We start from the raw sequence: 45,648 nt of genomic DNA, 5'->3' as shown, positions 1-45,648 counted from the left end.
CGGCGATTTCAACGAAGATCTGCGCACGTTCGACATCGACGAACTCCGGGCAACCTTGCGCATCCAGCTTGCGCCGCAGGACGTCATCCGCTTCATGCTGTGGGCGACGGCCGAGACGGGGTGAGCATCGGCGGTTCGCGCATCGTCATGGCCAGTCAGGCGAGGCCCAAGACGCCCGGACAGAGTCGCGCCCTTGGCCTTCTAGAGGGCGATCGGACGGCAAGCGGCCCGGCCCGGCAATGGCTGCGCCCGGCTATTTTCCGCCGGCCCTGCGGGCCTTTGCAGCGCGAAACAAAATAGCCGGGCTTCGCCATCCTCCGCTGGCGCTCCGGCCCTCCGCTGCGCTGCGGGTTCTGGCCCGTTCCGCCCGCCGTCTGGTGATCGCCACGAAGGCCGCGATGGGCGCGGTCGATCCGGCAAAGGACCTCACCATGACGACCGACCACGACGACACCGAATTCGAACCGCCACACACATCCTCCCCGACCGATCACGTGCTCAACGAACTTCAGCTCTATGGCTACCGTCCCTTCCACGACGAGCCTGATCCGAGGCCGCTTCCGGAAGGCGATACCGTCGCGGGCGCCGTCGCCGACATCTTCGACGCCCTGCTCTCGACCCTGAGCGACACGCGCCTCGAACCCGACCTCGAGGACTTGCTCTGGTCGACAGTCAACCTGTTCCACCGCGCCACCGGTCGTATCGAACGCGAACTCGACGATAACGAGCAGGCGCAGCAGAGGAGTCAGCGGGAGCAGAACGGCTCGGAGGTGCGCTCGGTCGAACTCGAGCGTCTCACGGCCGAGGGCATCACGCTGATCGAACGCCGCAACAGCATGGAGCTCTTCCGCGACCAGGCTGCTGAGCGCTTCGAGGTCCAGACCGGCTCCCCCTGGCGTCCCCGCTCCGGATCACTGGTCAACCACCGCGCACTGACTTCGGCAATGATCGACAGTCGCGATTTCCTCGCCGCCAAGCGCCGCGCTGAGACCGAGGTGATGCTGCCGGCAGGACCGAAGATCGCACTTACCGGTGGGCTCGACTTCAACGACCATCGGCTGATCTGGGATCGGCTCGACAAGGTCCACGCGAAGCACCCCGACATGGTGCTGCTGCACGGCGGCTCGCCGAAGGGCACCGAGCTGATCGCCGCCAAATGGGCGACCAACCGGAAGGTGCCGCAGGTCGCGTTCAAGCCCGACTGGACGAAGCACGCCAAGGCCGCACCGTTCAAGCGCAACGACGCGATGCTGGAGGTGCTGCCGATCGGCGTCATGGTGTTCCCCGGCACCGGCATCCAGGGCAACCTCGCCGACAAGGCGAAGAAGTTCGGCATCCCGGTCTGGAAGTTCGGCGAGAGCGGCGCGTGAGCGCCGCCCTCTAAACCGTCGATCCCACCATCCGACCGCTCCGTGATATCATCGTTCGCATGATCGGAAAGTTCAGTAAGCGCATTCTTCTCACCGGCGCTGGATGGTCGCGCAACTGGGGTGGCCAGCTTGCCAACGAGGTTTGGTCATCACTCGTTGGGCATCCGCGCATCCGCGCGAACGCCGGCTTGCGTGACCTCCTCCTGGACGAAACGGCCTTCGAAGTCGCGCTCGGCAAGACGCACGTTGCACCCTTCACGGCCGCTGACCGCGCGGAGATCGAGCAAGCGGTTTTCGACACTTTCGTAGCGATGGATCGTGAGATCGCACGGCCAGACCATGATCCGTGGATCAACATTTACAAGGTGCAGGAACTGCTGTTCCGCTTCTTCGGACAGCGCAACGAGGGAAACAGTTCGGGATATCTGTTCACTCTGAATCAAGACCTTTTCTTCGAACGGCATCTCTACAACGAGCATGTCGCGGGTGCGCCCGGCGGAGTCCTGCCGGGTCTCGTTCCAAGCCCTGGCCAGCGCTGGTTCGGCACGAATATCGGTGCTTATGATCCCACATTCACGATGCAGCCAGTCGTCGACCCGAGAGCACAGGGACGGCTCGCCAACCAGATGAACGTCATCAAGCTTCACGGATCGTTCAATTGGCGATCGCCTGGCGGCGGCAACGTGATGGTTGTTGGAACCGAAAAGACAGCAAAGATCGCTTCGATGCCCCTGCTGAGCTGGTACGCCGACATCTTCAGAGCGGTCATCAACACCGGTGATGTACGGCTGATGATTGCAGGCTATGGCTTCGCCGACGAGCATATCAACGCTGCTATTGCCGAGGCGGTCGAACATCATGGGTTGTCAGTGTTCATCTGGAACACGACGTCGGACGTGAAGGGCCTGGTTTTGTCGTCGCCGCACGGCGCGCGTATCTGGAAGGGATTGATCAGCACAGCCACACGGCCTTTGATCGAGGTTTTCCCGAGCAATCAGGCAGAAACTGAAGAGTATCGCCGCATCCATGCGACCTTTTTCCCCTGATCCGCACACGATTTCCGGCATCCTAAAGCCTTCCCCGCCCAGATCCCGGATTCCAATCGGCCCGGCGATGAGCTAATCTGCGCAGCGCGCCGCGGTGGTGGTGGAAGGCGCGACCGTCACAGCTTTTGTCACGGGGGCTACCACCATGCTTGTCATCGGACTCATCCTCAGCATGTTCGGGATCGGCTTGTTCTGCTGGCTGATCTTCACGCTCGCCGTCTACGCCCTGCCGTTCTTCGTCGGCCTCACTGCCGGGATGGCGGCGTTCCATGGCGGCGCCGGCGTCATTGGCGCGCTGGTTGTCGGCATCGTCGCCGGCGCTCTCACCCTCGGCGTCGGCCAGATCGCGTTCGCGGTTGTTCGCCCGCTGCCTCTGCGCGCCGCCATCGCGGCCGCCTTCGCCATTCCGGCGGCGATTGCCGGCTATCATGCGGTTCTCGGACTCTCGGAGATCGGCGTTCCGTCGCTCGTCTGGCGCGAGGTGTTCGCCTGGATCGGCGCGCTCTTCATTGGCGGCACGGCTTGGGCGCGGATGACGGTCTTCGCAGAGCCTCTCCCGCTACGGCCGGGCGGGGCGTCACGAGACGGGCCTCAACCGGTTCTGACGGCTGTGACGCGCGATGGATGAGCATCGTCTTCATCATCGACTGAGGTAGCGTTGACGATCGGGCGCTTCGGGAACGCGTGCTCAAGTCCCGGAGCATGCGGCCAACGTCGGGCGCGCTTCGCCAGCGTCGGTTCGATCTCTGACGGCCGATGACCCATAGGACAGAGCGTCTCGTTGCGGCATGTGCGCGGCAAACGGTCCCGCCTTTTCCTACCCTATGACCTCTTTCTCTACGCCTGAACTCGCCGACATCTTGTGCAATACAACCGACATCCGCCACGTCTTCTCCCGAGGATGCTGTTCAAGCACGGACGCACCTGGCCTCGTGATGGCCTGATCTGGCCGAAGACCGGCTGCGCCTCGATCGCCTGAGCCGCAACGCCGTCGGATCGACTTTCTTCCCCTGGGCTAAGCCCATTCCTCGCGAGGCAAGAAAGTCTCACCGCCGTCATCCTCCGCTGCGCTCCGGCCCGCGAGCGGGTGCGTCGTCGATCGTCCCCGGCCCGTCGATCGCCATCGAGGCCGCGGTGGTCGCGGGCTCGAAAACAGCAAGGAGAAGTGACATGGCTAACATCGGTTCTTTCAAGAAGGTCGGCACCGACTTCCAGGGCGAGATCGTCACCCTGAGCTTACAGACCAAGGGCGTCCGCATCGTGCCCGAGACCAACCGCTCCAACGACAACGCTCCCAGCCACCGGGTCTATGTGGGCCGGGCCGAGATCGGGGCCGCATGGTCGAAGCGCTCCAACGAGGGCCGCGACTACCTCTCGCTCAAGCTCGACGATCCCAGCTTCAATGCCCCGATCTTCGCCAACCTGTTCGACGACGAGGACGGCGACGGCTACACCCTCATCTGGTCGCGCCCCAGCAAGCGCAACGGCGACTAAGCCGGATCTTCCCGACGCCCCGCCCGGTCCCCCGGGCGGGGCTGTCGCACGACCGTAACCACACCCAAGCCGCGCCGCCACATCCCGCATTGCATCTCCCTCCCGGGGAACGCCGCCGGCCGGTCAGCGAATCGGCCGCCCTGGAAGCGGCCGCCGACCCTCGTGGATGGCAAAAACACCGTTCACAGAGCCGTTGCGGCACCACAAAGCGACTATTATAGTCGTATTTCTGGTGCGCGCAGATCGTCTGTCGGAGGTGATCATGAATGATCACCGGCCGACAAGTTCGGGCCGCGCGAGCCTTGCTGAATTGGAAGCAGGAGATGCTCGCCGAGAAAGCCCTGGTGGCGCTGACCGCCCTGAAGCGCTTGGAGTCCGAAAGGCAGCTCCAGGTGCACGAGGGTACGCGCGATCAGGTGCGCCGTGTTCTGGAAGCCGCTGGGATCCTGTTCGTCGAATCCGACCGTGGCCGCGGCGTCATGCTCCTCCATGAGGCAGAGCCGGCAACGAGGCCAGCGAGAAAGTCGGCGACCTTGAAACGATGAAGCCGGTTCGTGTTAACGTTTAGGAAACCGTATCGCTGAGGAGCTTCGATGCAGTCGCCACCTTTGGACCCGCCGGTGGACGATGTCGCCCCAACCGCCGCTATCCTGACCGGCTACGACGAGCGGCATGCCATCACCTATCTCCGGCTGCTCGACGCGGAAGCTGACGGCGCCGATTGGCAGGAGGTAGCGAAGATCGTCCTGCGCATCGATCCAGTACGGGAACGTGATCGCGCGCGGCGGGCCTGGGAAAGTCACCTCGCCCGCGCCCGGTGGATGACGGAAAAAGGCTATCGCCACCTTCTCCAGGGCGGCGCACCGCACTGAGTTCCGTGCAGGTTTGGCAACGCATCCTGCGACTCTTGTGCGTTTCGAAGCGCTACCAGAGCGTGCATCTTCTGCACAGGGCCGTGGAACGGCGAATGGTAAGAGGAGACGTTGCCCATGGCTCGCGCCGATTGGCGATCGGCGAGCGCGTATGAGGACCTGCGGCCGCTCGATGCGCCTGCCTTCGCCTATGAATTCCTACTGCGGAACCCCGACTTTCTGAGCGACCACGCGCGCCTGGCGCGCAGCAGTCGAAAGCGAACACTTGATCCCAACGAGGCCGAGGTATTCGCTCGGCGCTGGGGGTTACGATTTCGAGCGAAACTTAAATCCCGCGCGACACGCCGTACTCTGGACACCTCAGACGCTCCCGAGCGTGGTGACCCTGACCGAAGGCCCGGACGGCCTCGCCGATCCTAGATTTCGCCTCGATGCGCGAAGCCTCCAATCCATTCTGACCGTCGAAGAAGAGGATCAGGTCGTCGATCTGCGCGGCGCGCAACTGCGGATTCACCGCGAGAACAAGGTCGGCGCGCCTGTCGCCGTTCTCCTGCCGCTTGACCGGCTCTTCGACATCCGCGCCGCCGCCGCGCTGCGCCTGTGGCGCGCGCTGACCGGGCGCACGCCAGGCCCCGTCCTCGGAGCACTCACGCCCGAGCGGCGCGGCCGGCTCATCCTCGCGCTGCGCGCGCTTGATGGCCGGCTCGAACGCGCGACCTACCCCGAGATCGCCGCCGTTCTGTTCGATACTGCCCCCATCTCCAAGCGCGACTGGATTTCGCACGAACTGCGCGATCAGACCGGCCGCATCATCCGCCTCGGGTTCTCCATGATGCGTAGCGGCTATCGCCGCCTTCTCCTTCATCCCTATCGTCGTCGCATATAGGGCTCCGCCTATCTGGATGCGCTTTCGCTACCCTCCGAGATCGCCCTATTTCGGACCGGTCCCCTTCCGCCACCGTGATCGCTGACAGCCGCCGTCATCCGACGGCCTTCCACGCGATCACGGAGGTATCCCATGTCCACCAATCTCGCAGGTTTGCCGCCGCGCTACCTGCGCACGCCGGAAGCCTCGCGCTTCGTCGGCCTCTCTATCCGCACACTCGAGAAGCACCGCATCTACGGCACCGGCCCGCGCTATTCGAAGCTCGGCGGGCGCGTCGTGTACCGCATAGAGGACCTGCAGGCCTGGGTCGACGCCGCCGCCAAGGCGTCGACATCCGACCCCGGCAAGGTCGTCGTGTTGCCGGCGCGGCGCCATACGGCCGCCGAACTTGAACAAGCCCGCCAACCGCACCGCTGACATCTCTCATGCCGGCGCGCCACCGCATCCGCTCCGAACGCGAGCAGCTCGAACTGTTTCGGGCGCTGCCGGGCGATCTCGCGCCGCGCGACGCGCAGGACCTCATGGCCTATCCGTTCTTCTCGCTCGCCAAGACACATCGCACGACGCCGATCGACTACCGGATGAACGACATTGCCATCCGTGTCGAAGCAGTGCCCGAGCACGGCATGGCGACCATCTGGGATGCCGACGTCTTGATCTGGGCCGCATCGCAAATCGTTCAGGCGCGCGACTCCGGCCTGCGCACCTCGCGCCTGATGGCCGCCACGCCCTACGAGATTCTGAGGTTCATCGGCCGCGGCACTAGCGCGCGCGACTATCACCGCCTGAAGGCTGCCTTCGACCGCTTGCAGTCCACCACCGTCGCCACCTCGCTGCGCCAGGCGAGCGAGCGGCGCATGCACCGCTTCTCCTGGATCAACGAATGGACCGAGCACGCCGACGCGCACGGAAACACCGCCGGCATCGATCTCATCGTGCCGGACTGGTTCTATCGCGCGGTCCTCGATGACGCGCTCGTGCTGACGATCGATCGTGCGTACTTCGCCCTAACGGGCGGTTTGGAGCGCTGGCTTTACCGCCTCGTGCGCAAGCACGCCGGCAAGCAGCGTGCGGGCTGGCGGTTCGATTTCCGACACCTCTACACGAAGTCGGCGAGCCTCTCGCCGTTCAAGCGCTTCGCCTTCGAACTGCGCGACATCGCACGCCGCCAGCCGTTGCCGGGTTATCGCCTCGGCGTCGATCGCGCGAGCGGCGGCCGCGAGTTGCTCGCCTTCGTCAGCGACACGTCTTTGTCCACGAGGGCCTGTGGACAAGCTCTGGAAGCGCTCGTGCCATCGGGAACCGCGGGACACGTGCCATCAGGAACCGCACCCTCGTGCTATCAGGAACCGGAAGCGGCTCTTTCCCCAAGCACATCAAATGCTTCAGAGCCGCCTAACTTAGACTCTAACGAAGAATCTAACTCTTCTGTTGTTGGCGGCGCGGTCGACCGGGGAAAACCCGGGAGGGAAGAGCGATGATCGTCGCCTTCCTCAATCAGAAAGGCGGCGTCGGCAAGACAACGCTCGCCCTGCACCTGGCGGGCGCCTGGGCGGCCCAGGGAAAGCGCGTCACGGTCATCGACGCCGATCCGCAAGGGTCAGCGCTCGACTGGTCCGCGCAGCGCGCCAAGGAAGCTGTGCCGCGCCTGTTCGGCGTCATCGGCCTCGCCCGTGACACGCTGCACCGGGAAGCGCCCGAGCTCGCTCTTGATGTTGACCACGTCGTCATCGACGGGCCACCACGCGTCGCCGGCTTGCTGCGGTCGGCCCTGCTCGCCGCCGATCTCGTCCTGATCCCCGCGCAGCCGTCGCCTTTCGATGGCTGGGCGTCGGCCGAGATGCTGAAGCTGCTCGAGGAAGCGCGCATCTTCCGCCCGCAGATCATCGCCCGCTTCGTGCTCAATCGCTGCGCTGCGCGCACCGTGATCGCTCGCGAAACTGCTGTCGGTCTCGCCGATCATGATCCGCCGGTTCTCACCTCGTGCATCGGTCAGCGTGTCGCCTTCGCCGACGCCGCGCGCACCGGACGCCTCGTCTCCGACATCGACATCGCGAGTCCCGCAGCGCGTGAGATCACAGCGCTGGCCGCCGAAATCGATCGGGTGATGCGATGACCGCACGGACGTCGAATCGGCGATTTGCAGCGCGACCAGACGATCCCGATGCGTGGGTGCGCGCGCCCGAGCCTTCGGTCGCAACGCCTGCGGCGGGCGTTCTCTTCACCGCCCGGCTCACCATCGATGTGACGCCCGAGTTGCGCGCCCGGATCAAGATCACGGCCTTCCAGCGCGGCCAGACCGTCGCCGACATGCTGCGCGACCTCCTCGCCCGCGAATTCCCCGCAACCGATGGAGGACAGACATGATGGCGAATCCCGCCTTCGCGCAGGCATCGCTTCGTTCGCCCGACGCCCTTACGACCGTCGAACTCACCTGGCTCGAAAAGCGCGTCGAGCACTGGATCAGGTTCGGCCGCGATGTCGCCGAGACAATCATCGATCGCCGCCGCCGTGTGCTGAGCTTCGCGCCAAACACCGTCTTCGCCTTCGTCCGCTGGGCCTCGAATGACTTCGGCACCGTTGTCTCGCGCATCGACATCGTGCGCTCGGTCGCGCCAGGCGAAGCCTATCAGACGCTGCCGTTCGTCCGTCCCGGCGGCGAGATCCTGCTGCGCATCAGCGGCTGGCCGAAGGTCGAGCGCGTCTTCGCCGCCGTCGATGCCGTCGAAGCCCTCGGCATCGATCCGGCCGACGCGACGCCCGAACACTGGCGGCACGTCCACAATCGCCTGGGCGCCGGATACGAGCCGCGTCCCTATAGCCGCGACCAGCATCGCGCGTGGCTCCTGCGGAGGATGCTGTCATGACGCGCTTTGGCTACGTCATGACGACGTATTTCGCGCTGCTGGGTTTCGCAGGCGCGGCGATCTTTCCCGTCTCGCCGCGGTTCATCTGGAACGCCAGCGCCAGCGTGCCGACCGGACTCTACACCATCCATCCGGCTGGAGTTCTGCATATCACCGAGCTGGTGGTGGTCCGGCCGCCAACGGCGCTCGCGACCTTCCTCGACGAACGACGCTATCTGCCCAAGGACGTGCCGATGCTGAAGCGCATCCTCGCTCTGCCAGGGCAGACCGTCTGCCGCTCCGACCGCACGATCACCGTCGATGGAATCGCCATGGGCGAAGCGCTCGTCCACGACAGAAGTGGCCGTACGCTGCCTATTTGGCGCGGCTGTCGTGTCGTTGCGGATGACGAGGTCTTCCTCATGAACTGGCAGTCGGAAGACTCCTTCGATGGCCGTTATTTCGGCCCGCTGCCTGCCAGCACCATCGTCGGCCGGGCCGATCCTCTCTGGACGCGCGAGGAGGATTAACCATGCCAGAAAACCGCAGTCGGATCGCGGACGCCTTGCGCTCTCCCTGCCATCCCCCTTCCTCCTTTCCGGCCGTGTCGACGTTCGCTGCGCGCACGTCAGCAGGATTCCATCCGCATCGCCATGCCACGCTGGCGGCCCTCGGCCTTGCGATTGTGGTGACGCTCGGCTGCAACGAAGTGTGCGCCGAACCTGCGACCGCGCGGCCTGTCAACACTGCCGCTGCACGTGGGCCGTTCGCTGCCTTCGTCGCCGAGGCCTCGCAGCGCTTTGGCATTCCGGCGGCGTGGATACGTGCCGTGATGCGCGCCGAAAGCTTCAGCGATGTACGCGCCATCTCACCGAAGGGCGCCATCGGTCTCATGCAGATCATGCCTGAGACATGGGCTGCCCTGCGCCAGCGCTACCGTTTGGGCGCCGATCCATACGATGCCCACGACAATATTATCGCTGGCGTCGGTTATCTGCGTGAGCTGCACGACCGCTACGGCATTTCCGGTTTCCTCGCGGCTTACAATGCCGGTCCTGCGCGCTGGGAAGAGCATCTCACGACCGGCCGACCGCTACCGGCGGAGACGCGCGCCTATCTCTCCCGACTCGCGCCGATTGTCGGCGGAGGTTCAGCGGACGACACGGTCATACTCGCCGCCGTGGTGAAGTCCTGGACCGAGGCGTCGTTGTTCCCAACGCGCCCGGCACGTCCGCCAAACGACATGTCGTCAGCATCGCCGCCGCTATCGCCTCAGCCGTCGACCAACCATCCGGCGCAGGATTGGACGGGCCTCGCGCCACAGTCCGATGGACTGTTCGTCGCTCTGTCGAACCGGGAGCGGTCGCAATGAGTGCGATCGGTGGCCAGCGTGCTGTGGAGGGCTGTGGCGGCGGTCTGTGTGTGAGGGACAGTCAGCACAGGAACCCAACCAACGGACGGCAAGGGAAAAGACCGGCCTCCGGCGCGGCTTATGTGGTTGGGAAGATTGAAGTATTTACTGTCCTTATCGATACCCCCTGCTGGCGCTTTCCGCACTTTCACCAACCAATTCAATGGTTCAAGCGCCGTCGGTCTGACTCCGGGCGGCATTCCACCCCATGACGACGTGCGACGACGACCTGCGCGTTCGGCCTGGGCGCATCCAGCACGGCAATCGCGGCGGCAAGCATCCCCAGACCTTTGTCGGCGAGGTGATGCGGGCCGCCAAGAAGGCTGGGCATGTCGGCAACAGCTTCCGCTCGAGCCAGGATCGCAGCCGGTCGCGGTTCGGCCGCGGCCGACGTGCGGCGGTCTCGATCCGGCTGCGCTCGAACGCCCGGCGCGTGGTGATGAAGGCGCGCGTCGTGCGCCACCAGGGAACACGCTTTCGCTCGGCGCCGATGCCCAAGCACATTGCCTACTTGAAGCGCGAGGGCGTGACCCGGGACGGCGAGAACGCACACATGTTCGACGCCGCATCCGATACCGCCAACGAACGCGCGTTCGCCGAGCGCTGCGAGGATGACCGCCACCACTTCCGTTTCATCATCTCGCCCGAAGACGGCGCGGAGCTCGGAGATCTCAAGACCTTCACGCGCGAGCTGATGCGGGACGTCGAGAAGGACCTCGGCACCAAGCTCGACTGGGTCGCCGTCGACCACTGGAACACCGACAACCCCCATGTCCACGTCCTGATCCGCGGCCGCGCCGATGACGGGCAGGACTTGGTGATCAGCCGCGACTACATCAGCCGTGGTTTTCGCGATCGCGCCGCCGAGCGCGTCACCCTGGAGCTTGGCCCGCGCAGCGAGCAGGAGATCCGCACGGCGCTGGAGAAGGAGGTCGAGGCGGAGCGCTGGACCAGCCTCGATCGGGCGCTTCGGGACATCTCGGATGACTGCGGCGGCGTCGCCGATTTGCGACCCGGTCCCAATGCCGAAGATCCGGCGCTCCGCCAACTGCTGCTCGGCCGCGCAGCGAAGCTCGAACGGCTCGGCCTGGTCGATCCGGTCGGGCCCGCCTGTTGGACGTTGAAGCCGGGCCTCGACCAAACCCTGCGCCAGCTCGGCATCCGGGGCGACATCATCAAGACAATGCACCAGGCGATGAGCGCCGGCGGACACGAGCCGGACGTCAGCACCTTCGCCCTGCATGGCGAGGAGCCCGCCGATCCGGTGCTCGGCCGGCTGATCAAACGCGGCCTTGACGATGAGCTGAAGGGCACCGCCTATGCGATCGTCGCCGGTGTCGACGGGCGCACCCACCATCTGAAGTTCTCCGATCTCGAGATGACCGGGGATGCACCAGCCAGTGCGATCGTCGAGGCGCGGTCCTATGACGATGCGAACGGGCGTCGCCGACTGTCGCTCGCGACGCGCTCCGACCTGTCGATCGAGGCGCAGACAACGGCGTCCGGAGCCACCTGGCTCGATCGCCGGCTCCTCGCCAAGGACGCGCCGCTCAGCGGCGGCGGATTCGGGGCCGAGGTGCGCGACGCGATGGAAGCGCGCATCGATCATCTGGCCCAGGAAGGGCTTGCGCGCCGGCAAGGCCAGCGCGTGGTGTTCGCCCGCGATCTCCTCTCGACCCTGCGGCGGCGGGAATTGGAGGACGCGGCGTCGAAACTGTCGGCCGAGACGGGGCTTCCCTATCAGCCTGCAGCCGAAGGCGAGCGCGTCTCCGGCGTCTACCGCCAGCGCGTGACGCTGGCCTCCGGTCGGTTCGCGATGATCGATGACGGGCTCGGATTTCAGCTCGTGCCCTGGCGCCCGGCGCTGGAGAAGGAGCTTGGCCGCGAGGTGCGTGGCGTCATGGCCCCCGGTGGAAACGTGGAATGGCCTCTGGGGCGGAAGCGAGGGCTCGGACTATGAGGATCGCAATACTGTCCGTCCGATTGTTGCTCCAGCGCGTCCGGGTTCCCGACGCCTCGCAGTCCGCGCTTGCGGCCGCCTCGCGAGATGCTGCTGATCTGGTCTCGCCGTGAACGCGACCAAGATTCTCTGGGGCCAGGTCCTTCTTGTCTGTGCGGTCGTCCTCGGCTTCATCTGGACCGCGACGGAATGGACCGCCTGGCAGCTCGCCTTTCAGCCGCAACTCGGCCACCCCTGGTTCATGCTGTTCGGCTGGCCGATGTACCAGCCGCCCGCCTTCTTCTGGTGGTGGTTCGCCTACGACGCCTATGCCCACGACATCTTCGTCACCGGCGGCTTCATCGCGGGCGCCGGCGGAGTCGGCGCCTTCGTCGTGGCTGTCGCCATGTCGGTCTGGCGGGCGCGCGAAGCGAAGAAGGTCACGACGTATGGGTCAGCGCGTTGGGCCGAGGCGCGTGAGATTCGGAAGGCTGGGCTTCTTCATCCCGACGGCGTTCTGCTCGGCCGATGGAAGGGCGCCTATCTTCGCCACCACGGCCCGGAGCACGTGCTGTGCTTCGCACCGACGCGGTCCGGCAAGGGCGTCGGCCTGGTGGTACCAACGCTGCTCACCTGGCCGGGCTCGGCCATCGTCCATGACATTAAGGGCGAGAATTGGGGTCTGACCGCCGGCTGGCGTGCGCGCTTCGGTCGGGTGCTGCTGTTCGATCCGACCAACACAAAGAGTTCGGCCTACAACCCGCTGCTCGAGGTCCGGCGCGGCGAGTGGGAAGTCAGGGACGTCCAGAACATCGCCGACGTGCTGGTCGATCCCGAAGGTGCGCTCGAGAAAAGAAACCATTGGGAGAAGACGAGCCACTCGCTGCTCGTCGGCACGATCCTGCACGTCCTTTACGCCGAAAGAGACAAGACCCTCGCCGGTGTCGCCAACTTCCTCTCCGATCCGAAGCGGCCGATCGAGACCACGCTGCGGGCGATGATGACGACGCCTCATCTGGAGAAGACGGGTGTTCACCCCGTGGTCGCCAGCGCCGCGCGCGAGCTGCTCAACAAGAGCGAGAACGAACGCTCCGGCGTTTTGTCGACGGCCATGTCGTTCCTTGGGCTCTACCGCGATCCAGTCGTCGCCGCCGTCACGGCGCGCTGCGACTGGCGCATCCGCGATCTCGTTGAGGCTGAGCATCCGGTGACCCTCTATCTCGTCGTGCCGCCGTCGGACATCAGCAGGACCAAGCCTCTCATCCGCTTGATCCTCAATCAGATCGGCCGGCGCCTCACCGAGGAGCTGGAATCGAAGCGCCGCCGGCATCGGCTGCTGCTCATGCTGGACGAGTTTCCCGCGCTCGGCCGTCTCGACTTTTTCGAAAGCGCCCTCGCTTTCATGGCGGGCTACGGGCTGAAGAGCTTTCTCATCGCCCAGAGCCTGAACCAGATCGAGAAAGCGTACGGGCAGAACAACTCCATTCTCGACAACTGCCATGTGCGTGTGAGCTTCGCCACGAATGATGAGCGCACCGCCAAGCGCGTGTCCGACGCGCTTGGCACCGCGACCGAAATGCGCGCCATGAAGAACTATGCAGGCAGCCGCTTGAGCCCATGGCTCGGTCATTTGATGGTCTCGCGCCAGGAGACGGCGCGTCCGCTGCTGACGCCCGGCGAGGTCATGCAGCTCCCGCCGGACGAGGAGCTGGTTCTCATGTCCGGCTGCGCCCCCATCCGGGCGAAGAAGGCGCGCTACTTCGAAGACCCTGAGATGACAGCGCGCATCCTCCCGCCGCCCGCGCTGACCGATCGCAAATCGTCACCTTCCGACGAACCTTCTGCGGTATCGCCGGACGGCGATTGGGGCGGCACAGTCGTTCCGCCGGCAGCACCCGAGACCGAAGACCCCGCGAACGCTGGCATCCGGCGCGAACCGGAATTGCCGGAACACGAAGAGATCGTGCCCGAGCCCGCAAAACCGGCCCATGAGTTTGAGCCAATGGACGAGGAGCCGGACGACGAGGCGCAGCGTCAGCGCATCATGCAGCGCACGTTCGGGACTGTCGCCCGCCAGGTCTCGCTCGATCCAGGCGACGACATGCAGATGTGACGCCCATGCGTACCAAGCACACGTTTCGCCTTCCGCCCGATCTCGCTGGAAAGCTGGCTGATTATGCAGCTCGTAAGCGCGTGCCGCAGGCGCTTGTCGTCGAGGCGGCGCTTGCTTCACATCTGTCGCCGGATGGCGCCGATCGGTTGGAAGCTGCGTTGGCACGGCGGCTCGATCGCATGAACCGTCACCTGGAGCGGATCGAGCGCCATGTGGACATCTCGAACGAGGCGCTGGCGGTCTTCGTGCGCTTCTGGCTGACGAGCACTCCAGCCTTGCCCGACAGCGCCTTGGCGGCAGCGCAAACCAAGGGGCGTGAGCGTTACGACGGCTTTGTCGAAGCGCTCGGCCGACGCCTGGCGCGTGGGCGCAAACTTGCTGACGAGGTGAGTCGCGATGTGGCGTCGACTTTCGCGGAAGGCCTGAACCCGCAGACCGACTAGCAATCGTCCCGGCGACCTGTCTTTCTATCCCAGAGCCCTACGACCTCATCGCCGTTGTTGCAGAGACCCAGTTCCGGCTCTTTCTACTCAACCCCGCTGACATCTGCGCCTCCGCGTGAGGCGAACTTGCGGGGTTTTTTAATGACGACGATTTCTCTCCGATCGGAAGCTTTCGCCCGCGGTGCGCGCATGCTGCGCACAGCGCTCGGGCCGGCGATCTCCGCCTACCTGGAAGATCCCAGCATCGTCGAGGTGATGCTTAATCCAGATGGTCGCTTGTGGATTGACCGGTTGTCGGGCGGCCTCGAGGACACCGGCTGCCGAGTCACGCCAGCGGACGCCGAACGTATCGTACGACTCGTCGCGCACCATATCGGCGTCGAGGTGCATGCGGGCAGTCCGCGGGTCTCGGCGGAACTGCCGGAAAGCGGTGAACGGTTCGAGGGCCTGGTTCCCCCCGTGGCCGCTGCACCGTGCTTCGCCATCCGGCGTCCTGCCGTCGCCGTGTTCACGCTCGGCGATTATGTGGACGCCGGGATCATGTCGGACGCACAGGCTGAGCTGCTGCGCACGGCAGTCCGCGAACGCAAAAACATCCTCGTCGCCGGCGGCACCTCAACCGGCAAGACCACGCTCGTCAATGCTCTGCTCGCGGAGGTCGCCAAGACCGGTGACCGCGTGGTGCTGATCGAGGATACACGCGAGCTGCAATGCGCCGCGCCGAACCTCGTCGCGCTGCGCACCAAGGACGGCGCCGCCTCGCTGTCCGATCTCGTCCGCTCGGCCCTTCGGCTCCGTCCCGATCGCATCCCGGTCGGCGAGGTGCGTGGCGCGGAAGCGCTGGATCTGTTGAAGGCGTGGGGCACCGGCCACCCGGGCGGTGTCGGCACGTTGCATGCGGGTTCAGCGATCGGCGCGTTGCGCCGCCTCGAACAGCTCATCCAGGAAGCCGTCGTCACGGTCCCGCGGGCGCTCATCGCCGAAACCATCGACCTCATCGCGGTTCTCGCCGGCCGCGGCTCCGCCCGACGGCTCACCGAGCTCGCGGCGGTCAAGGGCCTCGGCCCGACAGGCGATTACGTCCTCAATCCCGCAGGAGAACCGTGATGCTGCTCAACCGCGCTCGCCAAGCGTTCGCCATGGCTTCGGCCTTCGCCTTCGTCGCGCTCGCCACCGCTCCGGCCTACGCGGCCGGCTCCAACATGCCTTGGGAGCAGCCCCTCCAGCAAATCCTCGACTCGATCCAAGGGCCGGTGGCCAAGGTCATATCGGTGATCGTGATCATCGTGACCGGCTTGACCCTGGCGTTCGGCGAAACCTCTGGCGGCTTCCGCCGCCTGATCCAGATCGTGTTCGGCCTGTCAATCGCCTTCGCTGCATCGAGCTTCTTCCTGACCTTCTTCCAGTTCGGCGGCGGAGTGTTGGTCTGATGGAGCACGATGCGCCCATCGCCGGCTTCTACGCGCCCGTCCATCGCGCGCTGACCGAGCCGATCCTGCTCGGCGGCGCGCCGCGCGCGGTCGCGATTGTCAACGGCACGCTCGCCGCCGCCGTCGGGCTCGGACTTCGCCTCTGGATCGTTGGCGGACTCATCTGGCTGATCGGCCATGTCGCGGCCGTGTGGGCCACCAAACGCGATCCCGCCTTTGTCGACGTCGTGCGGCGCCACCTGCGCTATCCGCAGCATCTGGTCTCGTGAGGTTCGATCCATGATGAACCTCGCCGAATATCGCCGCCATACGCAGAACCTCGCTGACTTCCTGCCTTGGGCGGCACTGGTCGACAAGGGCATCATCCTCAACAAGGACGGTTCGTTCCAGCGCACCGCGCGCTTCCGCGGACCCGATCTCGATTCGGCGACGCCGGCCGAACTGGTGGCGATCACCTCGCGTCTGAACAATGCGCTCCGCCGGCTGGGCTCCGGCTGGGCCGTGTTCATCGAGGCGCAGCGCGCGCCCGCCCACCGCTATCCCATCGGGCAGTTTCCCGATCCGACTTCGGGCCTCGTGGACGCAGAGCGGCGCGCTCAGTTCGAGGAAGAAGGCGCGCACTTCGAGAGCCGGTACTTCCTCACGCTGCTGTGGCTGCCGCCGGCTGACGACGCCGCGCGCGCCGAAAGCTGGCTCTACGAGGGTCGCTCGCATGCGGGCGCCGATTGGCGCGCCGCGCTGGATGGTTTCATCGATCGCACCGACCGCGTGCTGGCCCTGGTCGAAGGCTTCATGCCCGAGGCCGAATGGCTCGATGACGGCGAGACGCTGACCTACCTGCATTCCTGCGTCTCGACCCGTCGCCAGCGCGTGCGTGTTCCCGAGACGCCGATGTATCTCGATGCCATCCTGGTCGACGAGGACCTAACCGGAGGCCTGGAACCCCGACTCGGCCGCGCCCATCTGCGCACGCTCACCGTCATGGGCTTCCCATCGCAGACCTGGCCCGGCCTGCTCGACGACCTCAATCGCCTGGCCTTTCCATACCGCTGGGCGACCCGCGCCATCTGCCTCGACAAGACCGACGCGGCCAAGCTGCTCGGCAAGATCCGCCGCCAATGGTTTGCCAAGCGCAAATCGATCATGGCGATCCTGAAGGAGGTGATGACCAACGAGGCATCGATCCTGATGGACTCCGATGCCGCCAACAAGGCGCTCGATGCCGATCAAGCGCTGCAGGAACTCGGCACTGATCTCGTTGGCGAGGCCTATGTGACAACCACCGTCACTGTCTGGGACGAGGATCCGCGCGTCGCCGACGAGCGCTTGCGTCTGGTCGAGAAGACCATCCAGGGCCGCGACTTCACCTGCATGCGCGAAGGCGTCAACGCGATCGAAGCGTGGCTCGGCTCGCTCCCCGGCCATGTCTACGCCAATGTCCGCCAGCCACCGGTCTCGACACTCAACCTCGCTCACATGATGCCATTCTCGGCGATCTGGGCCGGGCCGGAACGCGATGAGCATTTTCAGGCGCCGCCGCTATTCTTCGCGCGGACGGAAGGGTCCACGCCGTTCCGATTCAGTCTTCATGTCGGCGATGTCGGCCACACGCTGATCGTCGGCCCGACCGGCGCCGGAAAGAGCGTGCTGCTGGCGCTGATGGCCTTGCAGTTCCGGCGCTATGCGGGCGCGCAGGTCTTCGCCTTCGACTTCGGCGGCTCGATCCGCGCGGCCGCGCTCGCCATGGGCGGCGACTGGCACGATCTGGGCGGCGCGCTGGCTGATGACGCGAGCATCCCCGTCGCTTTGCAGCCGCTCGCGCGCGTCGATGACGCCGGCGAGCGCGCCTGGGCCGCCGAGTGGGTCGCGGCCTTGCTCGGTCGAGAGCAGGTCACCGTCACCCCCGAGTTGAAGGAACACCTATGGTCGGCGCTGACCTCGCTCGCCTCCGCGCCGGTGTCGGAACGGACCATCACCGGCCTCTCAGTGCTCTTGCAGTCCAACGCGCTGAAGCAGGCTCTCCAGCCCTACACGGTCGGTGGACCCTGGGGCCGTTTGCTCGACGCGGAGAACGAGCGTCTGGGCGAGGCAGAAGTGCAGGCCTTCGAGACCGAGGGCCTAATTGGCGCGGGCGCCGCGCCGGCCGTTCTGTCCTACCTGTTTCACCGGATCGAAGACCGCTTCGACGGTCGCCCAATCTTGCTCATTGTCGATGAGGGTTGGCTCGCGCTCGACGATCCCGGTTTCGCTGGTCAGTTGCGCGAATGGTTGAAGACGCTGCGAAAGAAGAATGCGTCCGTCATCTTCGCCACGCAATCGCTCGCGGACATCGACGGCAGCGCCATCGCGCCCGCCATCATTGAAAGCTGCCCGACTCGGATTCTGCTGCCGAACGAACGTGCGCTCGAGCCGCAGATCGCGGCGATCTACCGGCGCTTCGGCCTCAATGACCGGCAAATCGAGATCCTAAGTCGGGCGACGCCCAAGCGCGAATATTACTGCCAGTCGCGCCGGGGCAACCGCCTATTCGAGCTTGGGCTCTCCGAAGTCGCGCTGGCCTTCACCGCCGCATCATCGAAGACCGACCAAACCGCCATCGAACAGACCCTCGCGGCGCACGGCCGCGAAGGCTTCGCCGCCGCGTGGCTGCGCCGCACGAACCTCGACTGGGCGGCCGACATGCTTACTCGCAACCAAGAGGATTCCCCATGATTACGCGCCGCCTGCGCGCCGGTCTCGTCGCCGGCGTCACTGTCTTATCCGTCATCACCGTCAGCGTTCCCGCGCGAGCGCAGTGGATCGTCTTCGATCCGACCAACTATGCGCAGAACATCCTGACTGCCGCGCGCGAGCTTCAGCAGGTCAACAATGAAATCCAGATGCTGGAGAACCAGGCGACATCGCTGATCAATCAGGCGCGCAATCTCGCAAGCCTGCCGTACTCCTCGCTTGCCACGCTCGAACAGTCGATCGCCCAGACGCAGCAGCTTCTCACCCAGGCGCAGCGTATCGCTTACAGCGTGAGCACGATCGACCAGGCGTTCACGCAACAATATCCGCAGGCCTATTCAAGCGGAACGTCCTCGCAGCAGCTTCTCGCCGACGCGCAGTCACGCTGGCAGAACGCCCGCGCCGGATTCCAAGACACCATGCGCGTGCAGGCCGGCGTCGTGCAGAACCTCGACTCGACGCGGACCCAGATCGACGCGTTGGTGACGGCGAGCCAAGGCGCGACCGGGGCACTCCAAGCCGCACAGTCCGGCAATCAGCTCGTCGCCATCCAGACCAAGCAGCTCGCCGATCTCACCGCCGTCATGGCCTCGATCGCGCGCGCCCAAAGCCTGGACGCCGCCCGCCAACTCGAGACCGAGGCTCAGGCGCAAGCGCAGATGCAGAACTTCCTCAACTATGGCGCGGGCTATCAGCCCGGCAACGCGCAGATGTTCCATTGATGCGCGGCCGTTTCCTCAATCTCCCCGCCATTGCGCGCGCCGTCGGCTTCGCCCTGGTCGCTATCGCAATTATCGCCGCCACGCCGCACTTCCGTGAGGCTCCATTGCGCTCGCCGGACCACGCTGCAAGTCCCGCGGCGACCTCCGATCCGCTCTCGGACGAACTGAACCGATGCCAGGTGCTCGCCGCGCAGGCGGAGGATGACGCTGGTTGCGAAGCTGCCTGGGCCGAGAGCCGCCACCGCTTCTTCACGTATCGGCAGCCGTCCAACACGACGACTCCACCCGCGGCATTAGCCAAATCTCCCGACAGGTAAAGACAATGGGCGGCACCGGCGTCATCGATAATTTCCTGGGGACGTTCACCCAATACATCGATTCCGGATTCGGATTGGTCCAGGGCGATGTGCGCTGGCTCGCCGGCGTTCTCATCGCCATCGACATCACGCTCGCCGGCCTCTTTTGGGCGATGGCGCCCGACGAAGACGTGCTCGCACGTCTCATCAAGAAGACACTCTATATCGGCGTCTTCGCCTTCATTATCGGCAACTACAACAATCTCGCGCAGATCATCTTTAACAGCTTCGCAGGGCTCGGTATCGAAGCGGGCGGCGGCACCATCAGCGCCGCGCAGCTTCTTCAGCCCGGCAAGATCGCCGAGGTCGGTATCGACGCCGGCAAGCCGATCCTGACCGCGATCTCCGGGATGATGGGCTTCACCAGCGTCTTCGCGAACTTGGTGCAGATCATCATCCTGCTCGTCGCCTGGCTGATCGTCATCATCAGCTTCTTCGTCATGGCGATCCAGCTCTTCGTCAGCTTGATCGAATTCAAGCTGACGACACTCGCAGGGTTTGTTCTCGTCCCCTTCGGCCTCTTCGGCCGCACCGCGTTTCTCGCCGAGCGCGTGCTCGGCAACGTGGTCTCGTCCGGCATCAAGATCCTGGTGCTCGCCGTCATCATCGGCATCGGCTCGACGATCTTCAATCAGTTCACCAGCGGCTTCAACAATCCGCCGACGATCTCCGACGCGCTGACACTCATCCTGGCGGCGCTCTCGCTGCTCGGCCTCACGATCTTCGGTCCTGGCATCGCCAACGGCCTGATCGCCGGAGGCCCGCAACTGGGCGCTGGCGCTGCGGTCGGCACCGGTCTCGCGGCGGCGGGCATCGGCGCCGCTGGAATCGCAGCCACGGCGGGCGGCCTTGCCGCCGCGGGTGGCGCGATCGCGGGCACGGCGCGCGCGGGCGCCTCCGTCGCAGGCGGTGCCAGCGCGGCCTATGGCGCCGGCGGCGCGACCGGCGTCGCTCAGGCCGGCGGGTCAATGGCGATGAGTCCGCTTCGCCGCGCGGCGGCCGGCCTGAAAGAGAGCTTCGCATCGGGCGAGCGCGCCGTGATGCGCGGAAGCGCGGCAGCGAGCGCCGGCGGTGCGGGATCCTCGACACCTTCAGACGGTCCGCCGGCCTGGGCGCAGCGCATGAAGCGCAGTCAGACCATCAGCCGCGGCGTGTCCGCCGCCGACCACGCCATCCGCTCCGGCGACCGGGCGAGCGGCGGTCACCAGATCGACCTCTCGGAGGGGGATTAGCCCATGTTCAAACGATCCACCGTGCGCTACGGCAAGACGCCCGAGCCGGAGACACCCTATCAAAAGGCCGGCCAAGTCTGGGACGAGCGTATCGGTTCCGCCCGGGTGCAGGCGAAGAATTGGCGGCTCGCTTTCTTCGGAGCATTGGCGCTAAGCGGCGGCCTCGCCGGTGGGCTGGTCTGGCAATCGGCCCGGGGGACCATCACGCCGTGGGTGGTGCAGGTCGACAGGCTGGGCCAGGCGCAGGCCATCGCACCGGCGGTCGCCGACTATCAGCCGACCGATCCGCAGATCGCCTGGCATCTCGCTCGGTTCATCGATGAGGTGCGCAGCATTCCTGCCGATCCCGTCGTCCTGCGGCAAGACTGGCTCGACGCCTACAACTACGTCACCGACAAGGGCGCGCTGGCCCTCAACGATTACGCCCGCACCAACGATCCATTCTCGAAGGTTGGGAAGACGCAGGTGTCCGTCGAGGTGGCGAGCGTGATCCGCGCCTCCGACAGCAGCTTCCGCGTCGAATGGGTCGAGCGGCGCTATGTCGACAACGCGCTCGCCGCCACGGAGCGCTGGAGCGCCATCCTCACCATCGTTGTGCAGACGCCGACCGACGCCGATCGGCTGAAGAAAAATCCGCTCGGCGTCTACGTCCACGCCCTCAACTGGTCAAAGGAGCTCGGCTGATGCGCTCGCTGCCTCTCCCAACCCTTCTGCTTGTATCGACGTCCCTGGCAGCGTGCTCGACGTGGAAGCCGCCCGAGATCACCTACGACGACACGCCGAAGCAAGCTGTGCTTCAGCCCGATCCACCCAAGTCGGTGCAGATCGTCGAGCTGCCGAAGCCGCTACCTCTGCCCGGCCAACTCAAGCGGCTTCCCGGATCGACGAAAGCGCCACCCGAACCAGTCGATCCACACGCGCGCGTCGACCAGGCGAATGGCGCGGCCCGAATTCAGCCAACGCGAGCGGGTTATCTCAACGCCATTCAGGTCTATCCGTTCTCCGACGGCGCGCTCTATCAGGTCTATGCCGCGCCCGGCGAGATCACCGACATCGCGCTCGAGCCGGGCGAGCAGCTTGTCGGCTCCGGCCCCGTCGCGGCGGGCGACACCGTGCGCTGGATCATCGGCGATACGGAGAGCGGCGCCGGCGCGGCCAAGCGCATCCACATTCTCGTCAAGCCAACGCGCGCCGATCTCATCAGCAACCTCGTCATCAACACCGATCGGCGGACCTATCACCTCGAGCTGCATTCCGACGAGAAGACCTACATGGCATCGGTCTCCTGGGCCTATGCGCAAGACCAACTCATCGCCCTTCGTCAGCAGAACGCGGCGGCCGACGCTGCGACGCCCGTGGCGACCGGAGTCGATATCAACGCGCTGAACTTTCGCTATCGCATCGAGGGCGACAATCCCGCCTGGCGGCCGCTTCGCGCGTTCGACGATGGCCGGCAGGTGTTCATCGAATTTCCGAGCGGCATCAGCCGGGGCGAGTTGCCGCCGCTTTGGGTTATCGGCGCCGAAGGCGACGGCCAACTCGTCAACTACCGCGTCAAGGGCAACCACATGATCGTCGATCGGCTGTTCGCCGCGGCCGAACTCAAGCTCGGCGGCAAGCATCAAAAGGTCGTGCGGATTGTCCGCACCGACGGGAGGCCGCAGTCGTGACGGATGAACCCCGTCAAGAAGGCGAGCCGAGCGGAGGCGGTCGCCCAGCCGAGGAGATGCGGTTGCGGTCGAGCCGGCCGCCGGTCACCCGTCTATCGCGAAGAGTGCTCCTCGGCCTATGCACGGCCGCGGCGCTCGGCATCGGCGGCGCCTTGTTCTTCGCGCTCAAGCCCCAGCATCAGACGACGGGCTCTGAGCTCTATAATACCAACAATCGCAACACGCCCGACGGCCTGGCGAATCTTCCCCGGGATTACACCGGCCTTCCCAAGCCCGCGCCGCAGCTCGGGCCGCCGCTTCCCGGCGATCTCGGCCGGCCGATTCTCAATAGCGGAGCCGCAGCCCCTGGCATGCCGACCGGCACCGATCCCGAACAGCAGCGGATCGCGCAAGAGCAAGAGGCCGCGCGCACGAGCCGTCTCTTCACGACGACGAATGCCCGCCAAACTGCGCAAACAGCATCGGCAGCAACTCCGACGGCCGCGACGCCTGCCGTCGCGGCCGTCGGTTCAAGCGACCTGACCTCGCAGGATCACAAGCTCGCGTTTCTCAACGGCGCCGTCGACCGTCGCACCACGAGCCCCGACCGCGTCCAGCCTGCCGCGAGCAAATACACTCTGCAGGCGGGCGCGGTCATCCCCGCAGCGCTGATCACCGGCCTTCGCTCCGACCTTCCCGGTCAGGTTACCGCGCAGGTGACAGAAGATGTCTATGACAGCCCGACGGGAAAGATCCTTTTGATCCCGCAAGGCGCACGCCTGGTCGGGCAATACGACGCGCAGATCGCCTTTGGGCAGACGCGCGCGCTGCTCGTCTGGAATCGCCTGATCATGCCGAACGGCCACTCAATCGTCCTGGAACGTCAGCCGGGCGCTGACACCGAAGGCTATGCCGGCATCGAGGACGAGGTCGACAACCATTGGGGCATGCTGTTCAAGGCGGCGATCCTCTCCACGCTCTTGAGCGTCGGCTCCGAAGCGGGCACGAGCGACAGCGAGAACAATCTGGCGCAGGCGATCCGACAGGGCGCATCGCAGAGCTTCAGTCAGGTCGGCGCGCAAGTCGTCGGGCGCTCTCTCAACATTCAGCCGACGATCACCATCAGGCCGGGCTTCCCCGTGCGCGTGATGGTCACCCACGATCTCGTCCTCGAACCCTACGGTGCATGAGGCAGTAACATGGCAAAGCTGAGGCTCGCTACGATTGAAGATATTAAGCCGGTCAAGCTCACAATAGAATTGCCTGCGTCAGTGCATCGCGATCTCCTTGCCTACGGAGCGGTGCTTGCGCGCGAGACCGATCATGCCGTAATCGAACCCGAGAAGCTCGTAGCTCCGATGTTGGCGCGATTCATGGCAACGGATCGAGCTTTCGCGAAGTTACGACGAAGCCTATCAGAGAAGGTGTCGTGAGCGCGCTTCATCGCGCATAAAGGCGAGGAAGCGGCCGAGGACAGCGTCTTCCGCATCTGGCATCCACGCGAGTTCAACCTGAAGCCAGGCATCTTCCTCATCGATCGGCCGGTAAACGACTCCTGGAAACACCACTTCAGACTGGCTCATCGTCGCGAGGGTAACTCCCAAACCCGCGCCGACGAGCGCGAACACGCTTTGCTTGCTCGCCGCATGCATGTGAAACTTAACGCCGCTTCCGAGGAACGCGGCATAGAACTCCCGGGCTGACTGACTTTCATCCCATCCTTGAACCAGGAATATTTCGTCACGTAACACATCCCAATCGACCGCTCTGCGCCCGGAAAGAGGATGCTCCTGCGGCAGCGCCGCGACTATGCGTTCGCGGTAAAGGGGCTCGGACGTTGCGTGGGGCCATAGAGCATGACTGGTCATCAACGCGGCGTCGAGCCGTCGCTCCGCCAGCGCGGCTTGCATGTCCCGCTCGTTCATCTCGAATATCGTTAGCAGCACATCAGGGTGCATCTCTCGCCACCTTGAAAGCAAAGTCCGCATGGGCTCACCAATAGGCGGCATACGCACGCCAAGCCGAACCTTCCCGACCTTTCCCGTACCGTTCTGGTGCCCAGACGTCATGACGGCATCGATATCGGCAAGTGCTCGCCGGACAAACATCATCACCGCCTGGCCGCCCGTCGTGAGGCGTATCCCGAAGCGGCCGCGCTCAAAGAGCGTTAAACCGAGTTCTTCCTCCACCCGTCCGATCCGGCGACTGATGGTGGATGAGTTCAATCCAAGCGCCTTGGCGGCGCGGGTGAAGGTTCCAGCGTCCGCTGATGCCGTCAGATATTTAAGATCACGGATTTCCATTGCCGCCATGCCGGGCGTACTCGAACATGAGGCTCGAGATTTCGAGTCGTCCCTCAAATCCTTTATTCGTTGACCGTCTCAGGCGCGCACCGGACACTATGACGTTCCCCGTGAGGTGCCGCGACGGGATAATCGGGCGAAGAGACAGCAGAGTGTCGCGAGGTCATCGGACCGCCAAACGAACGGCGTACATACGCTGGTCACAATTGACTCCATTTAGCTTAGCCATGCTGCCAGCAGGCGATGCTCTCACTTCGTCTTCGCGGCGAATACCTTTTTGGCTCCATCAACTTTGGTTCTTTTCTTTTGTCTCAGCCAAATTTGGAGCCGATCGAGATACAGATAGATTACTGGCGTCGTGTAGAGTGTGAGCAACTGACTGAGTGCCAGCCCACCGATCATCGCGTAGCCGAGCGGCTGACGTAGTTCCGAGCCGGTGCCGTTGCCGAGCGCGAGCGGAACGCCTGCAAGCAAAGCCGCCCCCGTCGTCATCAGGATAGGGCGGAAGCGCAAGAGGCACGCCTCGCGAATGGCCTGAACCGGCGGAAGGTGACGGTCACGCTCAGCAACAATGGCAAAGTCGACCAACATGATGCCGTTCTTCTTGACGATACCGATCAATAGGATAATTGCGATGATGCCTATCACTGACAGATCTATGTGCCCCACCCACAACGCAAGTAACGCACCAACACCAGCCGATGGTAATGTCGAAAGAATCGTCAGCGGGTGAATGAAGCTCTCGTACAGCACACCGAGGATGATATAGACGACTACGAGCGCAGCGATGATCAGCACAGGCATACTCGACAACGATGTCTGGAACGCCTGCGCATTGCCCTGGAACGCGCCAGTCACTGTGCCAGGCAGGTTGATCTCCTGTGCCGCTTGGCTGATTGCGTTGACAGCCTGGCCAAGCGCGACACCCGGTCGGAGATTGAACGACAAGGTAACCGCGGGGAACTGGCCCTGATGTGTCACCGACAGCGACCCGACCTTGGCCGTATCAACTCTCACGAGCGCGGAAAGCGGCACCGTAGCGCCCGTCAGCGGTGATTTCACATAGATGCGGTCGAGCGATGCAAGCGTGCGCTGCAGTGCCGGGGTGATTTCAAGAACTATCGGGTATGTATTGAGCTGGGTGAAGTACTGCGTGATCTGCCGCTGGCCGTAGGCATCGTTTAACGTGTCGTCAATCGTCTGCGGTGAAATACCAAAGCGCGAGGCCTGGTCCCGGTTTATGTCGACCGTGAGAAGCGGCGCGTCGGCGAGAAGGTCTGTGGCAACGTCCGCGAGCTGGGGCAGCGTGCGCATTTTCTGAAGCATCTTCTGTGACCATGTGGTCAGCTCGCCGATATCGGCACTCTGCAACGTATATTGAAAACTGCCGCGCGAAGACCGGCCGCCTACGGTGATGTCCTGTGTTGCCGACAGGGAGAGATTGACGCCCTGGACCTTTGCGATCTCCGGTCTCAACCGCTCGATTATCTGGGAAGCCGTGAGCGTGCGCTCGTCGCGCGGCTTAAGAACGATATAAAACCGAGCGGTATTCGCTGTCTGTGCGAAACCGTTGCCGCCGGTGCTACCCGTCCATGAGGCAACGCCCTCGACGCCGGGATCCTTGAGGATGACCTCTCCGAGCACACGTTCGAGACGTTTCATCTCCTCGGGCGAGACTTCCTGTGCCGCCTCCGCCAGGCCGCCGATCAGGCTGGTGTCCTGAATCGGAAAAAAACCTTTGGGAATCTGGATGGCCATAACCACAGCCAGCACAACCGTAGCGAAGAAACCACAGAGGGTGACCGCCTGATGGCGCAGCACGATGTCGAGCGTGTGCCGATAGCCGGACTGCATCGTGTTGAAGCAAGTTTCGAGGGCTCGATAGAGGCGGCCATGATCCTCTGATGCCTCCTGCCGCATGAAGCGCGAGCACAGCATCGGGGCGAGCGTGAGCGATACCAAAGCTGAGACCGCAATTGCCGCGGTCACGGTTAGAGCGAACTCTCGAAACAATCGGCCGACAATCCCACCCATAAGCAAGAGCGGGATGAAAACGGCAATCAGCGACACGCTGATCGAAAGCACGGTAAAGGCGATCTCTCGAGAGCCGTTAAGCGCGGCTTCAAAGGGCGGCGCGCCGCTTTCGATATGACGATAGATGTTCTCAACGACCACGATAGCGTCGTCGACCACGAAGCCGACGGCTATGGTCAGCGCCATCAATGATAAATTGTCGAGACTGAAGTTGAGCACATACATGGCCGCGAACGATCCGAGCAGCGCGAGCACGATCGTGAGGCCCGGAATCAGCGTCGCCCACAAATTGCGTAGGAATAGCAGGACTACCATCACGACGAGGCCGACAGTCAGGCCAAGCGTAAACTCGACATCGCGCACCGAAGCGCGGATGGTGGTCGTTCGGTCGAGAACAGTATGGATTGTGATCGCTGGTGGAATATCGGCCGCGAGACGTGGCAGTTGGGCCTTGATCCGGTCTACGGTGTCGATGACATTGGCGCCGGGCTGCTTATAGACTGTAAGAAGGATCGCGGGTTTATTGTTGTCATAGGCGGCCGCAGTTCGATCGGACGCCGCGGAGACCGCCTCGCCGACGTCGCGCACTCTGACCGAGGCGCCATTGCGGTAGGCGAGCACGACGTCATCGAATTGTTTTGCCTCGGTGATCTGGTCGTTGGCTGCGATCGTGAAGCTCATTTTGCCTGTATCGAGCGTGCCTTTGGCGGCATCGGTCGTGGCGTTGGCGAGGACGGGCCGTATGTCCTCAAGGGTCAACCCGCGCGAAGCGAGCTTTGCCGGATCGACTTGAACACGGATCGCCGGCTTCTGCTCACCGCCGAGCGACACCTGGGCGACACCCGGTACTTGCGAGATCTTTTGGGCGAGATAATTGTCGGCATATTCGTTGACGCTGGTGAGCGGGATTGTATCGGACCTCGCCGAGAGGACGAGGATGGGGGCGTCGGCCGGGTTCAGCTTCTTGTAGGTCGGCGGCGTCGTCATCGATCGCGGCAACGTGTTGCTTGCGGCGTTAATCGCCGCCTGCACGTCCTGCGCCGCCGAGTCGATATTGCGATCTAGATCGAACTGGATCGTGATCGAGGTCGCGCCCAGCGCGCTGAGCGACGTCATCTGGGTAACGCCCGCGATCTGCCCGAGCTGGCGCTCGAGCGGCGCCGCAACCGATGAGGCCATCGTGTCGGCGCTCGCTCCGGCAAGCGTTGCGGTGACTTGAACGGTCGGGAAATCGACCTGCGGCAGGGGGGCGACCGGCAGGAGCGGGAACGCGGCAATGCCCAGGAGCGCCAAAGCCGCCATCAGCAGTGCCGTTGCGACCGGTCGTACGATGAATGGCGCGGAGAGATTCACCTGGCGCCCTCGGACGTTGGCGACGGGGGTGACGTGACTCTTACCTTTACCTGTGCATCGCGCTTCAGCTTGAATTGTCCGTCCGTCACGACGCGTTCGCCGTCGCTAAGGCCCGAAGTGACCACCGTCAGATCGCCAGTCGTCGGCCCGACCTTGATCGGCCGGGGTTCAGCCGTGTCTTTCGGCGTTACAATCCACGCGAACAAGCCCTGCGGACCCCGTTGGACCGCGGCCGATGGAATGACGAGAACATTGCCGAGCGTCTTGAGTGACAAGCGGGCATTGACGAATTCGCCCGGCCACAGCCTTTCGTCGTCATTGGGGAAGATGGCCTTCAGACGCATGGTGTCGGTGGCGGGATCGATTGCATCGTCGACGAGAAGGAGTTTTCCTGCGCTTAGTTCCTGGCGGTTGTTTTGGTCGAAAGCCGTCACCATGACGGGACCATGGGCTAAAGCGCTGCGCACATCATCGAGGAACCGCGCCGGCAGTGTGAACAGCACGGCGGACGGGCTGATCCGCATCAGAATGACGATCGGTTGTGCGTCGGACACATGCACCACGTTTCCAGGATCGATCGAGCGAATTCCAATTCGCCCGTCGCTTGGCGCCCTGATCGAGGTGTAGTCGAGTTGTGTCTGTGCGGTGTCGATGGCAGCTTCATCGGCGGCAATGGACGCCTTCAGTTGATCGACCGTCGCCTGCTGGTGATCGACCGTCTGCCGGGCTATGGAATCACTCAGTGCCAACGTCTTGTACCGCGTAAGATCTTTCTCAGCGGAAACGAGCAGCGCAGCGTCCTGGGCCTTTTTTCCTCGGGCCTGATCAAGCGCGGCCTTGAACAAGCGCGGGTCTATCTTGGCCAGCACGTCGCCCTTCTTTACATCCTGCCCTTCGGTGAACAGCACCTCCTGTAGTGTGCCATCGACCTGGGGACGAATACCGACAGTCAATGACGCCTGCACGGCGCCAAGACCGGTCAGATCGATGGGCACGTTCTGTCGAGTTGCGACGGAAATGCTTACCGGTACAGATGGGCGTGTGGTCGGCGGAATCTTGGTTCGCGCCGACAAAAGCCAGTGGGTCGCAATGCCAACTACAATAAGTGCAGCACTCGCAGAAATCAGAAAAATAGCGCGCCGGCGCCTGACTGCGTCGCGATCAGTCTCGTTGACCGACGTGTCCTTAGATTGTGCAGGTTCTAGCGAATTATGATCTGTTTGATCGCTCAAGCTCTCCGGAGACCTCACTTCTTCATCGGTTCCGGAATAGAACGCCCCTTACCCTTCTCAGCTACGATGAACTCCAAGAAGCGAAGATGATCCGTGGTGCTTGGATTCCAGTGGGAATGGATCGTGCCGGCGGGAACAAACAAACTCTCTCCAGCATGCAGCGTTATCGGCGGCTTCCCATCTTCCTGCCAAACACCTGTCCCCGACACGACATAGAATGTGATCGCAGCCGGATGGAGATGTCGCGGGTTGATCCCACCCGGAGCATATTCCGTCTCGTAGACTGCGACCTCCAAATTTTTCGTGCCGGGTAATACGGTCTTCAGCAGCGGCGCATGCGGTATCACGCCATGCTTTTCTTGGCTTACAGCCGGACCTGCTTGAAGCATGCAAAGGGCTCCTACCGCCGCGACACCGATACTTATGAGATTCAATCGCTTTGTCATCTGATGTTCCCAGACGCTGACTCGGTAGAGCGCTAGTTAGCTAGGCATAGTCGAACAGCGCCATGAAGCCGAAATCCATATGCATTTGCATATGACAGTGAAAAAGACTTGGGCCGGGGTTATCTGCCGTAAAGTCCACCTCTGCCTCCTGATAGCTGTCCAGCATCACTACGTCCTTGACGACACCTGCGGTCGATTTGCCGCCGATGCGCCTCAGTTCAAAACTGTGACGATGGAGATGCAACGGGTGGACCTCGTTACTCGCGTTGCGAAACTTCAGACGGTAACGCTTGCCGCTTCGCACCGTGAATTTTGGGGTCAGCGCCTCCATTGAGAAGGGTTTACCGTTGACGGTCCAGAGGTTGAACCCGTTCGCCACCGCGTTATGCTTGGCGAAGGTCAGATCGATCGTTTTATCAGGAGCCAAAGAAACTTCCGAATTTCCGAACAGGGAATAGTCCCATTTGTATGCCTTCGGGATTACCCACTTCGGTTCACCGCTGTAGCCAGCGTATTCAATGACTATTCCCATCCCGAGACGTCGAGCATCATCATCCAGATCGCCCAACACCCAGACGCCCGGATTTTTCATCTCGACAATCGCAGAAACGCGTTCGGCTGTGCCGAGCCAGAGCACGGGGACATCGGCGGGCGTTGGTACGGGATTGCCATCGAGCGCTACGATGCGGAAGACATGACCGGGCAACGCCAGGCTGCGAATCTCGGTCGCACTCGCGTTCACAACGTGCATCAGCACGCGTTCGCCTTGTTTGACCTGGATCGGCTCGCCCTCTCCCAACATCTTCCCATTGATGCCGAAGAGGCCATAATCGACTTGGAATCCTTTGACAGAGGATCCGTTTGAGCGTTTCGCGATCTGCCGCAAGTCCTGACTCGGAGCGCCGGTGAGGAAGCCGTGCGGCATATCGTTCCGGTGACTGAAGGATGGCTCGAATTCCTTTAACATCAGGAATAATTCACGATCGTAGGCGCCAGCCTCATTCTTGGGTTCGATATACACCGGTCCTGCGAGGCCGGTGTAGGTGCCGCGGTTAAGATCAGAACCCGCGAAAACGTGGGTATGATAAAAGCGCAAACCGGCCGGTTTCGGCACAAAGGCGATCCGCCGCCTGCCGTGAGCCGGCACGAATGGCGTACCTTCCTCTGCGGCGCCATCAACATCGCTGGGAATCATCTGACCATGCCAGTGGACGAGTTCGGGTGTATCGGTGTCGTTATAGACGTCGACTACAACCCGCCGCCCTTCCTTAAGGCGCAGCAGCGGCCCTGGAAACTGACCATTATAAAGTGTGGTAGAGACGACATGGTTGCGCGCAAGCTCTACGAGGCCCGTAGCAATCCGGAGCGTGTAATCCGCCTTCTCTTTGGCGGCATCATCGGTCGTGGATGCAAAGGCCGCAGATGCAAGGCCGGGCGCTGTGCCGACCAGCGACGCTAGTCCGGCAAGCTTGATTGCGGACCTGCGATTGATGGTCATGGCTTGGCCATAAGATGCGTTGCTGATTGCCACCGCTCGACTGCGCCACTACCGCCCAGGAACTGAACGTCACGCAGACGGCCGTAAGCCATTTGGTGCGAGTTTTGAGGCAGTGCCTCGGTTACATTCCGTTCAAGCGGCATCCTAACTAGCATTTGGGTCATCATTGGCCCGTGCTGATGAAGCTGACTGTGCTCCAGCCGAGAATGCCACCAATCATGCCAAGGCCAGTCCCACCCGTGGTCCATTGGCCCTCGCGGCACCCATCCTGTAACGACCGCGAGCAAGACAGCGGCTACTAACACGGCAACGGTGGCTGTGATGCCCAGAGCGATCTTACGCATAGAAATTCTCATCCTTCTCGAATAGGATGTCGCGGATAAACTTGCGTAGCAAACGCAAATTTCTCGCGGTTAGCCCAACTTGAATTTGGGGTATTAATGACTCGCCAGATGCCCTCCTTGAACGGATTGCGAGCCTTCGAAGCGGCCGGACGGCATGGCAGCTTCAAGGCAGCAGCGGAGGAGTTGAATGTCACTCAAACGGCGGTGAGCCACATGGTGCGGCTCTTGGAAAAACACCTCGGGTTCGCGCTCTTCCGCCGTCATGCCAATAAGCTCGAGCTCACCGATCAGGGCCGGGCGTTCCAGCCCGGCCTGACCGAAGCCTTCGATGCGATCGCCCGGCTCTCTGAGCAAGTGGCCTCGATGCAGGCGGGTCCGGTGCTCACCGTTGGGGTCGCGCCGACACTCGCTTTACACTGGCTAATTCCGCGCTTGACGAGCTTCAATCGCAACCATCCCAACATCGAGGTACGCGTCGCTACCGGCGGTGCAATGCTTCCGCTGCGTGATGATTGGACATGTACTGTCCGTCGCGGCGCGGGCAGTTGGCCTGGCTATATTGCCGAAGAGCTATTCCCCTCGACGCTGGTACCAGTCTGCACGCCAGCAGTAGCAGCAGGTTTGCTACGCCCCCGCGATCTCCACACGGCAACCCTGATCGTCGTCTCCCACTTGCGCGAGCAATGGACCTGGTGGTTCGAAGCGGCAGGTCTAAGCGCACCGATACAGCCGGCTAATGAGGTATCGTTCGAAAGTTCTATGATGGCAATTCAAGCTGTCCTCGATGGCGTAGGGGTCGCTGTCGCGCAACTCCCCTATGTCAGTGAGGCGCTGGCAGCGGGCCGTCTTGTCACCCCATTTCCGATCGTTGATCAGAAATACGAAGGCTGGTATCTGGCCTATAGGCCGATACGCGAGAAGGACCCGGCGCTATTGGCCTTCCGCAATTGGCTGCATGGCGAAGCTGAGTTGCAACGCCAGGTACATAAGAGGCTGGGCCTGACGCGACCGCTTACGCGCAGCGTAGCTCCAAAGCCTCTCCCAACGACCGTCGTCACACCGCTCAAAAATCGGAAGAAATAGTATTACCTTGTGCCATGCACGAGGTGGATTGCGTAGTCCGCAACTATCCGATTTTTATCCCCGCGCCGCCTACGTCCCTACGGACGAATTCAGGGCCTTCCCTCTTTCGGCGACGATTGCTTTCAATTGCCTCAGGCCGAACCCTTGAGGAGATTTGAAATGGCGCCGACAGCGGAAATATCTACCAAGCGGACGATCCGGCGGCATCAGCTACGGGAGATGGTCCCGCTTGCTGACAGCACCATCTACGAGATGGAGATGCGCGGGGAGTTTCCGCGGCGCTTCGCTCTCTCGCCCCGTTGCGTGGTTTGGGATCTCGCGGAGGTCGAAGCCTGGTTAGCCTCGCGTCGATCTGCCCCTATTGCCCGCGCGCAGTCACCCGACGTCAGGCAACGGCGCTCGCGCCCAGTTCGAGAGCCGGATCCGGTTCAAACAGCGGCATCGAAGGCGGTATGAGCACCGGCGCGCGCTTCTTGCCGGCGACCCAGGCGTCGATAATGTCCGACCACTCCTGCATCATATGGCGGCGCTGCATTTCGTACTCTGCCTTGTTGTAGACGCCGCGCGAGGAGCGACCGTCTTCGTGTGCAAGGCATTTCTCGATCCAATCGCTGTTGAACCCAAGCTCGTTAAGAAGCGTCGAACCCGTCCTTCGCAAGTCGTGGACAGTGAAGGGCTCAAGCGGCAATCCTTCCTTCTTCGCTTGCTCGACGACCGCGTAGGTGACGCGATTGAATGTCGCGCGCGACATCGGCGCATCCGCGTCATAGCGCGACGGCAAGAGGTATCTCGAGTTTCCGGCGCAGGTCTTTAGCGCGATCATGATGTCGAGAACCTGGCGTGACAGATAAACATTGTGCGCCTTTGAGCGTTTCATCCGCTCCTTCGGGATCGTCCAGACAGCATTCTCGAAATCGACCTCATCCCATATCGCATCTTGCAATTCGCTCTTGCGCACCATGGTCTGCAGATAGAGGCGCATGCCGAGCCGAATGGTCGGCAGCGTCGCCACCTTCTCAAGCAGCTTGAGCATGATCCTAATCTCGGTTGGCGAGAGCGACCGGTCCTTCGGCAAGAACGTCGCGATCGAAGCTGGTCCTACATCATCAGCCGGGTTGGAGACCTTCTCGCCGTGTAAGATCGCGAAGCCGTAGATCTGCTTGAGGATGTCGCGGACGTGGATCGCCGTCGCCGGCGCGCCGCGCTCGACGATGGCGCCACAGTGCGCCCGGAGGTCATCCGGTGTGATTTCGGTCAGCAGCCTGGTGCGCCACCTTGGTAGCAGTTCGCGTTCGAAGATTGATCGGCGCATCGCCCGTGTGCTGTCCGCCATCGGGGCCGCGGTCAGCCACTTCTCGCCGAACTCGCCAAAGCTCCTCGCTTCCAGGAGCCGGCGCTTCTCCCGCTGCTTTTCGATCGCCGGCGAGCGTCCCTCGCCGATCGCCCGTTTGGCGTCGATGCACAGTTCTCGCGCACGGGCGAGCGACAGCCCGGCCGGGCCGTACTTGCCGAACGTGACGGTCTCGCGCCGTCCATTCATCCGGTAATCCAGCCGAAAAGAGAGGGTCCCCGACGGCTTTACGAGGACATACATGCCGTCTCGGTCCGTGACCTTGTAACTTTTCTCTTTTGGTTTCAGATGCTTAAGGGCTGCATCGGTCAACATCGGGACTGCCTCCTCCAAAAAAGACCGTCAGGCCAATTTCGGGTATCCTCGTGCCAAAATCTCTTTTTCTTACAGTATGTTAGGTCGAAAAAAAGACCGTCAGAGGGTGCTCACACCCTGACGGTATCGGATGAAATCGGATTTCGCAATGGGGAGGCGCACCGTCAGAGAGTCCGTCAGCGGTCATCTCTGCCGGCCGATAGTCTCTGAACGTCTTTGGCTGATTTTATTTTGTTTATCAGTGTGTTATGGAGGTTTCCGGGACGCTGTGGGATAGCCCCGGATGGGCAAAAATCATTCCCACTCGATCGTGCCGGGGGGCTTCGAGGTCACGTCGTAGACGACGCGATTGACGCCGCGAACCTCGTTGATGATCCGCGTCGCGACACGGCCGAGAAACGCCATGTCGAAATGGAAAAAGTCGGCGGTCATGCCGTCGACGGAGGTCACGGCCCGCAAGCCGAGAACGTGATCGTAGGTCCGCCCGTCGCCCATGACGCCGACGGTGCGCACCGGAAGCAGAACGGCGAACGCCTGCCAGATCGCGTCGTAAAGACCGGCCTTGCGGATCTCGTCGAGATAGACCGCGTCGGCCTGGCGCAGAATGTCGAGCTTCTCGCGCGTGATTTCGCCCGGAATGCGAATGGCGAGCCCCGGCCCCGGAAACGGATGACGCCCGACGAACGCTTCCGGCAAGCCAAGCTCGCGGCCGAGCGTGCGAACCTCATCCTTGAACAGCTCGCGCAACGGCTCCACGAGCTTCATCTGCATGCGCTCTGGCAAGCCGCCGACGTTATGGTGCGATTTGATCGTTACCGACGGCCCGCCGGTGAACGACACGCTTTCGATGACGTCCGGATAAAGCGTCCCTTGTGCAAGGAATTCGGCGCCGCCGATTGTCTTTGCTTCCCGTTCGAAGACCTCGATGAAATGCTTGCCAATCGTCTTGCGCTTCGTCTCGGGGTCGGAGATGCCGTCCAGCGCAGTCAGGAATTGCTCGGACGCATCCACATGGACGAGCGGAATGTTGTAGTGATCGCGGAACAACCCCACGACCTCATCGGCTTCGCCAAGCCGCATCAGGCCATGATCGACGAACACGCAGGTGAGCTGATCGCCGATCGCTTCGTGAATGAGCACGGCCGCGACAGTGCTATCGACGCCTCCCGACAGACCGCAAATCACGCGGCCCTTGCCGACCTGCGCCCGCACCTTGTCGATCATCGACCGGCGATACGCGGCCATCGTCCAGTCGGACTTCAGCCCCGCGATCTTATGGACGAAGTTCGAGATGAGCTTCGCGCCGTCCGGCGTATGCACGACCTCGGGATGAAACTGCACGGCGTAGAAATGTCGGCCTTCGTCGGCAACCGCCGCGAACGGCGCGTTCTCGCTCGTCGCGATAATCTCGAAGCCCTCGGGCAGACGCGTGACGCGATCGCCGTGGCTCATCCAGACCTGGTGCTTCGTCCCCGGCGACCAGAACCCGTCGAACAGCGGGCTCGGCTTGTCGATCGACAGAAAGGCGCGCCCGAACTCACGATGATGCCCAGCCTCGACCTTGCCGCCGAGCTGCTCCGCCATCGTCTGCTGGCCGTAGCAGATGCCGAGCACCGGCACCCCCGATGCAAAGACCGCTTCCGGCGCGCGTGGAGAGCCGTCCTCCGTCACGGACGCCGGGCCGCCGGATAGAATGACGGCCTTCGGCTTGAGCTTGGCGAACGCTTCGGCGGCGTTCTGGAATGGATGAATTTCCGAGTAGACGCCACCCTCGCGCACGCGCCGCGCGATGAGCTGCGTAACCTGGCTGCCGAAATCGATGATGAGGACGCTGTCGGTCAAAGTTCGCGAGACCCTTTATTTAAGGCCTTCCCCTACGCGAATACGCGCGATGCCGCAACGGCCGCAAAGCAGCACCCACAGGCCCGGAAAGCTGGCTGCAACCGGCGAACCGCGCAACGGCCGCTCAGTTCATCTGCCAGATCGAAAAATTCAGCGCCGCTGCAAACGAGACCCACGCGAGGTAGGGTAAATAGAGGGAGCTGGCGCGGCGCTCGATGTTCCACGCCGCCACGATGAACAGCAGGATCGTCACCCAAAGCTGCGCGATGCAGGCCATCGCCATCTGAGGGTCGTGGCGGCCGAACATCAGGTACGACCAGAAGCCGTTGAAGAACAGGCCGACGCCCCAGATGAGGATCGCGGGCGACCATCCGACCGCTCGCCAGACCAGCCATCCCGCAACGGCGATCATGACGTAGAGAATGGTCCACGCGATAGGAAAGACCCAGTTTGGCGGTGTCCAGGCCGGCTTGTTGAGGGACGCATACCAGTCCCCCGGCAGGAACTGCATGCCCGTCGACGCGGCAAGCGCCACCAGCGCCGCGAAAACCAAAAACGATATGAGCTTCGTCAAATCTTACTCTCTGTCTGATCGTCGGCTAAAGACGCCGCGCACCCTCTGATTCTGGAAGGCACCCTATTTCATGCTGATGGTCAAGACACGCTTGGAGCCGAGCCCCATCGCAGGGATCGGATTGTTCGCCGATCAGGACATTAAAAAAGGCACCGTGACCTGGCGCTTCATGACAGCCTATGACCGGCTTCTGAGTGAGGCCGACATCGGCCATCTGCCGGAGCCCGCCCGCTCGAACATCCTCGATCACGCCTACCTCGACGCAACCAGTGGCCTGTACGTCCTCTGCGCCGACAATGCCCGGTTCATGAATCACGCCGATGACCCGAACACAGCCGGCGTGCACGACCCTGGAGCCATCGAAGGGTACGATATCGCGACGCGCGACATCGCAGCGGGAGAAGAGTTAACCTGCGACTACCGCACATTCGATGCGCACGTCGGCGTCAAGCTCGGCACCATAGGCTAAAGGCCGGAACTTATTGCCCCGGAACGATCGAAACGCCCGGCGCCTGCTTGCGGCTCGCGCGCCGCCGCTTGACGCCCAGCGCCCTCAGGACCTGCGCGGCCATGATGCGTCGCTGAAGGTATGGCGAGAAATATCCCGCATAGCGCTGCCGGAGTTCCAGACGCCGCCAGTCTTCGCCCGAGACGTGGCCCCGGCAATGCGGCGATCCGCACGAGCATGTAAACTCGTCATAGGACGAGCCGTCGCTCATCGCGTAATCGTAGGTGATCTCTTCGCCCGCGCCGATGTCGCGCATCGCGACCAGCGCGATCTGCCCGGAAAGCCCGGCGTTCGGACTGCAGCTGTGGTTCACGTAATCCGGCGGCTCGCAGTCGGACAACGAGACGAGATACTGGTTTTCTTCGACCTGCAGCGAATAGCGCCGGACCGTCGGTGGCATGCCGTTCAGCTCTTCGCCCGTGACGAGTGTACCGCTCCACACGAAGATCAGATCACCCTTGGCGATAGCCTCCCGCGCAACGACCGTATGGCCGCCGCGGTTCGGTATCGGATGAACGTCGCATTTCGGAGAGAGGAAGGAGTGTGCCCTACCGCTCATTCATTGACCTCAATTGGCCGCAACGAACGGGGTACGCCAGACGCGTTCGAAATGAAGCATGGCTCGTATCCCTCGGTCTGCCGACAGCCTGACGGCAAACGACGCATCACATAATTTCGCTGTGTGCGATGTCAACGGCGAAACCTAGGCAAACACGTGCTCAAAAACCGCTCACTTTTTGTTTCCGCAAATTCCTATCGTCGAAGAAAGTGCCGAAAATTTTGAACGTCGGCGCACGCGGGATGTTCCCCACCCCGCGGCCAACCCTGCGAGACGCAGAAAACCCATCCACAGAAAATTCGCTTAGGAAGCCCGCGCCAGGACCGCAATGAAGAAGCCGTCTGTCCCGTGACGTCCGGGCGTGAGCAACAGCGCATCGGGGCTGCCGTCCGCCGATGCCGGGACTTCTGCAGTCTGACCAGCGGCGGCCCAGGCGTCGCCCGTCGGCACGACGTGAAAATCCTCATGCTTTTCCAGGAACGCCGCAACCTGAAGGGCATTCTCCTCAGGCAAAATCGAGCATGTGACATACACGATCTGCCCGCCCGGCTTCACCAGTGACGCGGCACGGTCAAGGACAGACCGCTGCTCGGCCTGACGCGCAGCAAACGCTTCGGGCTTCAACCGCCACTTCGCATCCGGACGCCGCCGCCACGTCCCCGTGCCGGTGCACGGCGCGTCCGCTAAAACGACGTCAAACCGCGGACCCAGCGCCGCCAGCGCGGTCTCATCGCCGGCTCTCAGAACCTGCACATTGCGCACACCCGCGCGCTTGATGCGATCGAAGATCGGCTTCAGCTGATGGCGGTCGGCATCGTAGGCATAGAGCTGCCCGGTGTTCTGCATCAGCGCCGCGAGCGCGAGCGTTTTTCCGCCGGCTCCAGCGCAGAGATCGAGCACCTGTTTCCTCGGCCCCGCACCCGACAACAGCGCCGCGATCTGCGAACCCTCGTCCTGGATTTCAAACCAGCCTGCCTGAAACGCCGCCTCGGCCTGCAGGTTCGGCGTCCGCTGCGCGCCGGCCGGTGCCGGAACGCGAACGCCGACGGGCGAAACCGGACACGGCCCGGCACCGAAAGGAAGCAGCGCCTTCAGGACTTTTTCCTGCGTCGACTTCAGCGTGTTGACGCGCAGGTCCGCCGGAGCGCGCCGCGCCATCGCCTCGCCTTCGCCGACGGCGGCAGAACCGAACTGCGCCGAGAACGACGGCCAAAGCCATTCCGGAATATCAGCGCGCGCGGCGTCGGGGGCCTCCGCCATGTCGCGCGTCAGTCCCGCCCGCTCGGCGTCCGACAGCGGCGGCGGCGAATGGTCCGCACCATCGCAGGCCGCGATGACGGCATCGGCCGAAAGGCCCAGCGCTGAAGACGCGGCACCGATGGCAAGAGTGCGCGGAGTATCCTCGCCTAGCGCCCAGGCCAGTGAAGCACGGCGGCGAAGCGCGTCATAAACAAGGCCGCCGATTGCGTTACGGTCGCCAGACCCGGCAAAACGATGCGCCTTGCCCCAGTCAGTCAATGCCATGGCGACGGGCTGGTAACGATTGAGAATCGCCTCCAGAACCTCGATCGCCGCAGCGATGCGGGCTCCAGGTCTCATGTGATTTCCTTTTAGATGCCCGTCAGGATCTTGACGGCGAAGATGATCCACATCGCCAGCAGCACGACGAAGCCGCCGCCGTAGATGCGGCCGCGCAGAAGCACGTCGTTGCCGGTCGTGTGAATGTAGGCGTGGGCGAGGCGCAGGATAACGAAAATCCACGCCAGCACCAGCAGCAGGATGTCGCCGACCCGGGTGATGAGGATGAACGCGATCAACACATAGAACAGCACCGGCAGCTCAAGCTGGTTCTTGAACGCATTGCCGTACTGCGTGACCTTCGTCGGCCAGCGCGGCTCGCCGAGCGCAATATCCTGCGGCTTGACTTCACCGGTCCGAAAACTCGAAACACGGCCGATCGCCGTTCTCAGCAGCAACGCAAACGTCAGCGCGACCAGGACAAAGACCGGCAGTAGAAAATCCGTGACCGTCATCGATCCCTCCGCGCCAGGTTGCCGAGAACAATAGCCTTAGATACCGGAGCCCGGATAGTTCGGGCTTTCGCGCGTGATCAGAACGCCATGCGCATGGCTTTCGCGAATGCCCGCCGGAGAGATGCGCACGAATTTGGCGCGCTTCTGGAATTCGGGGATCGTCTTCGCACCGAGATAGCCCATGCCGGCGCGCAGACCGCCGACGAGCTGATGCACGACCGAATCCATCGGTCCCTTGTAAGGAACCTGACCCTCGATGCCCTCGGGCACGAGCTTCAGCGTATCGCGAACTTCCGCCTGGAAATAGCGATCCGCCGAACCGCGCGCCATCGCCCCGACCGACCCCATGCCGCGATACGACTTGTAGGTCCGTCCCTGATAGAGATAGGTCTCACCCGGCGCTTCGTCGGTTCCCGCCAGCAGCGAACCGATCATCACGCACGAAGCGCCGGCAGCAATCGCCTTCGCGATGTCGCCCGAAAACCGGATGCCGCCGTCGGCGATGATGGGAATTCCAGCGCGTGCAGCTTCCCTGGAGCACTCCATCACCGCGGTGAGCTGCGGCACGCCGACACCAGCGACGATGCGTGTCGTGCAGATCGAACCCGGCCCGATGCCGACTTTTACGGCGTCGGCACCGGCATCGATCAGCGCTTTCGTTGCGTCCGCCGTCGCGACGTTGCCGGCAATGACCTGCGCGCTGTTCGACTGCTTTTTGATGCGCGCGACGGCTTCAATCACCTTCACCGAATGTCCATGCGCCGTATCGACGACGATCACGTCGCAACCGGCATCGATCAACCGTTCGGTCCGCTCGAAACCGTCCTCACCGACCGTCGTCGCCGCCGCGACCCGGAGCCGTCCGTGCGCATCCTTTGACGCGTGCGGATACTTCGCCGCCTTCTCGATGTCCTTGACGGTGATGAGGCCGATGCAGTTGTCATGGTCGTCGACGACGATCAACTTCTCGATACGATTTTGATGCAGCAGGCGCTTGGCTTCGTCCTGCGAGACATTGCGCTTCACCGTCACGAGATTGGTCTTCGTCATCAGCTCGGAGACCGGTTGATCGACCCTGGCCGCGAACCGTACGTCGCGATTGGTCAGAATACCGACGAGCTTGCCCTTTCCGGCGCTGCCGTCCGGACCTTCGCCCGAGCTCTCGACGACCGGAACGCCGGTGACGCCGTTGTCGGCCATCAGCTTCAACGCTTCGCCCAGCGTCTTGCGCGGAGAAATCGTAACCGGATTGAGGACGATGCCGCTTTCGTAGCGTTTGACCTGCGCGACGTGCCGGGCCTGCTCCTCGATCGTCAGATTGCGATGCAGAACGCCAATGCCTCCCGCCTGCGCCATGGCGATGGCGAGCCGCGCTTCGGTAACGGTATCCATCGCCGACGACAGCAGCGGAATACTGAGGCGCACGGATTTCGTCAGTTGGGTCGAGACATCCGCCTGCCCGGGCATGACATCGGATGGACCTGGAACGAGCAGAACATCGTCAAAGGTAAGCGCAATCCCCGAATCGAGCGAAAGGCTCGAAGTCATGCGGACTTCTCCAATTTTGGGGGGCGACACGTCCAGGCCCCCTGGGGCGGAACATTGTCGCGCGGTCTATAGCACCAAGGTTTGAGGCTTGGAAGCGCTTATACCGCGTCAAATAGTAATGCGGCCAATGGATTGGGGTGGCCGTCACATGCCTGTCGTCGGACTCTGCGAGGCTCTCCGCACGGGGTGAAAGCCCCCATTGGATTCTGCTTGGATTAGATATGGTTGGCGCCCGTGCTTTAATCGGCTTGAGCTTGGCTTGCGCCGGGTTTGCCGTTCTCTGCGCGTCGCTGCTCGCGATCGACCCGTTTCCTGGCACGCAACCGTCACGCGGCGATCGCCAGCATCCGGTGGTGGCACTCGCTTGGTCTGAAGCCAACTGCGATTCGCGCCTGGCGATCCGGCCCGGTACAGCCCGGCTGCAGACGGAAGATCTCATCGAACTCTCGGCAGCATTCGATGAGATGGCGCGCCGGAAGGGACGCACGATTGCTTGCGCGACGGCGTTAGCGCTTGCGACGCCGGTCGCCATTCCCGCGACGACGGCTGCCGACGAACAGGTCGCCTTTGCGCACCCGGCTCACTCGCCCTGAGATCCGCGAAAGCCCGTCGCCAAAACGTATAGCTCGGAACTTTCCTGGCGGCTCGCGGGCGGCTTCACATGACGAACGACCTTGAAGTCGCGCTTTAATGCATCGAGCAGATCGCGCTCGGTGCCGCCTTGAAACACCTTGCAGAGAAACACGCCGCCCGACTCCAGCACATCCGCCGCGAACGCAGCCGCCGCTTCGGCGAGGCCCATGATCCTCAGATGATCTGTCTTGGTGTGCCCGACCGTCGGTGCCGCCATATCCGACAGAACGACATCGGCCTTACCCCCGCGCAAGCGCGACTTGAGCAGCGCTTCCGCGTCGGGGGCAGTGAAATCCATCTCGATGATATCGACGCCCGGGATCGGCTCGAAGTTCAGGTAATCGATGGCGACGATCTGACCTTTGCCGCCGTTCGACTTGACCAGTTCGGCGGCAACCTGCGACCAGCCGCCGGGGGCCGCGCCAAGATCGATGACGCGCTGTCCGGGCTTCAAGAAGTTATAGCGCGCATTGATCTCGCGGAGTTTGTATGCGGCGCGTGACCGGAGGCCCTCGCGTTTTGATGCCGCGACGTAGGGGTCGTTCAATTGGCGCTCAAGCCAACGCGCCGACGATACCGATCGTTTGCGCGCCGTCTTGACGGCAGTGTGCAGAAGCCGCTGACCGCCGCCCACACTTTGCCGACCCTTGCCTCCACCACTCTTATTGTTTGTCACGGCGCGCTCTCATTGTGCGAACGCCGTGACCGGCCACGTCGGCGGCGGCCCGTTCTCCAGACGCCATCTTCCATCATCAGACGCATCAAAATTCCTTCGCGCAGTCCACGATCGGCGACACGAAGCCGCTCGGCCGGCCAGAGTTTCAGAATGGCATCGAGAATGGCGCAGCCGGCAAGCACGAGATCGGCGCGCTCCCGGCCGATGCAAGGCTCGAGAATACGATCCTCGTAGCTCAGGTTGAGCAGACGCGACGTGACGTCATTGATCTGCATGGTATTGAGCCAAATGCCGTCGACGCGTTTGCGGTCGTAGCGTTCGAGGTCGAGAAGCACGCCCGCAATCGTCGTCACCGTACCGGACGTCCCAAGAAAATGCACCTTACGGCCGGCGACACGCTCGCGAAAACCATGCATCGCCTCGAATGGCGCGAGGAGCTGGGTCACCGAACCCGACATCGCGGCGAAGCTTTCGGGCGTTACGGAGCGCCCATCGAACCGCTCCGCAAGCGTCACGACGCCGACGGGGAGCGACTCCCACGCCACGATGGCATCATCGATGTCGTAGCGTCCGGTCAGCACATCCCGGCGCGAATCGAACTTCGTCATATCGAGCCAGATGATTTCCGACGAGCCGCCGCCGATGTCGAACACCAGCACGAATTCTGCTTCGGGATCGATCAGCGTCGCACATCCCGCAACCGCGAGACGCGCCTCCATTTCCGAAGTCAAAACCTCGATCTCGAGCCCGAAATTATCGCGCACGCTTGCGACGAAGGATTGCCCGTTCTCCGCGACGCGGCAGGCTTGCGTCGCCACCATGCGCGCGCGGCCGACACGGTGGCGTTGCAGCTTTCCCGCGCACACCTTCAGCGCCTCCATCGTGCGGCTCATGGCCTGATCGGAGAGCCGTCCGGATCCGCTGACGCCTTCTCCCAGTCGAATGATTCGCGAAAATGCATCAACGACGCGGAAGCCTCGGCGTGACGGACGCGCGAGCAGCAAGCGGCAATTGTTCGTCCCGAGATCGAGCGCGCCGTAGATCGGATCGGCATAATCGGCGGACGACGGCCCTGCGCGAGAATGGGAATCGCGGCGCCCCGTCGAGGCTGGAGTTGCGGCTTGCTGCGCAGTTCCGTGGCGGCTCACGGGGGCCTGCGCCGCGCCGGCGCTTCCGCCATGACCGACATGACCGATAAACTCATCGGATTTCGACAGACGATCGGCACCAGCTGGCGCACCAGGGCCTGGGTGATCTGGTTTCAAAATGTCTCTCCAGGACCTGGCATCACGACGGCCGACAATGGTGCCGCCGCGCTCTTCAGGCCAATTATCTGGACCTCTGTTGGCGACGAGTGTAGCAGGTCGCGAACTCGCGTAAAGCACGGAGCGGCGCGAGGCCGAGCAAACCCCGGATTTGCTCGGCTCAAACGGACAATCGGCAAAAGATCGCGGATCGCGAGCGCACGCTTGCAGATGCCCGGACCTGCTGCTATGACCCGCGCTCCGGCGACGCCCGAAGGCTCGCCAGGTCCCGGCTTTGGGGGATCGTCTAATGGTAGGACTGCAGACTCTGACTCTGCCTGTCTAGGTTCGAATCCTAGTCCCCCAGCCAAATCTCAGATTTCACGAAATCCTGCCGTCCTTCACCTTTCGCGCACTTGGCGGCAGATGCCGTTTCTGCAATCATATCAAATGGTTGTTGTAGGGTGACGTTTAGCTCCCCTTCCTTCCAGGTCGAGTTCGAAAGTAGGAAGTCGAGAAGACGGCGCTTTTCGCGCGGTTCTTGCCGTTCGAACAGTCGGCGGGCGTTCTTGGCCAGTTCTAGAATCTGGACGCCATCTTCCAGATAGGACTGGTCGGCCGATTTCAGGCGTCCGATCTGCCGCAAGCATGCATCCTGCTCGCGACGCCAGTCTGCTGCCATCCGGTCAAAGAATGGCGCGTCGACCCGGCCGTCGAGCTTGTCGACGTACATGGCATGAATGCGTGCCTGCAGCCTGTCGTATTCTGCTTGATGCCGAGCGATTGCCGCATGCTGCTCATCGCGCTGCGCGGCGTGACTTTCACGCAGGGCTTCACGAACCCAGTCGAGGACTTCGTCATCAAAGGTAAGCCGATCAAGCAACTCCGAAAACTTAGCTTCGAGTACCTGCTCCCTAACGTAGCGCTCGGGGCATTTTCCCTTGAACCCGGAGCAGTGGTAGTAGACGTAGCGGCTCTTTTTGATCTCGCCGACCATCGCACAACCACAATGACCGCATGTCATTAACCCGGAAAATGCAAAGTTATGCTTTGAGCGGCGCAGTTTGCTGGATTTACGGCCGTCGAGTGCATCTTGCACCTGTTCCCAGAGTTCCCGTGAGATCAGCGGTGTGTGTCGCCCTTTATAGAGACGCCCCTTCCACTCGAACTCGCCCATGTAGAGCCGATTACGCAGGATTGTGTGAATGGTGCTGACGGGCACAGGCCGACCAGTCCTTCGGTACTTGAGGCCGGCATCGAAAGCCTTTCCGGCAGCCTCTTTCAACGACAGATTGCCAGTCGCGTACCATTCGAACAGCTGAACAATTATCGGTGCAGTGTCCAGATCGGGCGCAATGGTCTTCTTGCCGTCCGAGCCGGGGACGTTGCGATATCCTAGCGGCGATTTGGTGTGTAAAAGCCGGAGCAATAATCCCTCACAGAAGCGGCTGATTTGTTCGGCCGCGCCGGACTAAAAGTGCGGCAGATTGGAGCCCTGTGCCTGCGTCGGCGCGAGGGCGGGGATGAAGCAGG

At 63.0% G+C, this 45,648-nt stretch carries 48 protein-coding genes and 1 tRNA gene; 34 read left to right on the top strand and 15 right to left on the bottom strand.

The features are described 5' to 3' along the window. The first annotated feature begins 431 nt into the window (after positions 1-431). From WC026_RS12615 to WC026_RS12475, 29 genes are all read left to right on the top strand, one after another. Complete coding sequence (locus WC026_RS12615) at positions 432-1,370, top strand: DUF2493 domain-containing protein (RefSeq protein WP_372711351.1); 939 nt, start codon at positions 432-434, stop codon at positions 1,368-1,370. 59 nt (positions 1,371-1,429) lie between these two features. Beyond that, positions 1,430-2,416, top strand: coding sequence for an SIR2 family protein (locus tag WC026_RS12610; protein ID WP_372711350.1), 987 nt, complete (start codon positions 1,430-1,432; stop codon positions 2,414-2,416). A 145-nt stretch (positions 2,417-2,561) separates the two neighbouring features. Beyond that, the gene (locus WC026_RS12605) at positions 2,562-3,044 is read left to right on the top strand and encodes a hypothetical protein (RefSeq protein ID WP_372711349.1); all 483 of its coding nucleotides are present in this window, start codon (positions 2,562-2,564) and stop codon (positions 3,042-3,044) included. A gap of 542 nt (positions 3,045-3,586) precedes the next feature. Further along, on the top strand, positions 3,587-3,910 hold the full coding sequence (locus WC026_RS12600; protein WP_372711347.1) for a DUF736 domain-containing protein: 324 nt from the start codon (positions 3,587-3,589) through the stop codon (positions 3,908-3,910). 266 nt (positions 3,911-4,176) lie between these two features. Next, the gene (locus WC026_RS12595) at positions 4,177-4,455 is read left to right on the top strand and encodes an XRE family transcriptional regulator (RefSeq protein WP_372711345.1); all 279 of its coding nucleotides are present in this window, start codon (positions 4,177-4,179) and stop codon (positions 4,453-4,455) included. A 48-nt stretch (positions 4,456-4,503) separates the two neighbouring features. Continuing rightward, positions 4,504-4,782: a DNA -binding domain-containing protein gene (locus WC026_RS12590; RefSeq protein WP_372711344.1), complete on the top strand. Its 279-nt coding sequence runs from the start codon at positions 4,504-4,506 to the stop codon at positions 4,780-4,782. Between the two features lie 117 nt (positions 4,783-4,899). Continuing rightward, a complete protein-coding gene (locus WC026_RS12585; RefSeq protein ID WP_372711343.1) occupies positions 4,900-5,202 on the top strand; it encodes a transcriptional regulator domain-containing protein in 303 nt (100 codons plus the stop codon). Beyond that, positions 5,159-5,668: a DUF2285 domain-containing protein gene (locus WC026_RS12580; RefSeq protein ID WP_372711341.1), complete on the top strand. Its 510-nt coding sequence runs from the start codon at positions 5,159-5,161 to the stop codon at positions 5,666-5,668. The genes WC026_RS12585 and WC026_RS12580 overlap by 44 nt, the downstream gene beginning before the upstream one ends. Before the next feature lie 132 nt (positions 5,669-5,800). Further along, positions 5,801-6,085, top strand: a complete 285-nt coding sequence (locus WC026_RS12575; RefSeq protein WP_372711339.1) for a helix-turn-helix transcriptional regulator — start codon at positions 5,801-5,803, stop codon at positions 6,083-6,085. Between the two features lie 8 nt (positions 6,086-6,093). Continuing rightward, complete coding sequence (locus tag WC026_RS12570) at positions 6,094-7,149, top strand: replication initiator protein A (RefSeq protein WP_372711338.1); 1,056 nt, start codon at positions 6,094-6,096, stop codon at positions 7,147-7,149. Then, complete coding sequence (parA, locus tag WC026_RS12565) at positions 7,146-7,784, top strand: ParA family partition ATPase (RefSeq protein ID WP_372711337.1); 639 nt, start codon at positions 7,146-7,148, stop codon at positions 7,782-7,784. The genes WC026_RS12570 and parA overlap by 4 nt, the downstream gene beginning before the upstream one ends. Next, the gene (locus tag WC026_RS12560) at positions 7,781-8,035 is read left to right on the top strand and encodes a hypothetical protein (RefSeq protein WP_372711336.1); all 255 of its coding nucleotides are present in this window, start codon (positions 7,781-7,783) and stop codon (positions 8,033-8,035) included. Before parA ends, WC026_RS12560 begins: the two co-directional genes overlap by 4 nt. Next, positions 8,032-8,535: a DUF2840 domain-containing protein gene (locus tag WC026_RS12555; RefSeq protein ID WP_372711335.1), complete on the top strand. Its 504-nt coding sequence runs from the start codon at positions 8,032-8,034 to the stop codon at positions 8,533-8,535. The genes WC026_RS12560 and WC026_RS12555 overlap by 4 nt, the downstream gene beginning before the upstream one ends. Then, the gene (locus WC026_RS12550; protein WP_372711333.1) at positions 8,532-9,044 is read left to right on the top strand and encodes a S26 family signal peptidase; all 513 of its coding nucleotides are present in this window, start codon (positions 8,532-8,534) and stop codon (positions 9,042-9,044) included. Before WC026_RS12555 ends, WC026_RS12550 begins: the two co-directional genes overlap by 4 nt. A gap of 2 nt (positions 9,045-9,046) precedes the next feature. After that, the gene (locus WC026_RS12545; protein WP_372711332.1) at positions 9,047-9,886 is read left to right on the top strand and encodes a lytic transglycosylase domain-containing protein; all 840 of its coding nucleotides are present in this window, start codon (positions 9,047-9,049) and stop codon (positions 9,884-9,886) included. A 247-nt stretch (positions 9,887-10,133) separates the two neighbouring features. Then, positions 10,134-11,885 (top strand): relaxase/mobilization nuclease domain-containing protein, encoded by a 1,752-nt coding sequence (locus WC026_RS12540; protein WP_372711331.1) that lies wholly within the window; start codon positions 10,134-10,136, stop codon positions 11,883-11,885. Positions 11,886-11,994: 109 nt separating this feature from the next. After that, positions 11,995-13,977 (top strand): conjugal transfer protein TraG, encoded by a 1,983-nt coding sequence (locus tag WC026_RS12535; RefSeq protein WP_372711330.1) that lies wholly within the window; start codon positions 11,995-11,997, stop codon positions 13,975-13,977. A gap of 5 nt (positions 13,978-13,982) precedes the next feature. Further along, a complete protein-coding gene (locus WC026_RS12530) occupies positions 13,983-14,420 on the top strand; it encodes a CopG family transcriptional regulator (protein ID WP_372711329.1) in 438 nt (145 codons plus the stop codon). A gap of 141 nt (positions 14,421-14,561) precedes the next feature. Continuing rightward, positions 14,562-15,527: a P-type conjugative transfer ATPase TrbB gene (gene trbB / locus WC026_RS12525; RefSeq protein ID WP_372711328.1), complete on the top strand. Its 966-nt coding sequence runs from the start codon at positions 14,562-14,564 to the stop codon at positions 15,525-15,527. After that, on the top strand, positions 15,527-15,850 hold the full coding sequence (locus tag WC026_RS12520; protein ID WP_372711327.1) for a TrbC/VirB2 family protein: 324 nt from the start codon (positions 15,527-15,529) through the stop codon (positions 15,848-15,850). Before trbB ends, WC026_RS12520 begins: the two co-directional genes overlap by 1 nt. Next, positions 15,850-16,119, top strand: a complete 270-nt coding sequence (locus WC026_RS12515; RefSeq protein WP_372711326.1) for a VirB3 family type IV secretion system protein — start codon at positions 15,850-15,852, stop codon at positions 16,117-16,119. The genes WC026_RS12520 and WC026_RS12515 overlap by 1 nt, the downstream gene beginning before the upstream one ends. Before the next feature lie 10 nt (positions 16,120-16,129). Continuing rightward, the gene (gene trbE, locus WC026_RS12510) at positions 16,130-18,562 is read left to right on the top strand and encodes a conjugal transfer protein TrbE (protein WP_372711325.1); all 2,433 of its coding nucleotides are present in this window, start codon (positions 16,130-16,132) and stop codon (positions 18,560-18,562) included. Then, the gene (gene trbJ, locus WC026_RS12505) at positions 18,559-19,302 is read left to right on the top strand and encodes a P-type conjugative transfer protein TrbJ (RefSeq protein ID WP_372711324.1); all 744 of its coding nucleotides are present in this window, start codon (positions 18,559-18,561) and stop codon (positions 19,300-19,302) included. Before trbE ends, trbJ begins: the two co-directional genes overlap by 4 nt. Next, positions 19,302-19,619, top strand: coding sequence for a putative entry exclusion protein TrbK-alt (trbK-alt, locus tag WC026_RS12500; protein WP_372711322.1), 318 nt, complete (start codon positions 19,302-19,304; stop codon positions 19,617-19,619). Before trbJ ends, trbK-alt begins: the two co-directional genes overlap by 1 nt. A gap of 5 nt (positions 19,620-19,624) precedes the next feature. Further along, the gene (gene trbL, locus WC026_RS12495) at positions 19,625-20,890 is read left to right on the top strand and encodes a P-type conjugative transfer protein TrbL (protein ID WP_372711321.1); all 1,266 of its coding nucleotides are present in this window, start codon (positions 19,625-19,627) and stop codon (positions 20,888-20,890) included. Between the two features lie 3 nt (positions 20,891-20,893). Further along, positions 20,894-21,574, top strand: coding sequence for a conjugal transfer protein TrbF (gene trbF, locus WC026_RS12490; protein WP_372711320.1), 681 nt, complete (start codon positions 20,894-20,896; stop codon positions 21,572-21,574). Beyond that, entirely contained in the window at positions 21,574-22,560 is a 987-nt protein-coding gene (trbG, locus tag WC026_RS12485; RefSeq protein WP_372711319.1) for a P-type conjugative transfer protein TrbG, read from the top strand. The genes trbF and trbG overlap by 1 nt, the downstream gene beginning before the upstream one ends. Further along, the gene (locus tag WC026_RS12480) at positions 22,557-23,729 is read left to right on the top strand and encodes a TrbI/VirB10 family protein (RefSeq protein WP_372711317.1); all 1,173 of its coding nucleotides are present in this window, start codon (positions 22,557-22,559) and stop codon (positions 23,727-23,729) included. Before trbG ends, WC026_RS12480 begins: the two co-directional genes overlap by 4 nt. Before the next feature lie 9 nt (positions 23,730-23,738). Continuing rightward, complete coding sequence (locus WC026_RS12475) at positions 23,739-23,972, top strand: DUF2274 domain-containing protein (protein ID WP_372711316.1); 234 nt, start codon at positions 23,739-23,741, stop codon at positions 23,970-23,972. On the opposite strand, the gene WC026_RS12470 is transcribed toward WC026_RS12475, so the two are convergent. The 5 genes from WC026_RS12470 to WC026_RS12450 form a co-directional block, all read right to left on the bottom strand. Beyond that, entirely contained in the window at positions 23,955-24,851 is an 897-nt protein-coding gene (locus WC026_RS12470) for a LysR family transcriptional regulator (protein WP_372711315.1), read from the bottom strand. The genes WC026_RS12475 and WC026_RS12470 overlap by 18 nt on opposite strands. 240 nt (positions 24,852-25,091) lie before the next feature. After that, a complete protein-coding gene (locus WC026_RS12465) occupies positions 25,092-28,229 on the bottom strand; it encodes an efflux RND transporter permease subunit (RefSeq protein ID WP_372711314.1) in 3,138 nt (1,045 codons plus the stop codon). Further along, complete coding sequence (locus WC026_RS12460) at positions 28,226-29,461, bottom strand: efflux RND transporter periplasmic adaptor subunit (protein WP_372711313.1); 1,236 nt, start codon at positions 29,459-29,461, stop codon at positions 28,226-28,228. Before WC026_RS12460 ends, WC026_RS12465 begins: the two co-directional genes overlap by 4 nt. A gap of 14 nt (positions 29,462-29,475) precedes the next feature. Further along, positions 29,476-29,850: a cupin domain-containing protein gene (locus WC026_RS12455; RefSeq protein ID WP_372711312.1), complete on the bottom strand. Its 375-nt coding sequence runs from the start codon at positions 29,848-29,850 to the stop codon at positions 29,476-29,478. Between the two features lie 97 nt (positions 29,851-29,947). Next, positions 29,948-31,438, bottom strand: a complete 1,491-nt coding sequence (locus WC026_RS12450; protein ID WP_372711311.1) for a multicopper oxidase family protein — start codon at positions 31,436-31,438, stop codon at positions 29,948-29,950. 407 nt (positions 31,439-31,845) lie between these two features. Here WC026_RS12450 and WC026_RS12445 point away from each other — a divergent pair, with 407 nt between their 5' ends. Both WC026_RS12445 and WC026_RS12440 read left to right on the top strand, forming a co-directional pair. Beyond that, positions 31,846-32,832 carry a LysR substrate-binding domain-containing protein gene (locus WC026_RS12445; protein ID WP_372711309.1) on the top strand — a complete coding sequence of 329 codons (987 nt, stop codon included), beginning with the start codon at positions 31,846-31,848 and terminating at the stop codon, positions 32,830-32,832. A gap of 159 nt (positions 32,833-32,991) precedes the next feature. Then, on the top strand, positions 32,992-33,288 hold the full coding sequence (locus tag WC026_RS12440) for a helix-turn-helix transcriptional regulator (protein WP_372711308.1): 297 nt from the start codon (positions 32,992-32,994) through the stop codon (positions 33,286-33,288). On the opposite strand, the gene WC026_RS12435 is transcribed toward WC026_RS12440, so the two are convergent. The 3 genes from WC026_RS12435 to WC026_RS12425 all read right to left on the bottom strand — a co-directional run bounded on the left by WC026_RS12435 (position 33,218) and on the right by WC026_RS12425 (position 36,914). Beyond that, the gene (locus WC026_RS12435) at positions 33,218-34,498 is read right to left on the bottom strand and encodes a tyrosine-type recombinase/integrase (RefSeq protein ID WP_372711307.1); all 1,281 of its coding nucleotides are present in this window, start codon (positions 34,496-34,498) and stop codon (positions 33,218-33,220) included. The genes WC026_RS12440 and WC026_RS12435 overlap by 71 nt on opposite strands. 294 nt (positions 34,499-34,792) lie before the next feature. Further along, positions 34,793-36,340, bottom strand: coding sequence for a glutamine-hydrolyzing GMP synthase (gene guaA, locus WC026_RS12430; protein ID WP_372711306.1), 1,548 nt, complete (start codon positions 36,338-36,340; stop codon positions 34,793-34,795). A 124-nt stretch (positions 36,341-36,464) separates the two neighbouring features. After that, the gene (locus tag WC026_RS12425; protein ID WP_372711304.1) at positions 36,465-36,914 is read right to left on the bottom strand and encodes a TspO/MBR family protein; all 450 of its coding nucleotides are present in this window, start codon (positions 36,912-36,914) and stop codon (positions 36,465-36,467) included. Between the two features lie 70 nt (positions 36,915-36,984). On the opposite strand from WC026_RS12425, the gene WC026_RS12420 reads away from it, so the two are divergent. Continuing rightward, positions 36,985-37,383 (top strand): SET domain-containing protein, encoded by a 399-nt coding sequence (locus WC026_RS12420; protein WP_372711303.1) that lies wholly within the window; start codon positions 36,985-36,987, stop codon positions 37,381-37,383. Positions 37,384-37,393: 10 nt separating this feature from the next. Here WC026_RS12420 and WC026_RS12415 read toward each other — a convergent pair whose 3' ends face one another. The 4 genes from WC026_RS12415 to guaB form a co-directional block, all read right to left on the bottom strand. Further along, complete coding sequence (locus WC026_RS12415; protein ID WP_372711302.1) at positions 37,394-37,981, bottom strand: SET domain-containing protein; 588 nt, start codon at positions 37,979-37,981, stop codon at positions 37,394-37,396. A gap of 303 nt (positions 37,982-38,284) precedes the next feature. Continuing rightward, positions 38,285-39,580 carry an RsmB/NOP family class I SAM-dependent RNA methyltransferase gene (locus WC026_RS12410; protein ID WP_372711300.1) on the bottom strand — a complete coding sequence of 432 codons (1,296 nt, stop codon included), beginning with the start codon at positions 39,578-39,580 and terminating at the stop codon, positions 38,285-38,287. A gap of 11 nt (positions 39,581-39,591) precedes the next feature. Further along, complete coding sequence (locus tag WC026_RS12405) at positions 39,592-40,014, bottom strand: MAPEG family protein (protein ID WP_372711299.1); 423 nt, start codon at positions 40,012-40,014, stop codon at positions 39,592-39,594. 36 nt (positions 40,015-40,050) lie between these two features. Then, positions 40,051-41,562 (bottom strand): IMP dehydrogenase, encoded by a 1,512-nt coding sequence (guaB, locus tag WC026_RS12400; RefSeq protein WP_372711297.1) that lies wholly within the window; start codon positions 41,560-41,562, stop codon positions 40,051-40,053. A 221-nt stretch (positions 41,563-41,783) separates the two neighbouring features. Here guaB and WC026_RS12395 point away from each other — a divergent pair, with 221 nt between their 5' ends. Next, positions 41,784-42,155 carry a hypothetical protein gene (locus WC026_RS12395; protein WP_372711296.1) on the top strand — a complete coding sequence of 124 codons (372 nt, stop codon included), beginning with the start codon at positions 41,784-41,786 and terminating at the stop codon, positions 42,153-42,155. Here WC026_RS12395 and WC026_RS12390 read toward each other — a convergent pair. Further along, positions 42,143-42,871, bottom strand: coding sequence for an RlmE family RNA methyltransferase (locus tag WC026_RS12390; protein WP_372711295.1), 729 nt, complete (start codon positions 42,869-42,871; stop codon positions 42,143-42,145). The genes WC026_RS12395 and WC026_RS12390 overlap by 13 nt on opposite strands. Further along, entirely contained in the window at positions 42,868-44,136 is a 1,269-nt protein-coding gene (locus WC026_RS12385; protein ID WP_372711294.1) for a Ppx/GppA phosphatase family protein, read from the bottom strand. The genes WC026_RS12390 and WC026_RS12385 overlap by 4 nt, the downstream gene beginning before the upstream one ends. 275 nt (positions 44,137-44,411) lie before the next feature. Between WC026_RS12385 and WC026_RS12380 the strand changes: the two genes are divergently transcribed. Continuing rightward, positions 44,412-44,485, top strand: a tRNA-Gln gene (locus WC026_RS12380). On the opposite strand, the gene WC026_RS12375 is transcribed toward WC026_RS12380, so the two are convergent. Continuing rightward, positions 44,471-45,544: a recombinase family protein gene (locus WC026_RS12375; protein ID WP_372711293.1), complete on the bottom strand. Its 1,074-nt coding sequence runs from the start codon at positions 45,542-45,544 to the stop codon at positions 44,471-44,473. The two genes, WC026_RS12380 and WC026_RS12375, sit on opposite strands and share 15 nt — an antisense overlap. Between the last annotated feature and the right edge of the window lie 104 nt (positions 45,545-45,648).

The sequence above is a fragment of the Hyphomicrobium sp. genome (assembly GCF_041674905.1).
GTDB lineage: Bacteria > Pseudomonadota > Alphaproteobacteria > Rhizobiales > Hyphomicrobiaceae > Hyphomicrobium_B.
The sequence above is the reverse complement of the archived record's forward strand: the minus strand, read 5'-3'. Positions and strand labels throughout refer to the sequence as shown.

What these genes read in the sequence shown, in the direction of transcription:
- WC026_RS12545 (WP_372711332.1), top strand. Translation starts at nt 9,047, where the DNA reads ATGCCAGAAAACCGCAGTCGGATCGCGGACGCCTTGCGCTCTCCCTGC.
- WC026_RS12605 (WP_372711349.1), top strand. Translation starts at nt 2,562, where the DNA reads ATGCTTGTCATCGGACTCATCCTCAGCATGTTCGGGATCGGCTTGTTC.
- trbF (WP_372711320.1), top strand. Translation starts at nt 20,894, where the DNA reads ATGTTCAAACGATCCACCGTGCGCTACGGCAAGACGCCCGAGCCGGAG.
- WC026_RS12595 (WP_372711345.1), top strand. Translation starts at nt 4,177, where the DNA reads ATGATCACCGGCCGACAAGTTCGGGCCGCGCGAGCCTTGCTGAATTGG.
- WC026_RS12610 (WP_372711350.1), top strand. Translation starts at nt 1,430, where the DNA reads ATGATCGGAAAGTTCAGTAAGCGCATTCTTCTCACCGGCGCTGGATGG.
- WC026_RS12405 (WP_372711299.1), bottom strand. Translation starts at nt 40,014, where the DNA reads ATGACGGTCACGGATTTTCTACTGCCGGTCTTTGTCCTGGTCGCGCTG.
- WC026_RS12445 (WP_372711309.1), top strand. Translation starts at nt 31,846, where the DNA reads ATGACTCGCCAGATGCCCTCCTTGAACGGATTGCGAGCCTTCGAAGCG.
- WC026_RS12560 (WP_372711336.1), top strand. Translation starts at nt 7,781, where the DNA reads ATGACCGCACGGACGTCGAATCGGCGATTTGCAGCGCGACCAGACGAT.
- WC026_RS12540 (WP_372711331.1), top strand. Translation starts at nt 10,134, where the DNA reads ATGACGACGTGCGACGACGACCTGCGCGTTCGGCCTGGGCGCATCCAG.
- WC026_RS12520 (WP_372711327.1), top strand. Translation starts at nt 15,527, where the DNA reads ATGCTGCTCAACCGCGCTCGCCAAGCGTTCGCCATGGCTTCGGCCTTC.
- parA (WP_372711337.1), top strand. Translation starts at nt 7,146, where the DNA reads ATGATCGTCGCCTTCCTCAATCAGAAAGGCGGCGTCGGCAAGACAACG.
- trbL (WP_372711321.1), top strand. Translation starts at nt 19,625, where the DNA reads ATGGGCGGCACCGGCGTCATCGATAATTTCCTGGGGACGTTCACCCAA.
- WC026_RS12440 (WP_372711308.1), top strand. Translation starts at nt 32,992, where the DNA reads ATGGCGCCGACAGCGGAAATATCTACCAAGCGGACGATCCGGCGGCAT.
- trbE (WP_372711325.1), top strand. Translation starts at nt 16,130, where the DNA reads ATGATGAACCTCGCCGAATATCGCCGCCATACGCAGAACCTCGCTGAC.
- WC026_RS12570 (WP_372711338.1), top strand. Translation starts at nt 6,094, where the DNA reads ATGCCGGCGCGCCACCGCATCCGCTCCGAACGCGAGCAGCTCGAACTG.
- WC026_RS12575 (WP_372711339.1), top strand. Translation starts at nt 5,801, where the DNA reads ATGTCCACCAATCTCGCAGGTTTGCCGCCGCGCTACCTGCGCACGCCG.
- guaB (WP_372711297.1), bottom strand. Translation starts at nt 41,562, where the DNA reads ATGACTTCGAGCCTTTCGCTCGATTCGGGGATTGCGCTTACCTTTGAC.
- WC026_RS12395 (WP_372711296.1), top strand. Translation starts at nt 41,784, where the DNA reads ATGGTTGGCGCCCGTGCTTTAATCGGCTTGAGCTTGGCTTGCGCCGGG.
- trbB (WP_372711328.1), top strand. Translation starts at nt 14,562, where the DNA reads ATGACGACGATTTCTCTCCGATCGGAAGCTTTCGCCCGCGGTGCGCGC.
- trbG (WP_372711319.1), top strand. Translation starts at nt 21,574, where the DNA reads ATGCGCTCGCTGCCTCTCCCAACCCTTCTGCTTGTATCGACGTCCCTG.
- WC026_RS12550 (WP_372711333.1), top strand. Translation starts at nt 8,532, where the DNA reads ATGACGCGCTTTGGCTACGTCATGACGACGTATTTCGCGCTGCTGGGT.
- trbJ (WP_372711324.1), top strand. Translation starts at nt 18,559, where the DNA reads ATGATTACGCGCCGCCTGCGCGCCGGTCTCGTCGCCGGCGTCACTGTC.
- WC026_RS12455 (WP_372711312.1), bottom strand. Translation starts at nt 29,850, where the DNA reads ATGCTTCAAGCAGGTCCGGCTGTAAGCCAAGAAAAGCATGGCGTGATA.
- WC026_RS12555 (WP_372711335.1), top strand. Translation starts at nt 8,032, where the DNA reads ATGATGGCGAATCCCGCCTTCGCGCAGGCATCGCTTCGTTCGCCCGAC.
- WC026_RS12415 (WP_372711302.1), bottom strand. Translation starts at nt 37,981, where the DNA reads ATGAGCGGTAGGGCACACTCCTTCCTCTCTCCGAAATGCGACGTTCAT.
- WC026_RS12600 (WP_372711347.1), top strand. Translation starts at nt 3,587, where the DNA reads ATGGCTAACATCGGTTCTTTCAAGAAGGTCGGCACCGACTTCCAGGGC.
- WC026_RS12475 (WP_372711316.1), top strand. Translation starts at nt 23,739, where the DNA reads ATGGCAAAGCTGAGGCTCGCTACGATTGAAGATATTAAGCCGGTCAAG.
- WC026_RS12590 (WP_372711344.1), top strand. Translation starts at nt 4,504, where the DNA reads ATGCAGTCGCCACCTTTGGACCCGCCGGTGGACGATGTCGCCCCAACC.
- trbK-alt (WP_372711322.1), top strand. Translation starts at nt 19,302, where the DNA reads ATGCGCGGCCGTTTCCTCAATCTCCCCGCCATTGCGCGCGCCGTCGGC.
- WC026_RS12470 (WP_372711315.1), bottom strand. Translation starts at nt 24,851, where the DNA reads ATGGCGGCAATGGAAATCCGTGATCTTAAATATCTGACGGCATCAGCG.
- WC026_RS12435 (WP_372711307.1), bottom strand. Translation starts at nt 34,498, where the DNA reads ATGTTGACCGATGCAGCCCTTAAGCATCTGAAACCAAAAGAGAAAAGT.
- WC026_RS12420 (WP_372711303.1), top strand. Translation starts at nt 36,985, where the DNA reads ATGCTGATGGTCAAGACACGCTTGGAGCCGAGCCCCATCGCAGGGATC.
- WC026_RS12530 (WP_372711329.1), top strand. Translation starts at nt 13,983, where the DNA reads ATGCGTACCAAGCACACGTTTCGCCTTCCGCCCGATCTCGCTGGAAAG.
- WC026_RS12515 (WP_372711326.1), top strand. Translation starts at nt 15,850, where the DNA reads ATGGAGCACGATGCGCCCATCGCCGGCTTCTACGCGCCCGTCCATCGC.
- WC026_RS12585 (WP_372711343.1), top strand. Translation starts at nt 4,900, where the DNA reads ATGGCTCGCGCCGATTGGCGATCGGCGAGCGCGTATGAGGACCTGCGG.
- WC026_RS12410 (WP_372711300.1), bottom strand. Translation starts at nt 39,580, where the DNA reads ATGAGACCTGGAGCCCGCATCGCTGCGGCGATCGAGGTTCTGGAGGCG.
- WC026_RS12615 (WP_372711351.1), top strand. Translation starts at nt 432, where the DNA reads ATGACGACCGACCACGACGACACCGAATTCGAACCGCCACACACATCC.